Origin of the sequence: Alishewanella aestuarii B11, assembly GCF_000280055.1 — a bacterium.
In the GTDB taxonomy this organism is placed as follows: domain Bacteria; phylum Pseudomonadota; class Gammaproteobacteria; order Enterobacterales; family Alteromonadaceae; genus Alishewanella; species Alishewanella aestuarii.
This window is the reverse complement of sequence record NZ_ALAB01000011.1, coordinates 1-57,671: the sequence shown is the minus strand read 5'-3', so window position 1 is coordinate 57,671 and position 57,671 is coordinate 1. Positions and strand designations below refer to the sequence as shown.

Sequence of the window (57,671 nt, the reverse complement as noted above, 5' to 3'; positions counted from 1 at the left end):
GAACATGGCTACCGCAATATCTACATGGACTTCCGTGACAATAATGAATATTGCGGTCTCGACCGAGTGTTGCGCTTAATGCAAAAAGAAGGCATCTGTGCGCAACGGGACTCCCAGCCGTTACTTCAGATGCGTTTACAGGAAACTTAAATACGCCTCCTGCGCCTTAATCCGGTTAGCTTTTACCGCAACCCCATGACCTTCGTCCGGGAACAACACATACTCCACCGGCACATTACTAGCACGGTTCGCCCAACTCATCGTACAGCGACTGACGGAAACTCTCCCACCATAGCGGAATACTCTCCAGCGTCCGAACCCAGTTGGTAAAAAAACAACAAAAGAAAAATTAATCTGCTCAGCCGGTTATCTGCGCCGATGTCTGACAGCGCCGTAACGCCCAGGTACAAGCTACAGCACCGAGCAACAGTAACCCCGAGATCCACAAACACGCCACTAAACCATAGGCCTGAAACGCCCAGCCGGATAATAAAGTGCCGACTAAGCGCCCGGCCGCGTTTGCCATATAATAAAAGCCGACATCCAGCGAGACACCGTCACGATTGGCACTGGCCACAATTAAATAGCTGTGCAAACTGGAATTAATGGCAAATACCGCACCGTAGAGCAGCAAGCCTAGCAGCAGTGCCCATAGCGGCTCGCCACTAAATAGCATCGCCAGGCCGATCAGCCAGGGTAAGGCTGCCAGCACTAACGCCCAATGCAGAGCTGTACCCGCCGCCGGTGGTGCTTTTTTACTGCTGCGGGTAAGTGCAGGCGTGAGGGCTTGCACTATGCCATAACCAATTACCCAGCAGGCTAAAAAGGCCCCGACCGCACTTTGTGACCAACCGGCGCTGCTGGCAAGATAAATAGGCAGAGCTATGACAAACCAGACATCGCGCGAGGCAAACAAACAAAAACGCGCCGCCGATAGCCAGTTTAAACTGGCACTTTTTGACAGCAACTCGGTAAATTTGGGTTTGAAACTTTTTTTCCCCAGATCCTTTTTCAGCAGCAACAAACTAAGGATCCACACCAGCAGCAGCGTAGCCGCCATCGCGGCCATAGCACCCTGAAACCCCAGCAATGCCAGCAATAGACCACCGAGGAAAAATCCGACGCCCTTTAGCGCATTTTTGGAGCCGGTTAATACCGCCACCCACTTATACAGCGCCCCTTGCGCCTCATCCGGTAGCAATAGCTTGATGGCACTTTTCGCGCTCATTTTATTCAGATCTTTGGCAATACCCGAGATCGCTTGCGCCACCATGACCCACAGTACCGTTAACATATCCGCAGGAACTAACAACATACTGAGTGCAATAATTTGCAGAAACAAACCGATATTCATCGTCTTGTTTAAGCCGAGCCGGGCGCCGAGCCAACCGCCGGTGAGGTTAGTTACAATCCCGAAAAACTCGTAAAACAAGAATAACGAGGCAATGGCCAGTGGCGAGTAACCCAGCTGATAAAAATGCAGCACAATCAGCATGCGCAGCGCACCGTCGGTCAGCGTGAAGGCCCAGTAATTACCGGTAACGACCAGATATTGTTTGATATCGCTGCGCATAGTCATCATATCGTCATTTAGTCTGCCAAACCGACTAATTTCGCCAGTTCGACCGTGCGATTGGCATAGCCCCATTCGTTATCGTACCAGGCATAAATTTTGACCTGAGTGCCATTGACCACCATGGTTGATAAGGCATCAATAATGCTGGAGCGTGGGTCGGTTTTATAATCCACCGATACCAGCGGCCGGCTTTCATAACCCAAAATTCCTGCCAGCTCACCTTCAGCGGCAGCCTTAAGCATGGCATTCACTTCCTCGGCGGTAGTGGCGCGCTCGACTTCAAACACGCAATCCGTTAACGAGGCATTGGCCAGTGGCACCCGCACCGCATGGCCATTTAAGCGGCCTTTTAACTCCGGGAAGATCTCGGTAATAGCGGTAGCCGAACCGGTGGTGGTCGGAATTAAACTGGCACCACAGGCGCGGGCCCGGCGTAAGTCTTTATGGGGTGTATCTAAAATCGATTGCGTATTGGTCAGATCGTGAATCGTGGTAATAGAACCGTGCTTAATCCCCAGCTGTTCGTGGATCACCTTAACCACCGGCGCTAAACAGTTAGTGGTACAACTGGCTGCAGTAACAATGCGATGTTCGGCGGCATTAAATAACTGCTGATTCACCCCCATCACCACATTCAGCACTCCGGCTTCTTTTACCGGTGCGCTCACCACCACCCGCTTTACGCCCTGCTCCAGATAAGCTTGCAGCAGCGCTTTGGTTTTCATCTTACCCGAGGCTTCAATCACCAGATCACAACCTGACCAGTCAGTATCGGCAATGGCTTTATTGCCGCTGACCTGAATGGTTTTGCCATTAATAAGTATGGTATCGCCAGCCGCCTCAGCTTGATGCTGCCAGCGGCCATGGACGGAGTCAAAGTTCAGTAAATGGGCAAAGGTTGCAGCATCGGCCGCCGGATCATTGATCTGTACAAACTCAAACTCTGGCCAATCAAAGGCCGCTCGCAGGGCCAGGCGGCCAATCCGGCCAAAGCCGTTAATGCCAACTTTAATCGTCATTCCCAATTCCTCATCATTAATTGCAGCTTTGACACAGCTGTTTGCGTTCTGGTCGGGCGCCCATGGCAGCCAGATTAGTTAAATACTTATCCAGACTTGCGCTTTCGGTTTGCGCAAACTGTTGTAAGGCAGCACTGGCCCAAGGGGCTAATTGATCGTGCAAGCGGTAGTATACCCACTGCCCTTGCCGGCGGTCCTGCAACACCCCTGCCCGACGCAGCATCGCCAAATGGCGGGAGATTTTCGGCTGAGTTTCATGCAAGGCGGCAGTCAGCTCACAAACACAAAGCTCCTGTTCAGCCAGGATCAGTAACACGGCTTGCAGGCGCGTGGCATCGGCTAGCAATTTACAAAAGTTAAGCGGGGTTAAAGCGCTAGAAGTCGGCATTAGCAATGCTCCATCTGAAAATATATGCGAAATAGTACATATATGGATTAGCGCATATCAAGTCACAGAACCAAAGTTCATAGAAATGTCATAAACGAGATTTCGAAGGGATCTTGTCAGAAAGCGGAAACAGCCCGACCGAAGCCGGGCAAGACATTGAGCAGCGATTAGAAAGGTAAGGCATGCTGGCGCAGAAAGTCGGTTACGCCAGCCAGTAGCTCTTGGCTTAATGTCAGCTCAAAGGCGGCCAGATTTTCTGCTAACTGGCTGGTACTGGTGGCGCCGATAATGGTCGAACTGACACCATCAACCTGATTCACCCAGGCCAGCGCCAATTGCGCCGCGCTTAGCTGATGGGCGGCAGCCAGTTCACCAAAGGCACGGATCGCCGCATTTGACTCTGGTGTGTCGCGAAATAAACCATTGCGCTGCACCAGGGTCCAGCGGCTGGCAGCCGGTCGTTGCCCGTCCAGATACTTACCGGTTAGGGCACCACCTGCCAGCGGTGACCAGGGCAAATAGGCGATATTCTCGTGCTGGCATTGCTCAATTAGATAGGGCCAGTCTTTGGTATGCAGCGGGCCAAACTCGTTTTGAATCGAGACCATCCGCGGTAGGTTATGCTGTGCGCTGAGCTTTAGGTACTGGCTAATCCCCCAGGGCGTTTCATTCGACAGGCCGCAATAGCGGATCTTGCCAGCCTGCACCAGCTTGCCAAGCGTCTCCAGAATCGCCAGCATCTCTGCTTGCTGCGCTATGCTATCCGTTTCACTAAAGCGTACCTGATTCACGGCATGCCGGCCAAAGTGCGGCGAACGGCGATTTGGCCAGTGTAGCTGGTATACATCGATATAGTCTGTCTGTAAGCGCTTAAGCGAGCCGTCGACCGCAGCGACCAGACTTTGCGGGCTAATATCACTGCCGTCGCGAATATGTGCCAGGCCGTTGCCGGCGATCTTGGTAGCAAGCACTAACTGCTCTCGTTTGGCGCTATTACGGCTTAACCAGTTGCCAATAATCTGCTCGGTGGCGCCATAGGTTTCTGGCCGCGGTGGAATCGCATACATTTCTGCAGTGTCGATAAAATTCACGCCGGCATCCAGTGCCAGCGCCAGTTGCGCATCGGCATCTGCCTGGGTATTTTGCTGGCCCCAGGTCATGGTACCCAGGCAAACCCGTGACACCCGTAGACCGCTGCTGCCTAAAGTGGTGTATTGCATATGTTGCTCTGTATTCAGGGAAATAAGCGGACTATACCAGATCGCAGGGGGTTTAGATCAGTCACTAATTAAAGCCTAACCTTGCGATATTCTAAAGTTCCTGCTCATTCCGCCGAGATGTTTCCGGCGAGGTAGCTTCCAGATCACTGCATACGGCGGCTAAACGCGTCGTACAACTTTGCCGGGGCACGCCGTGAACCCATCCATGGGGGCTCCTCTTTCGCATCCATGCGAAAGACGTCCCCGGTCAAAGTGTACTATGCATTTACCGCCTCGTTCAGCATCTACAGCAACCTCAATCTTCAATCGAAGCTCGCTGGACGTCATGTATACTTTTTGAAAATACTGGTAGTGGCACGATCGTGAACGAGGTGGTAAGCATTCCGTGCACTTTGTAAGGGAATGTATTTTTCAGGGATGAAAAATGCAAGCGTACAGGGAGGTATTCACAGCGTGTCCCGTCAAAGTTGTACGGTGTGCTTGCCGCCGGATGCTCCGATCAAAACCCTAATGATTACCTTATGGGGCAGGCTTAGCAAACACCTCCTCCAGCCAACGCCATACCCGCTGCTGTTGCGCCGCCGAAAACTGATGCCCGTACTCCGGCCAAAGCTCAGTCACCAGCTTTTCGCCGGCGCCATGCGCCTGCCAGATTTGTTGCATCGTGGCAAAAGCCTGCTCAGTGCCTGCCGCTGGCATTAGACGATCTTTAGCACCACTGATAAACAATGCCGGTTTAGGTGCGGCTATGCCCGCCATATGCGGATAATCCAGTTTCGCTGCCAACCCGGGATGTAACATCCAGAACGCCGTTTGGCCGCGTAATTGATTATTGCCCGGCGTCATAGCAGTATCACTGGTGGTCATCCAGCTAATGGTCGCTGCGGCTTTGATATCATCCGTCAGCGCCGCCAGTTGCCAGGCCCGAAACCCGCCCATTGAAAAACCCAATGCAGCAATGCGAGTGTTATCGACCTGCGGCAACTGGGCAAGAAAGGCTGCCAAGCGCAAGTCTTCATAAGCCGCCAACCCGGCCAGCGAGCGCCCGAGCTGAAAAAAATTCGCGGCCAGCGCCTGCTGGGCATCGGCATTTAAAGGTCCCCGTTCACCAAAACCCAAGGAGTCCGCTGCCAGCACCAGATACCCCTGAGCCGCTAGCTCATCACCGATAAAACGGCCATCGTAATAACGTTTAGTCCAGGCCTCCGCCTTGGCAAGATCGGGATCCCTGGCAAAGGGTTTGATCAGCTTGGCTTTACCAATTAAAAAATAAGCGCCGTGATCATGCAGCAGCAGTACCGCCGGGAAAGGCCCCTCACCTGCCGGGCGCAGCACCGAAACGGTAACCCGGTTTTCTGGCGTCAGATTAAGCTGCCAGCGCTCGGCCTGATAGCCATCGCGCTGCTCAACCATCAGTTGTTCAGCCGCAAAATCCAGTGGCTGTTCAGGCCACAGCAGTGCGTCGCGCAGTAGTTGCCGCGCCTCAGTGCGCCACTGCTGAATTGGCGTAGCGCTATCCGGGCGCCAGGCGGCACTAAACTGTTGCTCTGCTTTCAGCTGCTGATAAAAACCCGGTAATTGCTGCGCCAGAATCTCTGCCGAAAGCGGCGCTGCAAAAGCTAATGCCAGCATGCTTAGCAATACTCTCAATTTGCACTCTCCGTAATAGACCGTGTTACAGACTAAGTGATTTTCCGCGACAGGGAAATTCCAGATACGAACAAAAGCACAAAAACCCCAGGCCTGACTTTGCCTGCGATGCCGGCGCTGGCGGTAATGGAAAGTGCCAGCCTGCTGGATTTTTTGCTCAGCTTGCCCAAGCCATCCGTTGAGTTACAGCAAGCTATTCATGCGGCAGCCGGCTGGTTAGCGCGCCATGCTATCGCTGATCAACACTGGCATCCGCAACTACGGGTGCTGCAAGCCAAAGCCGGCGCCGGGCCGCTGTGGCCGCGCTTTGCGGAGCTTAATACCAACAGACCGATCTTTGGCGATCGTGATGGCGAACTGTATTATGACGTGCATCAGGTCTCATTCGAACGCCGGCAAGGTTATGCCTGGTACACCGAGCGCCCGGCACCAACTCTTGAGCGTTATCAACGCTGGCGTGCGGCCTTTAATGACGCTGCAAAGTAAAAACCGACTCAGCGACCTGGCGCGTTAATTCCACATCCAACAGCAGTGTTTGATGCGGTGCAAAAATCTGCGCCAGTTCCTCAACTGCCAAGCGCAGCCCTGCAGCTGCACTGGCTGGCACCACGCTAAAGCCTGCGGGTTGCCGCGGTGGCTTAAACAGCGGCTGGGCATGAAAACTTAAAAACAACTGCTGAAAGTTCGGGCTTTGTTTAAGCTCGTTTAATGCCGCCACATCAAAATAAAACGCCCGGTTTTGTGGCTGCTGGCTATGCGGATGCACGTGCCGTAAAAACTGCTGATACAGCCTTTGTTCAAAGCGACTATCGGCATTGGCCGTGCGATACATTTCTAAAAAGTAATCGGTGACCGGATCGCCATGCTGATCCTGGAGCTTACAAAGCACCTGGCTGCGCAAATCCGCGTGCCAGTTGGCGGGCGGGTTTTGGCTATCCAACTGCTGCTGATAGGCAAAATGACCTGTGCTGCCAACCTGAAAATCGGCATCTTCGACTTGCAGTGCCTGCCGAATCAGCTGTAACGTCAGCGGGTTATGCGGGGCTTTTTTACCATTACCGATAATACTGCCATGATGTTCATCTGGCAGTACCGAAAAGGCGATTTCACCCTGACTTTTTCGTAGCTGCAAACTGCCAGGCTTAACGTTTTGCTGCTCATCCAGTGCCACTTTCAGATAACGGCAATTCAGGTTTGCCCCGGCAATGCGCACCGTACCATCTGAACCGGCTTCGTTGGCGATAGCGCTGATCCCGCTGTAACCGCGGTTACCAATTAAAATGGTGCTGAGCATTCTGCCCGCACCATACCAGGACTCAGCGGCAAAGAGATCGGCTTTAGCCAGTTCCCGGCTATAGTCGGCCGCCAACTCCAGCCCATATAACAAATTGGCGCCGGTTTGAAAGCCCGGTTGCTTCCAGCCTTTAACGGCCCGGCCATAGAAGCTGCGGCCTTTATGCGCCAGCGGCGAACCAAAGTTGGCCGGCGCCAGTTGCAAAAAACGTTTAACCGGATTGGTGGCCGCAGCATAATAACGGGTAAACCAGTGCCGGCTAACCAGGGCACCGGTGCTGTGGACGATCAGATCAACACTTTGCGGCGAAGTAGGCAGCTGCATACCCAGCCAGGCTTGTTGCATCGCCGCGGCCAGATCGCCATAACTGATCTCATCCTGTAATGACAACCAGTCAGCCAGATACAGATGTTGTACCGCAGCACCAAACTCGGTTTGCAGAAAGTGGGCTAAGTCACGAAACGAGCGGCTGTTATCACTCCAGCCGTGCAGGATAACAATGGGATTACGCATGGCGGTTCCTCTGCCAGTTGCTGCTTTAAGCAGCAATCAGTATAGCTACCGCTGTCGCAATAGGGCAAAGTTGTGGTCACCGCTAAGTGTAGAAAGCGGAATAACTTAAATATCGATAGGTTTTGTCGCTAACCTAAACAGCCGGAATAATGGCATTAGGTCCCCCTGATAACCTGCAATGTTTGCTAGCAACCAGTCTTCCTGCGAAATATGGTGCCAACTTAATTCATAACCCGCCTGCAATGCTAAAACCTCACAAAACAATCTTAGGCTTCTGCCATTACCCTCTCGAAACGGATGAAGCACATTAACTTCACAGAAAAAGTCCGCAAGATTATTAATAAATACTGGGAGCGGCATCTCTCGGAAGTAATTATTTCTCGGCAGTACTTCAAAACACTTTTCCGCTGACTTTGAAATAAATCGAACATTACAAAAATGCGTCGATTGTTTTGCAATATCGACAGTTCTGATTTGTCCGGCCCAACTGTATAAGTCTTGAAATAGATGATAATGGATATGGCAAAGATAATCGAAGCTCAGATTATCAAAGTCTGGGATAAAGGTGCTCAACCGGTATGAGGTGAACTCAACTTCCGCTGCTATAAGTTCCTCTTCAGACTTTAAATCCAGCAGATTGATCAATAAAGAAGAGTTTGGGTAACAGTAGGGATCTTGTCCAACACCATACTTATCAGTCATGTAACTCTTGTAATTGCTTGAGTCTAGCTAAAATTTTGGGGTTCAAGCTAGCTTTGTCTTTGGTAGGTTTTAACCCCTCAAGACGCAGGCTCTCAGCAAAATTGCTAACCTTTATTGCTTCAAAGCGCTTTTGTAACTGCTGCTTGCTGACCATATTTAGCCCCTTGATTAAACTATTGGTAATTCTAGCGCTTAATCGGTTTTGCAACAAGTTACTGTCAAGCACCATCTTTGAACATATACCGCGCCTGTTCCCCGGTATAACTCTGCAGTGCCGCCCCGGCATCGGGGCAGAGTGTGTCTTGTACGAGAAACCCCTGCCGCTGCCAGTAGCTTACCGAGCCCTGTACGGCTACCAGCGCTAACCGGGTTAATCCCTGTTCTCTGGCAAAGTATTCGGCCTGCTGCAGCAAGCGGCTGGCCAGGCCTAAGCCTCTGGCCTTAGCGCTTACCGCCATATCATGTAAATACAAAAGCTCCGGCTTGCTGGCAGCCTGAAACGGACTGCCCAGTGGCGCCACCTTGCCAGCTACAGAGGGGTAGCAAAACAAATAAGCGAGCAGCTCACCGGCTGAGTTTTCTGCCAGCCAACAACTCTGCGGTGCCGCAGCCAGACGCCTTGCCAATAATTCCGGTGGCTCATACAGATTATCGCTGTAACAGCTATCCTGCAGCGCCACCACCGCCGCCAGATCGGCAGCGCTGATTAAGCGGATCTGAATACTCATGTTGCTTACTATGCCGGTTATGCCGACTTTGCTGACAGCTGTGCCCGAACATAGTTTAAGCCACCCACTACCGCGGCTACCTGCGCCAGAATACACTGCTCGGGCGTGGCACTGGGACTGTCCGGATAGACTTCGGTGGTGGTAACAAAGCGCGCAGCGGTCATGCCGCCACAAAGCCCCAGGGATTTTTTCGGGTAATTGACGACGCCAAACTGCGCCAGTTTTTCACCAATCAAACAGCCTTGCTCATCAGCAGGGGCGATATGCGTCACTTTAACCACTTCATCAATCATGGCTTTTTGAAAATCCGGCTGTGGGTTTTCGCTGTCGCCAACCAGATAAAAGCCATCCGGAATATTCCAGTTGGTGTTGACCGTACCATCGCGGGCGGCTTTGGCCGGACGAAACTCACTGTTATCCGAATCCGTGGTTTCATGCAGATCAATATGCAGCAAAGGCGTGGTCCCCAACGCCAGCAGATAATCGCGCAACAAACCGGCTTCGGCGGCCGGGCTATTGGCAATAAAGGAACGGTTTGGATCGACCGCCAACGGGTTCCAGCGATTGATCGTTTCATAACCCCAGGGGCTGATACAGGGCGCAATTAACAGGTTAAAGTCGGCAACATAAGCTGCCGCATGGTCTTTAGCAAAGCGCAGCGCACCATGCACACCGCTGGTTTCATAACCGTGCACACCGCCGGTGACCAGCGCCAGCGGTTTATCGGCCTGCCAGTTGCGGCTTTTTAATAAAAACAGCGGATAGCGGCTAAAGCCCTGCGCCTGATAATCCAGCTCACCGTATTGGATCACCTCGAACTGCGACTCCAGCGTACTAAGCTGACTTAACACATCGCTCTGATAGCTGCGCTTGATGTGTTGCTCGGCAAGCCATTGTTGTTTTTCTGCCTCGCCCCAGGGTTGTCCCTGAGTGCCGATATGATAGATAAAGGGTTGCATAGTGCCTCGCTGTATTGCTTGTTCGAGCCGGATAATAGTGGCAGCCTAACGGCTTTGGCTATTTTGTAATAGCCTTGTGCCGTCAGTTGCTGAAAAAAAGCGCTGTGACGGCGATTTGGCGGCTTTCTGGCGGTAACTTGACCGCCCAAACAGACCATTTTCGCTTGCAGCCTGGTCATGGTAACCCCTAAGCTACCCAGAAAGAACAAGGAGATGACAGATGGATATTAGTGCAGAAAAGCTGAAGCAGTTAAGATTGGAACGTGGCTTAAGCCAGGATCTTTTAGCCAAACAAAGTGGTCTCAGTTTAAGAACGATTCAACGTTTAGAACAGGCAGGTGGTGGTTCGCCCGAATCTTTACTGGCGCTCTCTGCGTCCTTGAACGTCTCACCTCAGGCGCTGCGCCACAGCTCTGTCCCGACGATCAGCCACTGGTCCTTTGCCCAACGCAGCGTCCAACTTAGTGCCTTGCTCCTTTTGCTGGCATTACATTTGGCCCTAGTCAGCCTAGCCTCACATGGCCAATTCAGTATTTATCTTGATCTGGTTTCCCTGCTATTCCTGCTGTTATTTGTCCCCGGGGTAACCTTAATCGCTGCCGGCCCAATGGGTCTGATAATGAGCGTCATTAACTTATCATTACTATGGCAGCGCGCTACTGGCTCCTTGGCTGAGCGGCGTTTTTTACAGCAGCTATACCAACTGCAATACCTATTATGTTACAGCGGTGCTTTAGTACTCAGTCTGCTCGGTTTAGTCAGCGTGTTTTACCATAGCCCGCACTTATCCACCGCAAGCCTGCAGGGAGCACTCGGCGTACTCTGCCTTGGTTGGCTCTATGCCGCCTGCGCTGCAGAGTTACTGTTGCGTCCAGTGCTGTTCAAACTCAAGGTAAGCATTCAAGCAGAACAGCACACGCTAGCCAACTGACTGCCAATGAGTGCTCTGTCCAGCCAAGAATTAAAATGGCACAAATACCTGAATATTGCCGCCACCAAATTGCAGATTATGTAATTTAACCGTAGGGTTGATCAGCAGATAAGCACCGCTGCTTTGGCTAAGCTGCCAAAGCAGATTGGGGCTAATTTTGGCCAGCCAGCCATTATCTTTTAACGGTTCATCGCTATTTGTTCTTAGCTCGCTACGGACTGCACCATAGCCAACATAAAGCGTAGGCCGCCAGCGCCAGTTATCGTTAAGGCTGCGATCTTGTCGCAGATAAGCAAAGGCTTCACGTCGGGATTCAGCACTTTGTGTCGCATTGGCAAAGCGGCTATCGTACTCAGTTAAGCGGTTAAGTTGTAAGCCTAATGCTGTTGGTCGTTGCTGCAAGGGTTGCTGCCACTCCAGATTCAGCTGTGCAAAGCGCCGGGTGAGTTGCCAGTCGGCATCGCTATCAGCAAGCGGGCTGTCGGCGCGGCGTTTGCCATACAGTCCCTGGCCTTGCACGCTAAGCTGGCGCTCGCCTTGGAAACTGCGCTGCCAACTGATGCCGGCGGAGTATTGTTCATCCTGTAGCAATTGACCGAGGGTGGCATCGTTAAACTCGGTCGGTAAGTTGATATTGATAAAGGCCGACAGCTGCTGATCGACGAATTGCTTAGCTCCCGCCAAATAGAGCGTGAGCGGATTGCGCTCGTAACGATTGTCGCTGTAGGTTTTACTGTTATAAAACACATCGGTCAGCACCACCGCCGCCGTCAGATAGCTGCCATCATCAAAATAGCGGTTCGCCTCAAATTGCAGATCCATTTCTTCTTTCGCGCCACTGACATCGCCCCAAACGCCCAGGTCCCAGTTGGTGCGGGCCTGATAGCCTACTCCGAATAAAGCCCGGTCATACCAACCGTCAAGATCCTCCGAGCGCTTATGTCGGAAGCCGGCAAAGAGCGGCGCATCAAAGCGCACTTTTTGCTGCAATAAGGAATGCACATAAAACTCTTTACCCCGGCTGCTGCCGCCAGTGCCATACCAACCATTTTGCTGCCATAGCGGCACACCACTGCTAATCGGTTGTTCGGTAAAGCTCAAACGCTGTAAAAAACTCTCCAGATTGTAATCAAACTGACGCCCGTCAAAGCGCTCCAGCCGGAATGGCTCCGGGCCATGCCAGCCATTCGCCGCCTCGACCAACGCTGCACTGCAAAGAAGTGGCAAGGCCAACCAGGAGTATTGTGCGTTTTTCATCATCACCGCCTGCTATCCGAAAAAATCGTAGTATGCTGAACCTCGACTGAACCCTATCTGAATCTTCGCTTGAGCGCCCAGATACCAACTGCTAAGCTGTTGATCATTCATCTATTCAGCCTTTAAGCCTTATGCGGCAACTCCTAGTGCAGCAAATTGATCCCCAGGCGTGTCCTACGCAGGGCCTGTCAACTTTTAACAAAGTGATTTGTCTGGCGATCCTGCTTTCTACCCTGCTTGCCATTATCGAGACCGAGCCTGTATTAACCACCAACTGGCCACAACTGTTTTGGTGGGCTAATCTGGCTTTCTTGCTGCTATTCAGTGCCGAGCTGGCATTACGGATCTATATTGCCCCCTATACTCAGGCGCATTTGGCACAAAGCCGCTGGCGTTTTTTACGTAGCGGTTGGACGCTACTGGATTTGCTGGTGCTGTTAACCTTTATGCCGTTATCAGAAAAACTGCCGCTGCTGGTGATCCGGCTGCTCAGAGTGTTCCGAATAGTTCGCCTTTCTCGGTTGACCCGCTTTAATGCCTCATTAAATTTGCTAATTCAGGCGGTAAGAAAACGCAAAATGGAACTGGGTATCAGTTTTATTATTGCCATGTCGCTGTTATTAACCACCTCTATCCTGCTTTATCTGGTTGAAGGTAGTAGTAATCCGGAAGATTTTGGCAGTATTCCACGGGCCATGTGGTGGTCAATTGCCACTCTGACCACGGTTGGCTATGGTGATGTCACACCGCTATCGCCGCTGGGAAAAATTTGCGCAGGTATCACGGCCCTGATTGGTATTGGTATTGTCGCTATGCCAACGGGGATCCTGGCGGCAGCCTTTAGCGAAGCCTATCAAAAAGCCAAGGTCCAATCTGGACCTACAGAACAATAAGGAGCACCTTATGCCAATTTCGATGTCCGAAGCGGCAATTGAGAAAGGGAGTAGCCAGAGCTGGGCGCATTGGCTGGCTTTGCTTACTGCCCGACAGGCCGAGCAACTTAGCCATAAAGATATTGCACTCCTGTTAGCCGAACAGGGCGTTAGCCCCTGGTGGTGTCAGATGCTGGCAGTACAGTTTGAGCAACATCTTGGCCGGCGGGTAGTAGGTCAGGACTGCAGTGGCAGTTTTAGTGTTTCGGTTAATAAAACACTCAGTGGCAGCATGGACGACGCCCTTGCCTTCTGGCAACAACTTGTTGCCGGGGAACAGGCCTTTGCCGATATTCCACTTAGCCGCGGTCCCGATATCAGCCAAACCGAAAAATGGCGCTACTGGCGCTGTGGCCTGGCCGACGGTTCACGGCTAAATATCAATATCTATCAGAAAGCAGCGGATAAAGCCGCGCTGTCGATACAGCATGAAAAGCTGGAAAGTGAAGCCCAGGTCGAATTCTGGCGCAGCTACTGGAAAGGCCGGCTGGCCGCAGGCTAATACTGTTTCTGGAATTTACCAGCTTCGGATTTGAGCAGGCCGCTCCAATCCCAGCGCGGCGACATGCGCCTGCAATTCGGGATAAAAGCTTAAAAAAACCTGTTCCAGCCTGGGGTAATGGCGTTCAATATCCTGCCCGGCACCGCTAAAACGGTTAGCAAAACGAATGCGCTGCGCGATGCGATCCAGCGCCATTGCTACACCATCTAACTGCTGATAGGCCGCCAACCAGTCTTGCTGGCGTACCTTACGCATTACCACCGCCATCGCTTCCGGCATCAGAGGCTCCGCTGTCGCCAATTGCAGGTAGAGCTCTGACTTGGCTTGCAGATAAGGCGTGGCGTAAAACTGCTGCCAATGCTGGATCAAGAAATGATCGAACAGCACATCTAATGCCACCGGCGCAAAACGACGGCGCTCAGTACTAAAACAGGCACGCGCCTCGCGCACCAGCGGATGACTATCGGTAAAACGATCCACCGCCCGATGATTGGCCAAACCGGCCTGAATTGGCCGCGGCAGCGTATCGATGGCAACACCTTTGCAGAAGTCGCCTAATAAATTGCCCACTAAAGATTGCGGCTGTGGCTGCGCCAGCGCCGCATGCGCCAGATAATTCACTTGTTACTCCAATACCAGGGCTTGTTGTAGTTTACCCTGACATTCCTAACTGGTGATAAAAAAATTATTGTGTAGTTATTAAACAGTCTTGACGCCCACAAAAATTAGGGGTAAAACGTTTAAGACAATTTTAACTGATAAAGTTTTACCCAAATAATAACAGTTGTACCTGAACCAGCCAGCAGCTTTGGCGTGTCATCGAGCTGTTATCACGCTGCACTGGTCGGTTGCCCTACTGAAAATGCCTACCGGCATTTTTTTAACGGCAGTGAACTTAAACGTTTCAGCTTATAAAAAATACTATTCCAGATCGACAAGGGAGACACCCAAGATGCAACAGCAACCTGCGTTATCCAGCCTGGCGCTGGCCATTACTCTCGCTTTAACTTCTCAACAACTTATTGCGCAGGAAACTGCGCCTGAACCAACGGCAGCAGAGCAAACTGACGCGGCCGCAGACGCTGCCCCCAGTGGCCTCGGCTTTGAGCGTATTCTGGTAACGGGTGCGGTATCGCGCAATCAAACCGTAATGCAATCCAGCGTCTCGGTCAGTACCCTGACCTTTGAAGATATCGATGCGTCCGCGCCCCGCTCTACTGCTGAAGTGTTCCGTATGCTGCCGGGTGTGCGCAGTGAAGCCAGTGGTGGTGAGGGTAATGCCAATATCGCAGTGCGTGGCTTGCCGGTGGCTGCTGGTGGCGCCAAATTTCTAACCCTGCAGGAAGATGGTCTGCCGGTGATCCAGTTTGGTGATATTGCCTTTGGTAACGCCGATATTTTTGTCCGCGCTGACGCTACCCTAGCACGGCTCGAGGTGATTCGCGGTGGCTCTGCCAGCACCCTCGCCAGCAACTCACCGGGTGGCGTCATTAACTTTATCAGTAAAACCGGGCTTGATAATGGCGGCAGCGTCGCGCTGACCACCGGCCTGAATTATGATCAATTCCGTACCGACTTTGAGTATGGCGGCGATATTAACAACGATATGCGCTTTCATATTGGCGGCTTTGTGCGCCAGGGCGAAGGCGTAAGGGATCCGGGTTATCAGGGTGAGCGTGGCTATCAGCTAAAAGCTAACCTGACCAAAGACTTTGACAGCGGTTATGTGCGGCTTTACGCCAAACATCTGAATGACCGGGTAACCAGCTATATGCCGATGCCAATGTATGCTGATGGCAGTTCAGTTCCCGGCTACGATGCCAAAAAAGACACACTGCAATCGGCTTATTTAACCCAGACCGTGCGGCTAAACGGCGACAACCAGATCTCACGCGGCGATGTTCGCGATGGCATGAACCCACAGGTTAATAGCTTTGGTATCGAGGCGCAGTTTGACCTCGATGATAACTGGACCCTGGATAACCGCTTTCGGATCAGTGAAGTCAGTGGCAACTTTATTACGCTGTTTCCGGCCGAAGTCGACAGCGCCCAGTCGATTGCCAATAGCATTGCCGGCAGTGGCGCTACCGTGCGCTATGCGGTAGGCCCACAAGCTGGCGACTTGTACGGCAACGGCAATGCGATGCGTATTCATACCTTTGATGTGGAACTGCATGACTTTGGCTCCATTGTTAACGATCTGAAATTATCACGCCGGTTTGGCGAGGTCGATGTCAGCTTAGGTTATTACCTGGCTGACCAGAGCATCAGTATGTCCTGGCTGTGGAACTCTTACCTGATTGCGTTAAAAGGTGATAATGCTGAACTGTTAAATGTGTTTGCCGCCAATGGCACCGCCTTCTCCGAGCAGGGCCAGCTGGCCTATGGCGTGCCGTTCTGGGACAACTGCTGTCAGCGCAATTATGATACTGACTACAGCATTAAGGCACCTTACGCTTCAGCCAGTTGGGCCTTTGGCGACTGGTCGCTGGAAGCCAGCGTACGCCGCGATATTGGCAGTGCCAGCGGTAGCTATGCCGGCGCGGTACAAAGTAGCCGTGATATGAACGGCGATGGGGTGATCAGTATTATCGAGCAGAGTGTGTCCGGTATTGATCTGGCCAATCCACAACTGGTGAACTACGGTTGGGCTTATAACTCGTACTCAGCCGGTGCCAACTATCAGTTTAATAACGATTGGGCCATGTTTGGCCGCGTCAGTAAAGGTGGCCGTGCTAATGCCGATCGTCTGTTATTCGGTAAGGTCAATGCCGATGGCTCAGTAGCCCGCGAAGATGCGATTGACCAGGTGAAGCAATATGAACTGGGTAGCAAAAGCCGCCATGGCAACCTGAATTTGTTTGCGACGCTGTTTTTCGCCGAAACGGATGAACAGAACTTTGAAGCCACTACCCAGCGCTTCTTTGACCGCGTTTACCAGGCCAAAGGTATTGAGCTGGAAAGTAGCTACCGCATCGGCAATCTGGATCTACGCGGCTCTATTACCTGGACCGATGCCGAGATCAGCAAAGATGCGCTGAATCCTGAGTTAGTCGGCAATACGCCACGGCGTCAGGCTGATATGATTTATAATCTGCTAGCCCGTTATACGCTGGATCAGGTGCAATTTGGTGTCAGTTTAATTGGCACCAGTGCCGCCTATGCTCAGGATAATAACGACTTGAAATTCGGCGCCTATACCCAGGTCAATGCCTTTGCCAGTTACGAGCTTGCCAGGGATCTGACAGTATCACTGAATATCAATAATCTGTTCGATAAAGTCGGTTTAACGGAAGCTGAACAAGGCAGTGTGCCGGCCAATGGTATTATTACCGCCCGCACCATTAACGGCCGCACTGCCTCTGTTGGCTTACGCTATCAGTTCTAAGCAACCGCGGCATTACACTTTAAGGCGACTGCGGTCGCCTTTTTTATACCAGCGAGATTTCAGCCCGGTACCGGAACCTGTGATCCACCTCCACTCCGGCAAGCTAGATCCTAAAACCAAAGCACAATTTATCTTAACGTTTAAGATAAACTGAGTTAGAGTGGTTTTATCTGTCAGCTCTGTCTGCTAATACGCACAAAACCCGGAAAACCTGATGCCAAAAGTTACCCTTAAAGCGCTGGCCAAACACCTTGGGGTGTCGGTGGCGACTGTATCTAACGCCTTTAACCGCCCGGATCAGCTCTCGGCAGAGCTGCGCAAACATATTCTGCAGGAAAGTGAAAAGCTCGGCTTTAGCGGCCCTAATGCCACAGCCCGCAGCCTGCGTACCGGCCGCTCCGATATGATTGCCATTCTGCTGTCGGATACGCTGGAGTATTCGGTCAGCGATCCGGTTGCGAATCAGTTGATTAAAGGCATCGCCGAGGTGCTGCAGGACGCCGGCAAGGATATGTTGCTGTTATCCGGTGCCAAAGCGGTACACAGCACCGCCGAAGCCCTGCCTGATGGCTTTATTATTTATGGCAGCCCAAAAAATCCGGAGCAACTGGAGCGGGTAAAGCAAAGCGGCAAACCGCTACTCTGTGTCGACTGTAATCTCAGTGGTATCGGCTCGGTTAATATCGACAACTATCAATATGCCTATGATATTGCTGAGTATGCGCTGAAAAAACAGCCTGGCAAGGTCGCAGTATTAGGGCTTAGGTTGATAGATTCCGATCGGGTCTGCCGGCTACAACAACACGAGCTATACGATGCGAATGAGGCGATTTCCCGCCGCCGGCTCGAGGGCTATCTGGCCGCCGCTAAGCAGCAGCAACGCGAATTAAACGCTGAGCAAATCTGGCATATTCCAATCAATAACCATCATTACGCGCAAATCGCCGCCCGTGAGGCTCTGACGCAACATCCCCGCCCAACGCTGCTGCTTTGTATGAGCGATCGGATTGCGCTCGGAGCTATTAGTGTCGCCCGACAATTAGGTCTTAATATCCCGCAAGATCTGCGGATTGTCGGCTTTGATGGCATTGAAGAGGCCGAGCGTAGCTATCCGGCGCTGACTACCGTCGCCCAGCACAGCGATGAAAAAGGCCGTATTGCCGCCAGAATGCTGCTGGCCGGTGATACCGCTGAAAATGTGCTCTTACCTTGCGAGCTACGCCTGCGCGACAGCTGTTAAAAAACGTTGTATTTTTCGCCAAAAGCATTGATTGCGGCTTGCAACTTAAACGTTTAAGGTGTAGTTTTAAGCTGTACAACGATTACAGCAGGATTAGCGTGAATGGTCAGTGTCTGCCGATAAGCAGTATCCTGAGCCACTGACGCTTACCTGCGCACAAGGCCAGCTGCGCATAGCGCAAACTGCCACACTAATAAAACGCTGCACTGATGACAGCGATAAGACAGGGTTAGACTATGCAACAGCTCAGCAGCGCAGCGGTAACCGCCGTGCCGACGCACACCTATACCCAGGTTAAATGGATGACCTGCCTGATGTTCTTCGTCTTCGCCATGACCACGGATGCCGTGGGGGTGATTATTCCCGAAGTGGTCAAGCAGTTTGACCTTAGCCTGACGCAAGCGGCCGCCTTTCATTATGTGCCGATGATTTTTATCGGCTTATCCGGTCTATTCCTGGGCCAACTGGCCGATCAGCTTGGCCGGAAGAAAATTATTCTGTTTGGTTTACTGATCTACTCCCTGGCCTGTTTTGCCTTTGCGCTGGGGCAAAGTTTTTACTTTTATAACTTATTGTTGGGGCTATGTGGTCTGAGTATCGGCTTATTTAAAACCGGCGCCCTGGCGCTGATTGGCGATATCAGCCCTAATTCTGCCAGCCATACCCGGCTGATGAACCGGGTCGAGGGGTTCTTTGGCCTGGGCGCCATCGTTGGCCCAGCCCTGGTTGCGATCCTGCTGATGTTTGAGATGGCCTGGGAGCAGCTGTATTTTGTGGCCGGCTTTATTTGCGCGGTATTACTGCTAATTGCCTACCGCATGGACTATCCGCTTTATGCGCCACAGCCCAAAGCCTCGATCTGGCAAACTCTGGCTCTGGTGAAAAATCCTTATGCGCTGGGCTTCTCGCTGGCCATTGCCTGCTATGTCGCAACAGAAGTGGCGGTCTTTGTCTGGTTACCTACTCTGTTACAGCAATATGAGGGTCAGTGGACCTTACTGGCCGCACATGCCATTACCGTATTCTTTATTTTGCGGACTATCGGCCGCTTTCTGGCGGAATGGTTACTGACCCGCTTTAGCTGGACCATTCTGCTGGCCTGGTTTAGCAGTGTTATCGCGCTGTGTTTTGTCCTTAGTATGTGGCATGGCGTAGCCTGGGCGCTGTGGTTGATGCCCTTATCCGGCCTGTTTATGTCGATGATGTACCCCACGCTAAACTCTAAAGGCATCAGCTGTTTCCCACGCAAACAACATGGCGCAGCGGCAGGCCTGATCCTGGCCTTTACCGCTCTGGCGGCCGCGCTGGGGCCACTACTGATGGGTATAGTCGGTGACTGGTTTGGCGATGTGCGCTACGGCTTTTATCTGGCAACCGGCTTTGCGCTGCTGCTGGCAGCGGCCATGTGGTGGAATCATCTGTTTAATCCGGCTGAGGCTCAATTACAGGCGATGTCCGACTAGGGCGTAATAACCGCTATTGTTGATTTTCTCTCGTGCTGTTGCCCCGCTTGATCGGGGCTTTTTTATTGCTAAAGTCAGCACCAAAGTTGCAAGGCTCCCGGCCTTGCAGTAAGGTAGCGCCGCGCTATTACTCTGATCAGGTAGATATGATGTCCAGACCCTTTACTACTATTCTGCTACTTGCCTGCCTGTTTGTTGCGGGTTGCGATCAATTTAAAACCCTGACCGAAGCCGAGCAGATCGCGCGCAGCATTCAGCAGGAAGTTAAACGTAACGAACGGGGTCTGGATGCGTTGATCGCAGCCGCAGATAACACTACCTATGATGGTTTCGCCTGGCGGCGCGGCGAACGGATCCAGATCCGCCAGCGCCTGACTGAGGGGGAACAACAGGGCGAGCTGCAGTTACTGGCCGAGGCAGAAGCGCCTGAGATCATTGCCACTGCGGTGGCCAATAACCTGCCCAGCTTTAGTATAGTGCGCTATCAGCAAGGCTGGCTGGTGGTGTTTAATACCTATCTGACCGAACATTGTCAGGCGGTTTACGCCTATGCCTACCGCGGCCAGCTGCCAGAAGTAGCGCCTTGCAGCGAAGAGCGCTTTGCCGAAACGGCCAATGGCCAGTGCCAAAGTCCGATCACGGCCAATTGGCAGCTATTTAAAGAATGGTTTTTTGCCGAGTCGCTGGTAGCAGAAGGTAACCCCAAATGCATCAGCAAAGCCGAACAAGGCTGGCGGGTTAGCGCCAATTAATTGCCAAGCCTACTTACGCAAACTCAAGCAAACTTAATATTAAATCGATTCCTTGCTCTGAACGTTCTGTGAGACTATTATTTGTACGTTAATTTGTACTAAGTGGAGTTCAGTATGAGCCGTATTCACCTTGATCAAGATATTCGACCCTTGTCTGAGTTCCGTGCGGGCGTCGCATCTTTTATCAAGCAAATCAATGAAACTCGTCGCCCACTGGTTATTACACAGCGTGGTAAAGGTGTCGCCGTTGTTCTCGATGTTGCTGAGTACGAAGCCATGCAAGAAAAAATCGAATTACTTGAAGAAATGCGTGCTGCAGAAGTGCAGCTCGCTGCAGGTTTGGGTATATCGAGTGAAGATGCGCGCTTCCAAATACTGCGCCGTCTGGAAAAATGAAAGTAGTTTGGTCACCTCTAGCGTTACAAAAACTTGGTGACGCGGCAGAATTTATCGCCGCGGATAATCCTGTCGCAGCAAAAAAATGGGTTAATCACCTGTTCGATAAAACAGATTTGCTGGGTTCAATGCCAGAGATGGGACGAATGGTTCCGGAGTTACTGGATGCCAACTACCGTGAAATCATTATTGGCCATTATCGTATTATTTATAGCGTGAGCCATGAAATCAAGGTGCTAACAATACGACACTGTCGTCAACAGCTGTCAGAGCAGGAGCTGTAAAACTGCGTTTGAGCAGAGATACCAGAGGTTTCAGCAAACAAATAGGTTTGTCGTTGATTTGAATATCTTTTGGCAAGCACCGCGCCCTTAAGCGCGGTGCAAGAAAAGAATAAGCCTTGTGCCCAACTTACAGTGCCGTTAACCACAAGACCTGATAAGGCTGCAGCTCAAGCCGGGCGCCCTGATACAGGTTACCGCTTAACTCATCCCGCCACTGGCTGCAGGCCGGCATCGCCAGCGTCTGACTATGCTCGCTAAAATTGACCACACACAGCAAACTTTGCTGATCCTGATAGCGGCGGTAGCTAAACAGATGCGGATTGGCACTGGCCAGAATTTCGGTTTTGCCCTGCCCCAGCAGCGGCAAGCGCCGCCTTACGCCCAGCAGCTGCTGCAGTTGCTGGTAAATTTTACCGGACAGCTTAGTACTGTCGGTCGCGCTTTCAAGCTGCTGCTCATTAACCGCCACCCGATTTACCCAACGGCTGTCGTCTTTTTTCGCTGCATCCTGCTGATAGCTGTAATCATTTAACAGGCCCAGCTCATCGCCCATATACAGCAGCGGCAAACCGCCGATACTCAGGATCACGCTATTAAGCAGGTAAATACGGGCCAACGCATGCTGTAAATGCGCAGTATTACCGGTTTTCAGAGCCTGCTCAACGCCGGTTAATGACGCCAGCATACCGGCGACGCGGCAATCGCCGGTTTGCGGATTTTGCTGAAACGGCACCCCGCTGGCAAAGCTGCCGGCAAATTGCCCGGTATAGAACTGATTTAAAAACTGCCGGTGATGCTCCGGGTTAATCCCCAGCTGCCAGGCGACATTATCGTCAAAGGTCCAGCCGATATCATCATGGCAGCGGATATAGTTAACCCAGCTACAATGTGGGTCAATGGCAAAGCGCCGCTGTAATGACTCGGTCAGCAAGCGGGTTTTACGGGTCGCCAGACTATTCCACAGCAGGGCCATCAGCAGTGGGTTGTATGATAGCTGACACTCCTCGGGGGCGATATATTTTACCACCTCATCCGGATGCACTATGGCTTCTGATTTAAACTGTAGCGCCGGCGCCGCTAGCCGTGCCACCTGATTAAAGGCGCGGATCAAGGTGTGTGCCAACGGCAGGTTTTCGCAGTTAGTGCCAGCCTCTTTCCAGACAAAGGCTAACGCATCCAGGCGCAGTACGGCAGCCCCCTGATTGGCCAGAAATAGCATTTCTTCCGCCATCGCATTAAATACCGCCGGGTTAGCGTAATTCAGATCCCACTGGAAACTGTTAAAGGTGGTCCAGACCCACCGCCCGGAATTGGCTTCCCGCGTAAAACAACCACGGCGGATTTCCGGAAAAATTTCCCGTAAATAAGGCGCGTAGCGATCACGTTCGGCTTCATCAAAAAAGAAGTAATAATCCTGATACTCAGTGTCGCCCGCTTTGGCTTTTTGCGCCCAGCGGTGCTCATCTGAGGTATGGTTAAAGACAAAATCCAGCACCGGTCTGATGCCATGCTGATGCAGTGACTGCATCAGATCTGCCAGCTCAGTCATAGTGCCCAGCTTAGGCATGGTGGCGCGGTAATCTGATACCGCATAGCCGCCATCGCTGTTTGGCTCGGGCGCTTTAAACAGCGGCATCAGATGCAGATAATTAATCCCGGTTTGCTGTAAATACGGAATACGCTGCTTTAACCTCTGAAAATCGCCGGCAAACAGATCGACATAACAGGCCGAGCCAAGCGCCTGCTGCGATTGATGCCAATCTTGCGGCGCAGCATCTTCGGCCAGCAGATAATCCGGCCGCTGCGCTATGGCTTTGGCCAGAATTTTTAGCAGCTGCTCCAAATGATAATAGGCATCAAAGCGTGCGCCATAAAGCGGCAGATATAGTGCCAGCAAAGCCGGTAACTGCTGCCGTAAACGCTCTGCCAGCAGCGGCCAGCGCCCCTTCGCCAGCGTTTTTAGCGACGAACTATAACGTTTAAGTAAAATATCAGAAAAATGCGCTAATTGTGCAGGATCAGCTGTCATGGAGCGGGTCAGATACTGTGGCATAAGCAAGGGTCCAAACCAAAGTTTTATCCGCTATCTTTGCTTTATTTTTGCTGCATTGCAAGCCTTTGCTAAAAATTTAAGCAATTTTAGCCAGCGTCTAATTTACAACAGCTGGCGAATAGGCTAGCTTAAGCTTAAACATTTAAGTTAATCTTCGCAGGTACCCTAATGTCGCTACCAGTCTATTGTTTTGGCGAAGTCTTAATTGACTTCTTACAGGATCCGCAACAAGCCGGTGTCTTTCGCCGCTTCGCTGGCGGCGCACCGGCGAATGTCGCTGTAGCCGTAGCGAAACTGGGTGGCGATGGCCGCTTTGTCGGCATGCTGGGGGCCGATATGTTCGGGGATTTTCTGCAAGCCGAGCTGGAACATTATGGCGTTAATGTCAGCGCCTGCGCGCGCACGGCAGAGGCAAAAACCGCGCTGGCCTTTGTCGCGCTCAATGCCGACGGCGATCGCAGCTTTTCATTTTACCGGCCACCGGCAGCAGATTTGTTGTATCGACTCAGCCATTTGCCGGCGGATTTCTGGCAGCAGCAGGCTATTTTGCATTTATGCTCAAATAGCCTGACCGATAGCGCCATTGCCGATACCAGTTTTGCACTGATAGCCGAGGCCAAACGCCACGGCTGGTTAATTTCTATCGACGCCAATTTGCGGCATAACCTCTGGCCAACCGGGCAAGCCAACCGCGAGCTGGTGCAACAGCTGCTACAACAGGCCGATATTATTAAACTCAGTGACGATGAACTGCGTTATCTGGCCGTGGATGGCGATGAGCAAAGCTGGTTAAGCGCGTTAAATGCGCACAAGCAGCGCTGGATCGTGGTTACCGCCGGTAGCGCAGCCGTGCAGAGTTATAGCAAGCTTAATCTGAGCATCCCGGTGCAACCGGTAAAAGTGGTCGATACTACTGCCGCCGGCGACGCCTTTGTCGGTGCCTGGTTATATCAGCTTAGCCAAACTCTTATCTATCAAGACTGGCAAAGTCTATTGGCCGATCAGGTGTTACAGCAACTGATATTACAAAAAGCCATTAAGGCCGGCTCCCTTACCTGTCAGCATTTTGGGGCCTTTTCTGCCCTGCCCACCCGCTTTGAATGGGACGCTGGTTAGTCGTAGCAAATCGGCCGTACTGGTCAGAGCGCACCATGTAAAAAAGGGCTGTCATAAACAGCCCTTACGTTTTTAATACAGGTTAGCCCATAAAGCGCTGATAACCGTACCAGGCGGCTACAGCAACGATGATCAGCAACAGCAGATACAACGCCCAGGGCCGTTTTTTCTCAGCAAAAGGATCATGCAAGGAGCGTTTGGCGCCCTTAGGCAGGTGCGCCAGTCCGGTCAGCGAGGCACCAAAAGGCACATTAATTTTCGCCCGGGCATTCACTGCCCAGCCATTAGCATCCAATAAGGGGCCAATATTGCGCCGGCGTAGTGTCAGATACGCCAGTAACATCGATGGTGCCGAAATCAGCAGCATTACCCCGAGTAATACCAGCGGAATTTGCCACCAGCTCAGCGAAAACAAGCCCGCCACTATCGCCGCCAGGGCCGTGCCTAAGGCGCCTAAGGCCAGGCCAAAGGCGGCAAAAATACCGGCAAATTTAGCAATATCAAAGTTGCTGGGGGCCGCGGCAGGTGCAGCGGCAGCATCTGCTACACCGCTGGTGGTTTTCGCTTCAATATCTTTATCGCGGGAGGCGGCAAATTTCTGGATCTGACCTTCAATAAAGGCAGCAACCCGCTTATAGGGCGACCAGAACGCCTGACGGATACTGACTGGCTGTGCCACAACTTTAGTCACTGTTGCTCGCCAGTCACGGCCCTTGCGGTCATAAAAGATACCGTTACGACCAGCCACCATCAGCTCATCGACATCGCCGCCGGTCAGCGCTGCTACGATATCCATCGGGGCTTCGCCCTGCCGCACACAGCTGCAATACACCAGATAACAGCCACTAAAAGGTGCCATAGTCGCATGCCGGCCCTGATCACTGACCCGCATCACTAATTCGCAACTACGTTGATCCAGAAATAAGGTACCAGCCTGGAAGATGGCTTTATGCTCGGTTTGATAGAAATCACTCAGACTGACAAAGTTACGCAATAAGGTCACCAGATCGCGCTGATAACGCAGTAACTTTTCCAAGGCTAACAGATGATCGGCAAAAGTACTGGCGGCAAGATCGTCATTAATCAATGCTTCCAGCCGGTTTTTTACGTCACCGGCAACCAGTTGTTGCAGATATTCCAGTTCCAGACTATGGAGGGCGGTATCCGGTTTCGCCGCCTGCCAGCTACGCCAGGCTGCCAACCTGGCAGAAACCTGTTGCCAGTCAGCCGCAGTCAGCACTTCATAATCAGCCCCCAGTAACGGAGTCAGCACTTTGTCTTTTAACGTGGCGATAGCGCAAGCCCAAGCTGGGTTAATACCAAGACTTAAGTCCAGAGGGCGCTCCGCCGCAATGGCAGACAATGGTAAAGCCGCTATCTCGGCATCAGCATCAGCTACCACGCGGTTAGCCAGCACTTCATAAACCGAAGCAGACGGATTTAAGGTATCGGCAGCGCGCTGATCAAAGGCGGCCAATTGACAACGTACAAAATAATCATCAACTTTCGCTTTAACCGCTTCAAAAGCGGCAACGGCATCGGCAGTGGAATCGGCCAGCGGACAAAGCTGATTCTGCTCTGCCGTAAAAGCCGCGTGCCAGTTAACTACCGCTTCGGCCTGCTCAAAAAATGCCGATAAGGTATCCTGAGTCACACCAAGACCGCCACTGCGGTCGGCAACCCCACCCTGAGTTTCGACGATCTGCAGCAGCACCGATTGTAAGCTTTCATCTGTAGTCAGCTCCGGCATAATCACGCCATCGCCATTAAAGTGATCAGCCGAGAATAACCGTGTTGTATCCAGCACATCCTCCACCTGCAGGCTCTGCTCAGCTGTTTTATCGCTATAGCGCAGTACCAGTTCGGCGGCATGTTTAATGCCGGCACCTTCGGCGTCCTGATCAGCAATCGCAGCAAGCGGCAAGCCAGGTGGTGCAAACATAATGCTAGCATCCGTCAGGCGCTGGCAACTCCAACGCACTGCCGACAGGATCTCCGGTACCCGGATTTGGCCGTCGCCGTCACCATCCATTAGCGCCAGGGTACGGTCGTCAAATTCCAGGCCGGTAGTTGGGCAATTAAGTACAGTCCATAGCTTAGGATCGAGTTCGTGCAGATGCAGTAAATCATCTGCAGTTTCAATCGCGACCTGGTCAAAACCGCCGGAGCGGAAGAAACGCCATTGATGGGGTTTGGTTGCAGCAGTCAAGGTTTGTCTCCGTGAATTGTTATTCTCGCTCTCAGCATATGCCAGCCGATGCAAAGTTGCCAATAACTAAAGAAAAAACAGCCAAAGCATTAGGGCGTGTTGACGTTTTTCACAACGGTTTTATGGTAGGCTAAGTCAAATTTGTTAACAGGAGTATCAGGGTGCAGATCGTTATTCAACCAGATGCACAAGCCGTGGCCCGTTATGGTGCTGCTGCAATTATCCGGCAAATCAGGCAACATCCTGCCTCTGTGCTGGGGCTGGCGACAGGTGCGACACCCATTCTGCTGTATCAACAATTAATTACTGCCTATCAGCATGGCGAGGTGTCATTTCAGGCCGTTAAAACCTTTAATCTGGATGAATATATTGGTTTAGCGGCAACGCATCCACAAAGCTACCGCTATTTTATGCAACACCACTTGTTTAATCACATTGATATTCAGCCAGAAAATACCGCAGTGCCAGAGGGTGACGCCGCAGATCCATTACTTGCTTGCGAGCAGTATGAGCAAAAAATCATGGCTTCAGATGGTATCGATTTGCAGCTTTTGGGCATTGGTCGTAATGGCCATATTGGTTTTAACGAGCCCTCGTCCGGATTGCGTTCACGCACTAGGGTTAAAACCCTGACGCAGCAAACCATCGCCGATAATGCCCGCTTCTTTGCGCCCGGCGAATATCAACCACATCTATCAATCACTATGGGCATCGGCACTATTCTGGATGCCCGCAAAGTGCTGTTACTGGCAACCGGTAAAGCTAAAGCTGAGGCCGTAAAAGCGATGATCGAGGGACCACTGAGTGCCAGCTGTCCGGCGTCAGCTTTACAGCTGCACCAGCAGGCTACAGTAGTACTGGATGAAGAAGCTGCCAGTGACTTAGAGCAACTGGCATTTTACCGCCATATTGAACAGGAAAACGCGGCGCTATTGCGCCGCCTGAATCGTGATTAGCCGCCGTTGTTATGACCAGCGTCGTAGCTTATGGCCTTTCATCGCATAAAATAAGATATAAAGATAGGCCGGAATGAGAATCCAGTACGCACCCTGGCTATTACCGGACTGTTCGGCCAGATAACCATAACTTAGTGGTAACACCGCGCCACCGGCAATACCCATTATCAGCAAGGCTGAGCCGGTAGCAGTTAACTTCCCGAGGCCTTCCAGCGCCAAGGGCCAAACCGCCGGCCATACCAACGCATTGGCCAACCCCAGTAACGCAACGAACACCACGGAATCCGGTACTAGAGGAATACCCAACCAGCCAAATAGCCAAGCCGACAACTGCTGGCTATCGCTTGCGCCAAATAAAACGCCGATACTGAGTAACGCTCCAGCCAAAGCGGATAGCTGCAGAGCGCGGCCTTGTGACAGGTAGCGCGGGATTAGCAGCACCCCCAAAATATACCCTAACACCATAAAGCTCATAGTGTATGAGGTCAGGATGCCAAAGTGTGGCACGCCAAGTTGTTTGCCATATAGACCGATGGTATCAGCAGCAATCACCTCCACACCGACATAGCAAAATAACGCCAACACCCCCAGTACTAACTGCGGATAAGCGAGTACCGCTTTTACCGCCTTAAATTCGACGCCTTTTTCGTGCTTGTGCTCTGCTAACTCAGGTAAAGGAGCAAACCAGATAAATATAGACAACACTAACAACATCAGCGTCATATACACATATGGCAGTACCAGCCTATTCGACAGCTCAGCCAGTTGTACTTGCTGCTCTGCCGCTGGCAGCATTGCCAGCGCTGCAGCGCTATATTGTTCAATATTGGTCAGCACCAGAGTGGCAAACAGCATCGGCACCACTATTCCGGCCGCTTTGTTAACCAGCCCCATAATGCTGATCCGCATCGCAGCACTATCGAGCGGACCGATACAAACCAGATAGGGGTTAGTTGCGGTTTGCAAAATCGTCAGGCCGCTACCCAACAAAAACAACGCCAACAGAAATAGCGGATAAGCCGCTACTTTCGCTGCCGGAATAAACAGCAAGGCGCCAAAGGCCATAATGAGTAAGCCAGCCAGCATACCCTTTTTGTACCCCAGATAGTTAAGTAAAAACGACATCGGGATCGCCATGACGGTGTAAGCAATATAAAACACAAAGGTCACCAACAGTGCCTGAAACTCGTTTAACTGACAGACAATCTGCAAAAATGGAATAAGTGCACCATTAAGCCAGGTCACAAAACCGAACAGAAAAAACAGCACCGCCAGGATCAACATCGGCACCAACACACTGGGTGCTGGCGTGGTTTGGGTATTGGGCATCTTCGGATCCTTATTGTTATTCTTATTGTCGTTACCGGCTTAGATTACCAGCTTAACCCAGTTGAGCTTCGCCGTTAATCCAGCATTGTTGTACCTGTAGCTGCGCGTTCAATTGCACCAGATCAGCCCTATGGCCGGGTTGTGCCTGGCCGCGGTCAGTCAGCCCCAGCGCCTGCGCCGGATATAAGGCTGCCATGCGCAAGCTCTCTGCAAGGTCAAGATCTAAGGTATTTACCGCATAACGCACGGCCGCCGCCATATCCAGCACTGAGCCGGCCAGTGCGCCGCTACTGTCAGTCAACTTATTACCTTGGCGGGTCACCTTACCGGCGAAGAAATCAAATTCGGTCTCGTCGGTGCCAACCGGAGACATCGCATCTGTGACTAACAGCACCTTGCCGCGGGGTTTTGCTAAGACTGCCAGCTTTGCCGCTAACGGATGCAAATGTAAACCGTCCAGAATCACGCCACACCAGCTTTGACTATCGGTTAACGCAACACCCACCATGCCGGGCTCACGCGAAGTCAGTGGTGACATTGCATTATATAAATGAGTAAAGCCCTGCGCGCCGGCAGCGAGGGCTTGCTGTACCTGCGCGGCACAGGCATTAGAGTGGCCAAGCCAAACTTTAACACCGGCGGCGGTTAAACGTTGAACTTGCTCTGGCGTCACATTTTCCGGCGCCAGCGTAACCAAGACACACCCAAGATCACGGCGCAGATACAGCTGCATCTCTGCCTCTGCCAACGGCCGGATATGTTGCAGCGGATGCACACCTTTTTTCGGTGCCGATAAATGCGGTCCTTCGAAGTGAATACCCAAAATGCCTGGCTCGCCAGCAGCAACCGCTGCGGCAATCACATCGGCACTTTGCTGCATCACCGCCAGTTGGTCGGTGATCAGGGTTGGCAGCAGTGCCGTGGTACCAAAACGGCTATGGGCTTGTCGCATCCGGCGAAGCGTGTCAATCGTCGGTGCGTTATTAAACAGCACGCCGCCACCGCCATTCACCTGTAAATCGATAAACCCCGGCACCAAATAGGTTGCCTGTGGCGTATCACGACAGGGTCGGATGTCTACAATACGACCGTTTTCAATCAACAACTCGACATTTGACTGCCAGACAAAACCATCAAAAAATTGGGCAGCGCTTAATACTTGCTGCATAAGGAACCTGTAAGGAAAGACGTTATGCCATCTAAACTAACGCCTATGCGCGAAAAGCTCAAGTATTCGCGATGGGGACCCGTCCCGCTTTCACAAACCCAGACCACAGGCGCGGTTGTGGTGCCAACACAAACAGATCACCGTTTTGCCCCTGCAGTTGTTGCGGTACCCCAACCTCGCGGGCAATGGCAGCATTGGCTTGCATATGCGCAGCTTCGCCATGCACCGGTATCGCCACGGCCGGTTTTACCGCCTGATACATTTCAGCCAATTCACCCTGATTCGGATGACCGGAAACATGGATTGGCAATAAGGTATCCGCCGCTTGCAATACCTGCAGCTGTTTGGCTTTTAGTTTATCCACCAGCCGGCTGACCAGCATCTCATTGCCCGGAATGAGGTTAGCGCTAAAAATCACCAAATCGTCTTTTGCCAGCAGCAGCTGCGGATGGCGATCTTCAGCCAGTTTACTCAGGGCGGCTCTGGGTTCGCCCTGACTACCGGTTGCCGCCACCAGCACTTCTTCCGCTGGCAAAAAACCGATATGGGCGTTATCAATCAGCGGCAGATCCTCCGGCCAATAGCCGCAGGCCCGCGCCGCGCCAACCATATTCTCCATCGCCCGACCGAACAGTGCCAGGTACCGGCCTGTCTGCTGGGCAATGCGCCCCAGGCTAATTAAGCGGCCGATATTACTGCTAAAACCGGTTACCAATACGCGCTTCGGTGCCTGACTGACCACCTCACGCAGCGCATGAAAGCAGGCCGTTTCCGATAACGAAAAGCCACTTTTCAGTGCATTGGTTGAATCACAAACCATGGCAATAACACCTTGCGCAGCCAGCCGTTTAAATACCTGCGGTTTAAATGGCCGGCCCAGCATAGGTGCCGGGTCCATTTTCCAGTCGGCGGTATGAAATACCTTACCGGCCGGCGTGCTGATTAACAGCGCCTGACACTCCGGGATCGAGTGGGTGATATTTAGCCAATTGACGAGAAAAGGCCCGATCTGACAGGTGCCGCCAGGTGGAATTTCGATAATTGACATCTGCTCAATAAGGTCGGTACGCGCCAGTTTGCGGCGCAGCACCTCGGCGGCAAAAGGTGTGCAATACACCGGCGCCTGTAAGCGTGGCCATAAATAGGGCAAGGCACCGATATGATCTTCGTGGGCATGGGTAATAACAATGCCGCCCAGGTTTTCGCGTTGTGCGGCAATAAAGCTGGGATCGGCGGCCTGCACTTCAGCCGTAAGCTGCGGTGGCTGTGTCTGCGGCTGCAGCGGATTATAAAAGGTGACGCCGCAGTCCACCATTAACCAGCGCCCGGCATGACCGTATAAATTCAGGTTCATCCCAATTTCGCCGCAACCGCCAAGCGGCAAAAACCAGAGATCCTGCTCGCCGGCTAAGGTCATTTCAGCGCTCGCACGGCTGGCCATGTCACCTCGTATTACACTACTATCAACTGCTAAGTGCTACGTATAATACGCCATTCACGTTCACAGACCCAGCAGACATTTCCGCTGTCAGCGACGGGGTGGCAACATTTTTAATAGCGTGCGATCTTTTAGATGATAGTGATGGTAAAGGGCGGCCGCGGCATGCCCCAGGATCAATAGCCACACCAGATAAGCACCGCCCTGCTTATGAATAAAATCCATCGGCGCTTCAAATTGCTCAAAACTCAGGCCCATACCATCCGCAACCAGCGTCTGAAACAACCAGGTATCGGCAAATTTCGGGATCTCAAATAAAAAGAAAAACTCCGTTGCCACACCGGTACCTAAATAACCAGTCAATGGCATTACAATCAGCACGCCATACAATACCAGATGCCCAAGGTGCGCAGCCTTATGCATCAGCGCCGAACCGGGCTCAGCCGCAGGCTGAACATTAGTCAGCCGCCAGTAGAGCCGCAGCGCCACCAGTACCGCGATAGTCACACCAAAGGATAAATGCAGCTGCAGTGCAGTCCAGTTCTCCGGCGTCCGGGTCTCGGTAAACCATTGCCGGTAATACACTGCGACATACGCCAGTAAAAACAGCAGTGCTGTCAGCCAATGCAAAGCGCGGGCAACCCGGCCATAGTGAGTTGGGGAGTTTTTTAGCATAACGAAATCCAGTAGCCTTTGTTAACCAAACTATTAGCCTAGTTTGACGCCCTAGTGCACTGGCAACAACAGTATTAGTTGCTCACTTTGTTGCAGAAATTCGAATAACGTCAGGCAAAAGCGAGCAGTAAGGTGTAATCAACGCTATCAGGCGCCATGAACTTTGATTACACTAGCCACTGCTATTTTTACCGTAGTTTGAAGGATAACGGACAGATGTCTGAGTTGTTTCCTATAGCCAATCCGGTTGTTGTGTTTGCGATTGTTGCCAGCCTGATCCTAATCTGCCCTATTCTGCTCGCGCGCTACCGCTTACCCGGTATGTTGGGACTATTGTTTGCTGGTGCCCTGCTTGGCCCCAATGCGCTCAATGTGCTGGCCCGTGATCAGTCTTTTGTGCTCTTTGGCACCGTCGGCTTGCTGTATATTATGTTTATTGCTGCACTTGAAATTGATATGCAGCAATTAAAACGCTCCAAATCGCACACGCTGCTGTTTGGTCTATTCACCTTTGCCATCCCGCAGGCAACCGGCACTGCTATTGGCTTATTGCTTGGCTTTGACTGGCTGGCGGCGATACTGCTGGCCAGTATGTTCGCCTCTCATACGTTGCTGGCGTATCCTATAGCCAGCCGCTTAGGTATTAGCCGCAACCCGGCCGTAACGACTGCCGTTGGCGGTACTATTATTACCGACACGCTCGCCTTGTTGGTGCTGGCGGTGATTGCGACCATGGCCAAAGGCGAGCTTAGCGAGCATTACTGGCTGCAACTGGGCATCAGTTTAAGCCTGTATATCCTGCTTATTTTAGTGTTATTGCCCAAGCTGGCGCGCTGGTTCTTTCGCAGTGTCGGCGGCGATGGCGTGGCGGAGTTTGTGTTTGTGCTTGCCACGGTCTTTATCTGCGCCAGCTTCTCACATCTGGCTGGCGCTGAGCCGATTATCGGCGCCTTTTTGGCGGGGTTAGCCCTTAACCGTATTATTCCGCATAACAGTACCCTGATGAACCGGCTGCAATTTACCGGTGAAGCGATATTTATCCCATTCTTTTTGTTATCGGTTGGTATGCTGCTGGATGTCGGGATTTTCTTTGCCAGTGCCCGCGCCTGGGTCATTGCCTTTGCTATGGTCGCCACTGTCATTTTAACCAAGTGGGCCGCCGCTGAGCTATGCCGACTGTTTTTAGGCTATAGCAAACCGCAAGCGCGGGTGGTGTTTGGCTTAAGCGTCGCTCAGGCCGCCGCCACACTGGCCGCAACGATGGTCGGCTATGAAATTGGCTTGTTTGATGAAGCGGTGGTAAACGGCGCCATTCTTATGATTTTGGTTACCTGCTTTTTGGCACCCTGGCTGGTTGACCGCTACGGCCGGAAAATTGCGCTTAGCAGCCAACAGCAGCCCGAGGAAAGCCTGGCGGAGCAACGGATTATGGTAGCACTGGCACCGCAGCAACAGATGGAACCCTTTTTACAGTTGGCGAAATGGCTGCGCGCGCCGGGCGCCCGTCAACCTGTGTACGCGATGACAGTGGTAGAAGAGCAGCGTGACCACAGCCTGCCGTTACAACAAGCCGCCAGTCGACTGGAGCAGGCGGTCAGTTATCTGGCTGCCGCCAATATTCCGGCTCAGGCCAAAACCCGGCTGGATCTGAATATCAGTGATGGTATTTTGCGTAGCCGCCGGGAACTGAATGCGACTGAAGTTATTGTGGGCTGGAGTGAACACAGCAGTACCGCAGAGCTGCTATTTGGCTCAATGTTAAGCCGCTTGCTGGCCGATCCGGGTTATACACTGCTGGTGAAGCGTCAGCTGTCACCACTACAACACGGTCAACGCTTATTCTGGCTTATTCCACCGAATGCAGAAAAAGAGGCCGGCTTTGCTGAAGCACGCGAGTTGGTGCAACGTCTGGCACAACAGTTAAGTCTGACGGTACAGCTCTGTTGTCAGGATAACCAGGTCGCGGCTATCAAAGCCGCGCTGAATAAAGCCAATATCAGTGGTTACATAACCGCGCCGCAGTATCAGTTGTTACCCGATCAGCTGCATAAGCTGGCACCAACAGGTGATTTACTGGTGCTCTACGGCGTGCGTCAGGGTGGTCTGGCCTGGGATGCTGATCTGCCCCGTTTACAGCAAAAGCTGAGTCAGGCACTGCCGCACACCAATTTGCTGGTGATTTATCCGGCCGAACGGCAAGATCCCATCGTGATTGCCACCGTCGCTATCGCCTAGCCCGCCAGCAAAATATAGCGGGCTTTGCCAGCCCGCTTAGATCCCTTCCCCTAAAAACACCTTGCTATAACGTGGCAGGATCCAGGCTTGTTCGCCCTGCTTCAGGTTTAGTTGCTTAAACTGCTCTTTCGGCAGTTCAACGTGGATCAGCTGCTGATCGGATTCAGCCAGCACTTCCAAACGCACTGAGGGGCCAACAATGGTCACCAGATCCAGTTTTACTTTAATGGCATCGGGCTGCGGCAGGTTGAATACATCTATTTCATGCGGCCGCACATAGGCCAGGCCGTCTTGCTCTTCGCTGTTGGTATATTCCGGTGACGGAACCCTTAACTGTCCGATACTGCTCTGGCCTTGTTTTACCCGGGCATGAAACAGGTTTACATTACCTAAAAACTCATACACAAAGGGATTGGCCGGGTTGTCATACACCTGCTCCGGCGTACCTTCCTGCTCGATGCGGCCTTTGTTCATCACCACGATACGATCGGCCACTTCCAGCGCTTCTTCCTGATCGTGGGTAACAAAGACACTGGTGACATGAATTTCATCATGCAGGCGTCGCAACCAACGGCGCAGCTCAGCGCGCACCTTGGCATCCAGCGCACCGAACGGCTCATCCAACAATAACATTTTCGGCTCAACTGCCAGAGCCCGGGCCAGCGCAATTCGCTGCCGTTGTCCGCCCGAGAGCTGTGACGGATAACGATCGGCTGTCCAGCCCAGCTGCACTAACTCCAGCAGATTGTTCACTTTTTTGGCGATCTCCGCCTTAGATGGGCGGAATTTTTTCGGTTTAACCGTTAAGCCATAGGCCACGTTTTCAAACACCGTCATATGCTTAAACAACGCATAGTGCTGAAACACAAAACCGACACCGCGCTCGGAGACATGCTGACCGGTAATATCTTCGCTATTAAAGCGGATAATGCCACTGTCGGCCTGCTCCAGCCCGGCAATAATCCGCAGCAAGGTGGTTTTACCCGAGCCGGATGGCCCCAGCAAAGCAGTAAGCTCACCAGTTTTGATATTTAAATTAACATTATCCAGCGCCACAAAATTGCCAAAGCTTTTCCGAACCTGCTCAATACAAATGCTCATGACTGTCCTCTTTGCTTAAGCAAAGCTGTGTTATTTTTCACCAAAAATCTAATCTGGATCATATCAATGCTTATGGATAACTTTAAAATCACATTTTCAATGCTGATATAGCCAAAAGGAATATATGGTTCCATACTAACGTTATAAGTTATTCCTAAATTACTAACCAGCTTGCTTTGCACTACTGCAAAAGAGTATTACAGTATTATGACTAAGGCGGAGTTCCTTAATCACAACCTCAATCCGGGAAATTCAGATGAAACTATTTAACTATTCTTTACTAGCCGCATCCTTACTGGCTGTGGGCTCTGTACAAGCCAATAATGTCGAAATCTATGGTTTAGCACATCTCTCGCTGGACCGTTTGGATAATGGCATCGACAGCGGTACCAACGTTTCTAGTAACGCCAGCCGGTTGGGGTTTCGTGCCAGTACCAAACTGGAAGGCGGTTTAGAGGCCTTTGTGCAGCTTGAGCAAACCATTCGTATCGATGAGGGTGCCGGTAGCTTTGCCGATCGCGATTCTTTTGTCGGCCTGCGTGGCGATTTTGGTACAGTAAAAATTGGTCAGTTCGATACACCGCTAAAAGTATTGCGCGGCAAGGTCGATCAGTTTGGTGATCGGGTGGGTGATATCCGTAACGTCAGCCGGGTTAGTGGCGGAACCATTGGTAATGTGTTTGACGAGCGCTTTAAAAATGGTGTGGCCTATCAAAGCCCGACCGTCAACAACCTGACCTTTGCTTTTCACTATACGCCGCATAACAATACCGGCGCTACCGTAGATAACCTGCGCGAGTCTTACAGCAGCTCCATTACCTATGAGCAAAAAGGCATTTATTTAGCAGCCGCCTTTGAGCGTTTTGAAGGCACCGATGGTTTAGATCCGCAGGCGATCCGCCTGGGTGCTTACTATGATATTACGGATGCCATCCGCCTGACGACCTTGTGGCAAAGCGCTAAGGATATTCCGGGTGGCGACCGCAATGTTTACGGTGTTGGTGCCAGCTACAAGCAAGGTAACTATGTCTGGCGCGGCCAGGTGTATCAAACCGGCGACAACGATACGGCAGACAGCGGTGCGACCTTATTTGCTGTGGGTGTAGACCGTAATTTTGGCCGCGAGCTGGTGCTGTATGCCGTTTACGGTATCACCAGTAATGATGACAATGCCGCCTTTCGCATCTCTGGCGGCGGCCGTGGCACTCAATTGCCGGCAATCGCCGGTGAAGATAGCACCGGCTTATCGCTGGGGATTATCTACCGCTTCTAAGCTTAGAGCGGGTAGCCTGCTACCCGCTTGCTTTTCCGAAACGATATTTACCTCGTCACACTTTTCCTCTACTCGTCATCAACACTGAAATAATTTTTCAGCATTTTTGCTGCTTAATGTTTTCTTAAGCTTCGCCACCTAACCTGCCAGCATCGAGGTTAAACCGGAGCGTCTTATGTCTGAACCCTTATTACTGGCACCACCCGCTGCCGCTATGCCGCTGCTGTGTAGCCTGGGAAATATGACCAGTAAACTGACTTTGCTGGCAAGACAAGCCGATGGCCGTGTTGAAGTAGAAGACCTTATCGCCCGCGAGTTTCAGCGCAAGCATCAGGCCGAAATCCGCTACTTTCTGCCACAATTGCTAAGTTTACGCTGCACCGGAACCCTGACCGCAGCGGTCGGGTTGCAGGCTGCCACACAGGGCCCGCTGTTTCTGGAGCAATATCTGCCACAGCCGATTGAGCAGCTACTGTCAGAACAATCCGGGCAAGAGGTAAAGCGCGGGCAGATTCTGGAAATCGGTAATCTGGTATCGGCACGCGCCGGCAGCAGCTTGCTGCTGATGGTTGCCTTGAGTGAACTGATTGCCGCTAGCCGCTTTCGCTGGGTGACCTTTACCGCAACCGATGAAGTGCAATCCTTGCTAAGCAAGCTGCATTATCAACCCATGCTGTTAGCCGCAGCCAATGCCGATAAGCTGCAGCACCCCCAAGTCTGGGGCGCGTACTACCAAAAACACCCGCAAGTGATGGCAGGTATGGCCTTACCGGCCATTACCAGTGCCCGGCGCTTGCCGCGCTATCAGTTGTTACAGCAGTTACTGGCTCCACAGCTGACTGAGCTGCAACCGCTATTGGCGCGGCTAACGGAGGCTGGTCATGGCTAAGTCGGTACCTTTGGATTTTCCTAGCCTGCGCCAGTTTGCCGAGCGCCCGGCGTTAACTGACGGTCAACACAGCCTGAGTTATCAGCAACTCGCTGCACAGGTATCTCAACTGGCCAACTGGCTACAACAACTGCCGGCACAGCGCTTTGCCATTAGCGGCCCCAACAGCATCAGCTGGATTATTGCTGATTTGGCACTGGCCGTGAGCGACAAAATTTGTGTCCCACTACCACGTTTTTTCTCAGCCGCGCAGCAAGCCTATATCCTTGATACCGCCGCGATTGAGATTGTACTGGAAACCGAGCCACTTGCCGGCAGCATAGCCAGCACAGTGCCAGGTTTATGGTATCGGCAGATGCCGCCAGCAGGCACTCACTCAATACCAAGCTTTCCGTTCTTGAGCGGTAAAGTCACCTTTACCTCTGGCACTACCGGCAGCCCGAAAGGCGTATGTTTAAGCTGGGCACAGCAAGCGGCGACCTTAGCCGGCTTAGTTAAAGCACTAGGCGCAGAATTTAGTGCAGAGGCACAACAGCAACAACTGCGACATTACTGTCTGCTGCCCTTATCTACCCTGTTGGAAAATCAGGCCGGTGTGTATTTACCACTGGCTCTGGGGCAGCAAATTATTGTGCTGAACGAATTGCAAAGCGGTTTGAGCGGAAGTTCAAAGCTAGATTTAGCGCAATTGGGACACAGCCTGGCGCAGTACCAGCCGCACAGCCTGATCCTTACGCCACAGTTACTGCAGGCGCTGCTGTTGATTTGCCAGCAGCAACCGGCACTGGCAGCAAGTTTTCGTTTTATTGCCGTTGGTGGTGCGCACTGTGCACCGGCATTACTGGCACAGGCCGCACAGCTGGGGCTACCTGTCTATCAGGGCTATGGTTTATCCGAAGCTGGCTCAGTGGTGGCCTTAAACTTACCCGCTGCTAATCGGCCTGGTAGCGTCGGCAAAGCGTTACCTCATGTACAACTGCGGATTAACGCAGGCCAGATTGAAGTAAAAGGTCAGCTTTATGCCGGCTATTTAGGTGAAGCACCGCGCGACGCCAACAGTTGGTTAGCGACCGGCGATTTGGGGCAACTGGACAGCGAAGGTTATCTGAACATTGACGGGCGCAGCAAACAACTGTTGATCAGCAGCTTTGGCCGCAATATCTCGCCCGAATGGCTGGAGGCTGAGCTACAACTTTGCCCGGCGATCGCCCAGGCCATGGTATGCGGCGATGCCAAACCCTGGCTAAGTGCACTGATAGTGCCGCGCTCGGCGAAGCAATTGACGGAGCTTAGCACCCAGTTACAGGCGCTTAACGCCCGGCTCCCGGATTATGCACAAATTCGTACCGTACTGCTGCTAAATGAACCCTTTAGCAGCCAAAACCAGCAACTTACCGACAACGGCCGGCTGCGCCGGCAACATATTCTGACGCGGTACCAGCAACCTATTGAGCAACTTTACTACCTTACCCCAACAACGGCAGAGCCAGTGCTTGTGCCGCTAAACCAGGAGCATCGCGATGAGCTTTTATCAGCAATTAATTGAACAAACCCAGGCCGAACGCGAGTATCTGTTAAGTGCACCGCTGATCCAGCGCTGCCTTAAGCAACTAAGCTTTACGCTCGCCGAGTATCAGGCGTTTTTAACGGAAGCTTACCATCATGTTAAGCACACAGTGCCATTGCTGATGGCCGTTGGCAGCAGGCTAAGCAGTGCGCAGGAGTATTACCGCGAAGCCATTGCGGAGTATATCGAAGAAGAGTTAGGTCATCAGGAATGGGTGCTGAATGATATTGCGGCGACCGGTGCCGACAAGGAGCTGGTGCGCCATGGTCAGCCACGGCTGGCAACCGAATTAATGGTCGCCTATGCCTATGACACTGTACTGCGAGGCAACCCTCTCTCATTTTTTGGCATGGTGTTGGTACTGGAAGGCACCAGCGTTAATCTCGCCACAGGCGCCGCTGAGATTATTCAGCAGCAGCTACAGTTACCCAATAAAGCCTTTAGTTATTTACGCTCGCACGGCAGTTTGGATATTGAACATCTGAGCTTTTTCGAAAAGTTGATGAATACAATTAGCGATGCAGCTGATCAGCAAGCGATTGTGCATGCTGCTAAAGTGTTCTATCAGCTGTATGGCAACATCTTCCGCACTATTGAAGCTGCGCCTGCGGCTAAGGCGGCGGCATGAGCGCCGCAGCCCTGCGGGGCCAAACACTATTGCTGCTAGGTGCCAGCGGCGGTATTGGTGCTGAGCTGGCGAAACGACTCACGGCACAGGGAGCGAGCCTGATTATTACCGGGCGCAATCTGTTACCGCTACAGCGGTTGGCAACGCAACTGGCCACAAAAACCCAGTGTGTAGCCGCCGATCTCAGCGACCAGACAGGCCTTGAGCAACTGATGCTGGCGCTACCGGATAAGCTGGACGGGGTGATCTTCGCCGCAGGTTATAACGATTTTGCGTTATTTGAACAGCAGGACCCAACAGCGATACAGCGGCTATTTGAACTAAACACGCTGCTGCCGATACTACTCACCCGCGCCCTGCTACCCCGGCTGACACCTCAGGCACGCTTAGTTTATGTTGGCTCGACACTGGGTGCTATCGGCTATCCGGGCTATGCCGCCTATGGTGCCAGCAAAGCCGCGCTAAAGCATTTTGTGCAGGCGCTGCGCCGGGAAATGGCCGATACCGCCCTGCAATTTTGCTATATCGCACCGCGGGCAACCCAGACCAGTATGAACACCCTGGCAGCACAGCAGTTGAATCAGGCGCTGGGTAGCAAAACCGATCAACCAGATTGGGTAGCATCCCAAATTCTAAACCAGTTAATCGCAAAACAGATGCAGGATCAGAACCTTGGTATGCCGGAGCGACTGTTTATCCGGCTCAATGCGCTGCTGCCAGCCTTACTGGATAAAGCACTACGCAAACAACTGACGACCATCAAACAATTTGCCCGACGGCAAGCCGCAGGGTTAACCCACAATACGCTGGCTGAAGTGAAAAACGTCCCTGCCAGCGATAAAGGAGCATGCAAATGAAAAAAACCTCTTCACTTATTGCCCTAAGTTTACTGAGCGCCAGCTTACTGCTGGGGTCAGTACAGGCCGAAAGCTCGCTTTCCGCAGTACCAAGCGAACTAAGTCAGATTCAACAGCAATGGGCCAGCGTTAAGTATCAGCAAAGTGGTAAACCCCAGCAGCAAGCCTTTGCCGAACTGGTTAGCGCCGCCCAGGCCGCAGTAAAGGCCCACCCGGATGATGCCCGCTACCTGATTTGGGAAGGTATTATCCGCGCCACCTATGCCGGCAGTGTCGGCGGTTTGGATGCGCTTAGCGAAGTTAAAACCGCGAAAAAGCTATTTGAACAGGCGCTAAAGCAAGATGAGAAAGCGCTGGATGGCTCGGCCTATACCAGCCTGGGTTCGCTGTATTATCAGGTACCAGGTTGGCCTGTCGGCTTTGGTAGCGATAAAAAGGCCCGCGAATATTTGCTAAAAGGCCTGGAGGTTAACCCTGACGGTATCGACAGTAATTATTTTTACGGTGATTTTTTACTGCAACAAAAAGAATATAAGGCCGCCGTGGCGGTACTGGAAAAAGCCTTACTGGCGCCGCCGCGCCCCGGCCGTGAAGACGCCGATGCCGGACGCCGGCAAGAGATTGAGCTGGCGCTGACCAAAGCGCGTAGCAAAATTAAAAGTTAAGGCTCGATATCCTCTAAATATACCGGCAAGGCCGGTATATTTGCTATTCAATGCGATAACTTTGGATAAACGTCTGACCGCATTTTTCCCCGCTAGTCATTTAGCTGCTGTACGAGATGAAAACTTAAGAATTTCTTAAGTAAGTGAGGTTAATCTGGTTATAGTTAACAGACTGACCGTAAACGGATAAATGGCATGCGGATCTTACTGGTAGAAGACGACAACTTGCTGGCACAGGGCATAGTTACAGCCTTGGCGCGGGCCAGTTATCAAACCGAACATTGCCGCACCGGTAAGCAAGCCCTACAGGCGCTGGATAATGCGGAGTTTGATTTAATGATCCTGGATTTAGGCCTACCCGATGGCTTTGCCGGTAAAATCTTACAACAGCTGCGCGCGCAGCAACATCAACTGCCGGTACTGGTACTCACGGCGCTGGATCAAATTGAAACCAAGCTGCAACTGTTAAACGATGGTGCTGATGACTATATGGTAAAGCCCTTTGATGTGCGGGAGTTGGAAGCGCGGATCCGGGTACTGTTACGCCGCAAAGCCGAGCGGCGGCATGATGTGCTGCAGCATGGCGAACTGCTACTCGATTTAGTGAAACATAGCTGCGAATATGCCGGGAAAACCGTGAATTTAACCCGGCGCGAATTTTTACTGTTAAAAGACTTTCTGCAGCATAAAGATAAGATTTTAAGCCGCCAGCATCTGGAAGAGCTGAGTGTGGGCTGGGATGGCGATACCGAAAGTAATGCCATTGAAGTGCATATTCATAACCTGCGCAAAAAGCTGCACCCGGAGCTTATTAAAACCGTGCGCGGTATCGGCTATCTGCTGCCGGGGCAAGTATGAAGCCACTGAGTATTCAAACCCGGTTAGTTTTACTGCTAAATTTGTTGGTGATCGCGGTATTAAGCCTGACCGGCTATATCAGTTATCAGCAAAGCTTGCATGAAATAGACGAAGTATTTGATGCGCAGTTGGCGCAAAGCGCCCGCTTAACTGCTGGCGTAGTTATGGCCAACCCCACCTTATTACAGCAGGATAAGCCAGTGCTGATACCGGTGGCGCATCTGGACGAGCTGGTTAAAGGCCAGGCTGAGCTTAGTGAGCGCTTTCTTACCGGCTACAAATATGAGAGTAATATCGCCATTCAAATTTGGCGCAATGATCAGCAGCTGATTTTACATACCGCCAACCTGCAACAGCCGATGCGGCCGGTGCGTAAAACCGGTTTTAGCGAATATCACACTGAAAATGGTGATCTGTGGATCAACTTTACCCTACGTCTGGATGAGCTGGGGGTGCAAATCGTTAGCAGCCAACGCGAAGCGGTACGCGAGGAACTGAGCTATAGCATCGCCCTAACCCAGATCCGCCCTGTTCTGTTTTTGATCTTACCACTGAGTCTGCTAACCCTTTATCTGGTGCGGCGCGGTTTAAAGCCGTTAAAACAACTGCAACAGCAGCTCAGCCATACCAAACCGGAGCAGCTGCAACCGATCAATAGCCCGATGCCGGCTGAACTGACTCAGGTTGTCACCGCGATTAACCAGTTGTTAGAGGCGATTGAGCAACATATGCAGCGCGAGAAACGTTTTATTGCTGATGCCTCGCATGAACTGCGCACGCCACTGAGTATTATCAGTTTGCATGCCCAAAATCTGGCACAAACACCACTTACTGCGGAACAGGATGCCGCGGTGACTGCCATTAAACAAGGCAGTGAACGGATGAGCCATCTGACCAATCAACTGCTGGCGCTGGCGCGATTAGAACACCCGAAACTGGCGTTACGTTCACAACCGCTGGCGGATTTACTGGAAGCCAGCCTGCACCAGGTTGCACCTGCCCTGCTGCAAAAAGTGATCTGGCAATTAGCCGACCTTGATGCTTGCCGGGCTGCGGGTTATCAGGTGCAGGCTGACACGACACTGTTACAGGTAGCGCTGCGTAACCTGTTTGAAAATGCGGCCAAGTATGCGCCAGCAGATACAGAGGTAGTCCTGCGCCTTGAGCCGGGTTTAAATAATAAGATTGTACTGACAATACAGAATCAATGCTTAGTCGCAGTGGATAATGATGTCCTGGGACAACGCTTTTACCGCGCTCCCGTGCATCAGGATCTGACAGGCTCAGGTTTGGGTCTGTCAATCGTAAAACGCATTACGGAGCTACATCATCTGGGGTTTAACTGCGCCTTTTCAGGGCATACGTTTAGGGCACAGATCATTATCACGCTTGCCAACAACCAGAGTTAAATATCATTTAGCGATATCGTTTTCCCGCGACATCTGGCTGCGCACCTTCCTGCTTTAAAAATTAAATTTTTATGCATCATTGTTATTTTAAAGAAACAATGCTTTATTCTTCTGGTATCTAAAACGTATCATCAGGGAGTTGAAAATGGGTTTTAGTCAGAAGATAAAGATCATCAGTCTAAGTATCGTCCTGTTACCCCTACTCGTTGCCACTACCGTGATTACCCTGCTGGGTCGCACTGAACTGTTTCGCGAAGCGGAATCGCGTTTAGTCGCAGTGCGGGAAATTAAAGAGCAAAATATCGCTGCCATGCTGCATGATTTTCGTGCCGGATTAGAAGTTGCGGCCAGTGCAGTGGCCGAGTTACCGCAGTTGGAGCAAACTGAGAGTCTAACGCCATTTTTTAGCGCTATTAATCAGCAGCTTGGATTTTATGATCTGTTTGTCATAAACAATGCTGGTGACATTATTTACACTGTGGCGCGAGAGTCCGATCTGCACACCAATCTGCAACATGGGCCCTACCGCGACTCTGGTCTTGGCCGGTTGTTTCAGCAACTGCGGGCTCGGGATAATCAGGTGCTGATGGAAGATTTCTCGCCCTATGCCCCCTCGAATAATGAAGCCGCTGCCTTTCTCGGCAAAGCCATTACGCTTAATCAGGAGCGGGTTTATGTTGCCGCTCAGCTGTCGATCGATAAGATTAATAGCGTGATGCAAATCCGCGCCGGTATGGGTGATAGTGGCGAAACCTATCTGGTTGGCAGCGATTTCAGAATGCGCTCAGATTCCTATCTCGATCCGCAACAACGCAATATTCAGGCCTCATTTCGTGGTACCGTCGCCGCAAACGGCGTGGATACCAAGGCGGTACGAGAGGCGCTAGCCGGGCAGAATGGCGTTATGCAAGTTATCGATTACAACAACAATGCCGTGTTATCGGCCTTTGCCCCGCTGAATGTGTTCGGTGTACGCTGGGCGCTGCTGGCGGAAATTGACGTGGCCGAAATCGCAGCACCAGCCCGCCGCATGCTATTTACCGGCATTGGTATTAGCCTGGCCGCTTTACTGCTGGAGATTCTGGCCGCCGAGCTGGTGTGTCGTTTAGTGATCAGGCCGCTTGGCGGTGAGCCGGAGCAAATGTGCCAGCTTACCAGTGTCATCGCGTCCGGTGACTTTACCACTGAGTTAATGGTACCCGAACAACCCGGCCATGTGATGGGTTGGCTGGCAAAAATGCAACATACGCTTAAAGGTTTGATTTCGCAGCTGCTAGGTATCAGCCGGGAGCTGGAAAATACTGCGACCCAAAATTCAGCAGCCATTACCCAGGCGGATGGCAGTATCCAACTGCAGGCCCGCGAGACTGATATGCTGGCCACAGCAGTTGAAGAAATGAGCTATGCCGCCGCCGAAATCGGTAAAAATACGGCCTATGCCGCCGATGAAGTAAAAGGCTGCAACAATTCCAGCCTACAGCTTACCGCCGCGCTCAACGCTACCAGTGAAAGTTTACAACAAACCTTAGCCCGCTTTGCCCACATTCATCACGAAGTCGGTGAGCTGGATCAGGATAGTCGTAAAATTGGTCAGGTGTTTAGCGTCATCAACAGCATTGCCGAACAAACCAATTTGCTGGCATTAAATGCGGCTATTGAAGCGGCGCGTGCCGGCGAACATGGCCGTGGCTTTGCCGTCGTGGCTGATGAAGTCAGGCAGCTGGCCTTTCGGGTGCAGGAAGCGATTAAAGAGATATCTTCAGTACTCAACGGCATAACTGGTAAAGCGGCGTCTCTGGCGACGCATAGTGGCTTTTGCAGCGAAGCCGCTCAACAAACACTGCAACAATCTAACGCGATGGCAAAGGCCGTAAATGACATTTATCAGCGTCTGGCCGTGCTAAAAGATTTAATGACCCAAACCGCAACAGCGGCGGAAGAACAAACTACGGTATCCGCTACTCTGGCAAATAGCATCTCCAGACTTAGCGCCGCCGCCGAGGAAAACAGTACCGCCATTTCCCAGGTCGCCAGTAGTACCCGCCAGTTACTTGGTATGGCACAGAGTTTGGGGCAGTCGGCCGGACAATTCAGAGTCTAGTGAGGGTGTGGCAAAGCATTACTGATTAAAGCCTGCGGCAACGCAGGCTTTAACATCTTGCCCCGGATTAACCATCTTACCGTGGCTACTGCCCCTGTCCCAGTGCGAAACCGCGCTCACCATTAAAACTATACAGGTTCTCGGTTTTCATCACATCCAGCCCGGCCTGGGTTAATGTTTGCAGCAGTTGCAGAATATCCTGCTGTTTAACCTCCTGTGGCAGTTGCGTGAATTGTGTCGATTGGGCCGGCATAAAACGGCAGCGCCAGTGGTCGGTACAGAAGGTTTCCGGAAAGCCTTCCGGCCATACTTTAACGCCACGGTTAGTAACCATCTGTAGATGCAAGATACCTTTAGTCAGTGCCAGTAAACGGCTGGCCAGCTGCTCCGGTGTAAAGTTACGTTCATGCAAAAAGATGTCGACACCCAATAGTACTTTATGCGCTGGTGTCGCCCGCTTATACAGGCTCTTTACTGCCGGCTGACGCGGTTGACTCTGATACTGCACCGGCGTAAAGCGCTGCGGCAAGCGCCCCAGCCGGGCAATGACGGCCTCTGCAAAGCCTGCTGTGCTAACAACTTGCTGGCTTTGCTCACCCTGCAGATCGGCGGTATGGATCCCTTCCTCAAGGGTTGCCAGCCAGGCATTATGCACGCGCGCTGCCACCTCGGCCTGACCAATATGCACCAGCATCATTACCGCTGCCAGTAATAAGCCACTGGGGTTTGCCACGCCCTGCCCGGCGATATCCGGCGCACTGCCATGAATAGCTTCAAACATGGCAATTTGTTCACCAATATTGGCGCTGGGGGCCAGGCCGACACTGCCGGTCATCTCGGCTGCGATATCACTTAAAATATCGCCATATAAATTGGGCGTCACGATCACATCAAAACGTTGCGGCTGGGTCGCCAACCGGGCTGCGCCGATATCAATAATATAGCGTTCGGTCGCAATATCAGGATACTCTGCGGCTATCTCCTGAAACACCTTATAAAACAGGCCATCTGTCATCTTCATAATATTATCTTTGACCATGCAGGTGACTTTTTTCCGGCCATGGCTGCGGGCATAGTCAAAGGCATAGCGTACAATCTTTTCACAGCCCGGGCGGCTAATCAGCTTCAGGCACTGAAAAACCTCATCAGATTGACGATGTTCGATACCCGCGTACAGATCTTCTTCATTCTCCCGCACTATGACGATATCTAATTTAGGATGCAGGGTTGCGACAAAGGGGGCATAACTGACACAGGGCCTTACATTCGCGTACAAACCCAGAGTTTTACGGATGGTCACATTCAGGCTTTTGTAGCCATCGCCGGCTGGCGTTGTCACTGGCCCTTTTAGAAAGACTTTGTTGCGGCGCAACGATTCCCAGGCATCTGGCGCGATTCCTGAACTGTGACCAGAGAGATAAAGCTTCTCACCAATATTAATATATTCAGGGGCAATTCTGGCGCCGGCAGCGGCCAGAATATCCAGCGTGGCCCGGGTGATTTCTGGCCCTATCCCATCGCCCAGTGCGACGGTTACCGCTACCTTTTCGTACTGCTCTGTTGCCTCTGAGTTTAGCTGTTGCTTAGCTTGCATGTTAACGACTCCGACTGTGGTTGCTATGCCGGCACTGTAGAGCAGTTAAATCATTAAGAAAAATATTTAGTTTTAATCTTATCCATAGCTTAAAATCTATATATCAGCCAACCAGAGCCAACTTAGCGATGCCAGCCAGTACCCTCGCCCGTTTTCAACGTATTACCCCGCAACAACTGCGCGCCTTTGAAGCCAGTGCCCGCTTGTTATCGGTAACCCAGGCTGCGCGTGAGCTCTTTGTCAGTCAGCCTACGGTGTCGGTACAACTGAAAGAGCTGGCAGAAACCTTGGGCGAGTCCTTATTTGAGCAAAGTGGCCGCCAAATTCGTTTAACGCAGGCCGGCGAACTACTGTATCAAACGGTACGCGAGCTTGCTAGCTGCTGGCAGCGGCTGGAATCCGAGCTGGCGGCAATTCATGGTTTGGTGCGCGGCAAGCTAAAAATTGCCGCGGTTACCACCGCCGAATACTTTGTCCCGGATCTGCTGGGCCCTTTCGCGCGTGCCTATCCAGGTATTGAAATTGAGCTCAGTGTCGAAAACCGCGATCGTATTGTGCAGCGACTAAGCCAGGGGCTGGACGATCTGACGGTAATGATGCTACCGCCAGCCGAGCTGGATTTGGACAGCCAGGCCTTTCAAACCAACAACTTGATTGTCATAGCCCCGGCGAACCATCCGCTAAGCAATAAAAAGTTGCGCCTAAACGAACTTAGCGGCGAACGCTGGTTAATGCGGGAAGCCGGTAGCGGTACCCGTAAAGTTACGGAGCAATTTTTTGCCAAGCAACAATTTCAGCCAAATATTATGATGAGCCTGGGCAGTAACGAGGCGATTAAACATGCGGTAGCGGCCGGGCTTGGTATTGCGGTGCTGTCCGATTTGGCGGTCAATCAACCGGCCTGGTCAAGCACCACAAATGGACTAAGGATACTGGATGTCGCCGACTTTCCAATAGTCCGACAATGGTACCTAGTCTGGCGCCGGGATACCCCGCAAAGCGCGACGGCGCGGGGATTTATTGCTTATTTACAACAGCAGGCATCGGGCTGAATGTACTAGCGCTGGCGAAAAGTTCAGCGCCGTGCTAGAGTGCGCGCGATCCGGTTCCGGCTCAATTCAACCCCAATCCCAACACCATTCAGGTACCCAAAAACTATGTTCACTTATGTCGTAAACAAGTGCGCAGCCGTGCGCCTAAGCTTGTTGTTATTAGCGGCGTTATTATTAAGCGCCTGCGTCGCGCCAGCCTTGTTGTTGTCACCACAGGGTCAGCTGATGTGGGCCATTATGAAGCCAATGGTTGGCCTCGATCCCAAGGAAGTGAATTTATTTGAGCAACCGCTGATTAAAAAGCGGCTGGAACCCTTACTGGGCGAGCATTACCAAACGGCAGTATCTTTGCTGAACACGGCAGATGAGATCAAACAGCAAGGGCCGCTGTTTTATGTTGCGTCCAACTATACGCCGCTACCGCAGCTTGCTGAAAAAGCGGGCTTTGTCTGGAATGCCGAAACCAACCAGATGGCGGTATTAATCAGTAAAGGCGGTGTTACAGAGATTTTCGCCGAAGCGGTAGAGAAAAAGGCGAAGGCCGTGCTACCAGTGTGGCCGGCTGAGCTGGTAGATTACGCCAAAATGGCCAGCAATCCGGAAAAGTTACTGCAACAGCAACTGGAACAGCAAAAACAACAATTACTTGAACAGCCGCAACAACAGCTGCAGCAAGCTGTTGAGGCACAAAAACAGCAGCTAATTGATGCGCCCAAACAACAACTTGAGCAGGCGATAGATGCGCAAAAGCAGCAATTAATTGAAGCGCCCAAGCAGCAACTTGAGCAAGCCATTGATGCGCAAAAACAGCAGCTAATTGAAGCGCCCAAGCAGCAACTTGAGCAAGCCATTGAAGCGCAAAAACAGCAGCTAATTGATGCACCCAAGCAACAGCTGCAGCAGGCTATCGAAGCACAGCAGCAACCGTTAAGCGAGCAGCCCGAGCCGCAGCTGAAAAAGCTGGCAGCACCAGTACCAAAACAGGATTAAAGGGCTTTTTGCATAAAAACGCTAAGCGGGTCCGGTTGATAATCGGCAAAGGGCCCGCACTGCAGATAGCCATGCTGCTGATACAGCTGCCGCGCCGGCGCAAAATAAGGTTCGGCGCCGGTTTCCAGATACAAGGCAGTTACGCCTTCGGCTTTGGCGAACTGCTCTAAGTGCGCCAGTAGCGCCTTCGCCACCCCTTTACCGCGGGCAACACGAGCAGTACGCATCGACTTAATTTCTGCTATAGCGGCAGCATGGCGCTTCAGTGCAATACACCCCAGCAACTGCCCGTCCTGCCAGGCACTCCAGAACACAATATCCGGCGCTTTTAACCGTTCCAGATCCAGAGCATGTACGCTTTCCGGCGGCGAGGTCGCATACATATCAGCCAGATGCTCATTAAGCAGATCCTGAATGGCCTGGCTGGTAAGGGGATCACGGATAATATTAATCATGACATACTCAGTACACTAAAAGCTGATCACAGCCGGCAGCATAACCTTGTGTCCGGCATAAAAAAAGAGGCCACAGCCTCTTTTCAGTAACTCAGGATAACCGCAACTTAGTTCTGACGTAACTGCTGTGCGGCTGCCACCATATTTTTCAGGGCTGGCAATACCTCACTCCACTGCCGGGTTTTCAAACCACAGTCCGGATTGACCCACAGCCGCTGCGCCGGGATCTGCTGCGCCGCCTTTTGCATCAGCTTAACCATCTGCGCTGTCGTAGGGGTATTGGGCGAGTGAATATCGTAAACACCGGGCCCGATTTGATTCGGATAGGCAAAGTGCTCAAAGGCGCGCAGTAACTCCATATCGGAACGTGACGTTTCTATTGTAATCACATCGGCATCCAGCGCCGCGATCTCAGCGATAATGTCGTTAAACTCGGAGTAACACATATGGGTATGGATTTGCGTACTGTCAGCCACACCGTTGGCACAGAGTTTAAAGGCAAACACCGCCCAGTCCAGATACTGTTGCCACTCGCTTTGCCGTAGTGGCAAACCTTCACGCAGTGCGGCTTCATCAATCTGGATGATCCCGACACCGGCGGCTTCCAGATCCTGAACTTCCTGCCGGATCGCCAGCGCCAACTGCAGACAGGTTTGCTGCCGCGGCTGATCATCGCGCACAAAAGACCAGTTCAACATGGTAACAGGCCCGGTTAACATGCCTTTCATCGGTTTAGTGGTCAGCGACTGGGCATATTGGGTCCAGGCCACTGTCATCGGCTGGGGCCGGCTGATATCGCCATAAATAATAGGGGGTTTGACACAACGCGAACCGTAGGATTGCACCCAGCCATGCTGGCTAAAGGCAAAGCCCGATAACTGCTCACCAAAGTACTCCACCATGTCGTTGCGCTCCGCCTCGCCATGCACCAGCACATCCAGCCCCAGTTGTTCCTGCTGCGCCACCGCATGAGCAATTTCCGTTTGCATCTGATCCCGATATTGCGCCGCCGAGATAGTGCCTTTTTTCAGCGCCAGCCGCGCCTGACGAATGGCCGTCGTTTGCGGGAAAGAACCAATAGTCGTCGTAGGGTATAGCGGCAGAGCAAAACGTGCTGCTTGCTGTTGCGCCCTTACCGGATAAGGACTTTGCCGCTGTGCCTGCTCTGGCCGGATCTGCTGTAGCGCCTGCTGCACTGCCGGATTATGCACCAGCGCAGACTGACGGCGACTGGCGATCGCCGCCGCATTGTCGATTAACGCTTCTGCCACCAGCAACCGTCCGCGGTTAAGTGCCAAGCCCAGGATCTGCAACTCCTGCAACTTCTGCTTGGCAAAGGCTAACCAGTTTTTCAGCTCTGGCAGCAGTTTCTGCTCGCTGTCCAGATCAACCGGGACATGCAACAAGGAACAGGAAGGCGCCAGCCATAGCCGATCACCCAGCAAAGCCGCAATCGGCTCCAGCCAGTCGAGTACTGCTGTCAGATCGGTTTTCCAGATATTACGGCCATCGATCACGCCCAGTGATAGCACCTGTTGCGGCGCCAAACCCTGTAACACCTGCTGCACCTCAGCGCGGCCCCGCACCGCATCCAGATGGATGCCGGCAACAGGTAACGCCTGTAATAAAGGTAAATTGGCTCCCAGCCGGCCAAAATAACTGGCCAGTAGCAGCTTAACCGGCACCTCTGCCAGCAGACTATAGGCGCCAACAAAAGCCAGTTGCCACGGCTCGCTCAGCTCTGTTGCCAGTATCGGCTCATCCAGCTGGATCCATTCGGCCCCGGCTTGCTGCAGTGTCTGCAATAACTGCTGATATACCGGCAGTAGCCGTGGCAGCAGCGCCAGGGGCTCAGACTGATCTTTGGCCTTACATAGCCACAGATAGGTTAAGGGGCCAATCAACACCGGTTTGGCCTGAACGCCCTGAGCCTTCGCTTCGCGAAATTGCTGTAACAGCCGGCTGCTTTGTAACGAAAACTCGGTCTGGGCGGTCACTTCCGGCACGATATAGTGATAGTTGGTATCAAACCACTTGGTCATTTCGCCGGCATGAATACAGCTGCACGCACTGTCCTGTGCCGAGCGCCCGCGCGCCAGCCGGAAATAATTGTCCAGCTCACTGCCGGCTAAGTGCTGCAGCCGGGCCGGGATATTACCAAGCGTAAAACTTAAATCCAGCACCTGATCATACAGCGAAAAATCGCCAACCGGCAGCCAGTCCAGCCCTTGTTGCAGTTGCCAGTTTTGCGCTCTTAGCTGTGCTGCGGTCTGCTCCAGTTCACTCTCGCTGCTCTGGCCCTGCCAGTAAGCTTCCAGCGCCTTTTTTAATTCCCGTTTGCGGCCAATCCGCGGAAAACCCAGGTTGTGTAATATTGCCATTGTGCCCTTCCTTTTATATCCATCTGGATGGCTAAACATTAACAACTTTATTTAATGAACAAAAATGGTATATTTTCATCAACCAATGAAATTAGATCATAAATATCATGATAGAACGGATCCATCTGGCAATTCTGCGCGAATTAGCCCGCCAGGGCTCGGTGACAGCCGCCGCCACGGCACTGCATCTGACGCAATCGGCACTGAGCCACAGCATTAAAAAACTGGAACAGCAGGCGGGCACGACGCTGTGGGATAAGGATGGTCGTTCGGTACGGCTGACTCAGGCCGGCAGCCATCTGCTAAGCCAGGCCGAACGTTTACTGCCACAGTTTGAGCGGCTGGAGCAAAAGCTGCAGCAGTTTGCCAGCAATGAGGCCGGTACCCTGCATATCGGCATGGAGTGCCATCCCTGCTATCAGTGGTTGCTGCAGGTTGTAAAACCCTTTCTGGCGGCAGCGCCGGGGATGGATATCGATGTGAGGCAACAGTTTCAGTTCGGCGGCATGGCGGCGTTGTTTAATCAGGAGATCGATCTGTTGATCACCCCGGATCCGATCCGCAAAGCGGCTATCGAGTTTGAAGCCGTATTCCCTTATGAGTTAGTGCTGGTGGTCAGCAAGCAGCATCCGCTTAGCCAGCAACAGCAGGTGAGCGCAGCGCAGCTTAGCAAGGAGCGGCTGTTAACCTATCCGGTAGAGCTAAGCCGGCTGGATATTTTTCAGCAGTTTTTACTGCCGGCACAATGTCTGCCCAGACAGCATAAAACTCTGGAAGATACTGATATTATTCTGCAAATGGTGGCAGCCGATCGCGGTGTCACCGCCCTGCCCGACTGGCTGGCCCGTCAGTACGCCAGCAAACTGCCACTGAGTTTACTCAGATTGGGCGAGCGCGGTATCCAAAAACATATCTATGTCGGCTGTCGCCAGCAAGAGCGGCAAAACACGCCCATTGCTACCTTTATTCAACTGGCGAAAGGCGCTGTTGCGCCCGTTGCAGCCCCAGCGCCAGACCCGCACTAAAGAGTCCGGCTTCGAGCATGGCGCTAAGATGGAGCCAGCCGTTGCCAAGGCTAATGCGGGCAAAACCCTCTGGCAGCAAGATTTTACCCAGCGTTGCCTGAGGAAATTCCGCCGCCAGTTGCGCCAGACTGCCAGCCAGTAAGACGCCGCCGCTTAGGCTAATCAACAGTCCGGCCAGCATACCGGGCAGTAGTGCAAAACCTAAACGGTAAAAGCGTGGTTGCCGTCGCAGCAACAGCACAGTTGTTGCCACAGCAAGGCCAATCAGCAAACCTTCGGTAGCTCCGGTCAACTGTGCCGGGCTGCGGCCAAAAAACAGGATCAGCATATCCTTAAGTAGCACACTGACAAAGGCACCAACCAGCAAACCTGCCACCGCCCCGGCCAACAGGGTCCAGAGCGGTTGCTGCGACCGCCATAGCTGTGCGGCGCTGATAGCGGCGGCAATCGCAGCGCCGGCCACTAACGCCAGCAAGGTCGTAACACTTAACAGCACCAGCAAAAATGACATGGCCTGACTGCCGCTGTTCAGGGCTTGCATCGCCGCCAGCAAACCATACAGCATGCCACCGGTTAAGCCGGCCACAGCTGCACCGGCCACGCCATAACCGATACTGAACCAGAGGTGTTGTCGCTGCCGCTCGCGCTGAGTTTCGTTAGCAACCAGCCCTGCCGTCGGGGTTAAGCTTGCGCCAACGCCTACTTGCGAATTGCCATCCTCCCGGCTGACCGCCGCAATAAAGCGGTAACCATGTTTGGGAACCGTTTCAATAAAGCGCGGCGCAGTGGCATTGTCGCCCAGTACCCGGCGCAAAGTCCGGATACACTGTGTCAGGGCCTCATCACTTACCACCAGTCCCGGCCAGACTTGCTCGAAGAACTGCTGTTTGCTAACCAGTTCGCCGGCATGGTGCAGCAACAGCAGCAAGGCATCCAGATAGCGACTGTTTAGCTCCTGTCGCTGCCCGTGATAATACAGCTGCCGCTGTGCCGGGTTCAGCTGAAAACCTGCAAAAGAATAACACTCTGCCGCCATAGGGCTGACTCACTCCATACTTTCAACCAAGGGTATTATGCCTCAGAACCCGGCCGCTCCGGGTCAGAATTTCGTAGTAATCCCGCCGCCAGTAACCAGAGTAAAGCAAAAGCCGTATTGATCACTGGTGCCGCCCCTAAATCCGCCACTTGAATCACCAGCTCAACACCCAGCTGCAGCGCAGCACTAAGGTATAACACCTTGCTCATACCCCGTGCTCGAAACCTGACCCACAGTGCGCCCAGCGCTGTCACGGCCAACACCACCAGATACAATAAGTTCGCCGGGTTATCTTCACTGCCAATAATGCCGACAGCCAGATTAATCCAGATCAGCAGTAAAGAGGTGAGCACGACTAAAGCCCAACCGGCACGCCCGGCCAGATTGTTGCCCACCCGACAGCCCAGCTCAATCAGCAAGGCGGTGCCTCCAAGCAGTACGCCGGCAACCACGAAGTCGGAGCCGGTCCAGTTCACTTCGCTGCTAAACTGCATGGCGAGCAGCGGCAGTAACAATAATCCCAGCACGCTACTCCATAGTGCCAGACGCCAGGGATTAAACCAGAATAACGAGGGTTTCTTTAACGTTTGCATCAGATGCTCCTTGATTAATTAGCGCGCCTATCATCAGGCTAAGGCGCGCTAAAAACATGAGCAAAGGATGAGGAAGGGCTGATTTTTTGCGGTATCAGTTAAATCAGTCCGCTGCGAGCGATGCAGCGGGCACTGGCACCTGGCCGGCCGAGACTAACTGCTGGCGGCTTTGTTCCAGACGTTCGAGTCTCGACAGGTATTGCGCACAGGGTACCTTGGAAGCGCGGTTCAACATCTTACCTACCGGGTTATACGCCCAGTGATACCAAGGAGCAATAGCTTGTTGCCCGCCGGCTTCACAGCTTAGCAGCAGTGCCCGCTCATTACTGCTGGCCTGCGCTTGATAAAGCGGTTTAAGTAGTGTTACGCCTAAGCGTTGCAACAGCTTTAATTCGCTGCTTTCATTTAACCCTTTTGCAATTAGCTGCTCAGACAGCTGCCACTCGCCGGCCAGGGCCAGCTCCAGGCTCAGTTCAGCCGGACTAAAGGGTTGCTGCCAGATCGCAGGTCGCGGACGCTCGCCATCAGTCAGAGATTGGTTGATCGCGCTGGCAAATAGAAAATGCTGCTCAATGGCGGCGACGCTGATCATCTTTGATACCAGATAACGATTTTGTGGTAACAACTTGCGCCAGAATTGCAGATCGGCCGCAAGTAACTGCTGTGCCAGCTCGCTATCCCCCTGGCGTGCTGCCAGATACGCCTGTAGCAACTGCAACCGCTGGCCATTTAATAACGGTTGATAGGCAGGTAAGTCATTACTAACCAGCAGCGGTTCCTGCCAATGCTCGGTGGCAAGCCACTGTTGATAGGCCGCTAACAGCTGTTGCTGTTGCGCCAACAGTTGCTGCAACGTTTCCGTTTCCGCCTGAAGTAGCGACTGACATCCGGCTTGATAGCAATCACTAAATAATTGCTGCAACTCGGGGATAGCGGCGGAGCCCAACTGCGCCAGCTGTGTAGTATAAAGCTGATAGCCATTGTTGCTAACCGGCTTTAGCGTCAACTGGCGTTTCAGATCCAGCGCGCGTTCTGACGCTGCCTCATCCTGCCAGTTGACCGTCAATAACAGCAGGTAGCAGGTCACAGCAACTGCCACCAAGCCGCCCAGACATTTGCCAAGGAATTTCGCTAACGTGGTAACTAATGACATCCGTATCTCCTTATTTATTCTTATTTTTCTACCTTAAAGTAAAGAGCTTTATATTACCAGTTTAGTGCGGATAAATTTTAAACAACAGTAACAACCACAGCGGCAGACTAATGCAGCCGAGCATAGTGGACTGGGCGATAAGGGTCGCCACCGGTTGGCGCTCAGCACCATACACCGAGGCCAGCACATGCGCCGCTGAGGCTGTTGGTAAGGCCGCAAATAATACCAGTACCAGTGCCGGGCCGGCTGGTACTGCTGCCAGATAACAGATCAGCAGCATCAGCGCCGGCATCAACAATAGCTTAATCGTATTTAAAGCCAGCTGAAAACGGTCAAGCCGCCATAATGCTTGCCATTGCATAGCGGCACCTATAGACAACAGCGCCAATGGCAGCGCGGCCTGCGCCAGTTTATGTAATGCCAGCAGCAGCTGTTCAGGCAGGGAAACCGCCAATACTGAACATAGCAAACCGGCCAGACTAGCCAATAAAAAAGGATTGCTGACCACCAGCTTCAAAGTTTTTACCAGCCCCATGCCCTGCCCGCGCGATAGCGCAGACACCGCCAGGATATTTGCAACCGGTACTGCCAGACCTATCGCAATCGACATCAGTGCCCGATACTCAACTGGCAGCGCCTGGACCATCACCATCGCCAGCGCCGTATTAAAGCGCCAGGCGGTTTGCCACAATGCAGCAAAATCCAGGAACCGGGCCGGCCCCCAGGCGCGCACCAGCCAGCCGAGCAGACAGGCAAACAACATAATACCCCAGATCCCGGGAGCCAGAATCATTAAATCCCGGCTAGCAGGAGGGGCACCAAGGGCACTGATGAAAATCAGCGCCGGAAACAACAAATAGAAATTCAGGGTATCCAACGCCTGCCAGCCGGCCGGCGGTAACACCTTACGCAATGCCGTGCCACCCAGTAGCAATAAAAAATCCGGCAACAAGGCCAACAACACCATCCCCACCACACTTATCCACAGCACTCCGGTACCGGTCTGAGCTCAGACCCTGAGGTATCCCCACGAAATAGGATGATAAAACAAAGGATTAAATAAATTGGTATAGGAAGGGAACATTCATGGCGCTCGATGATCAGATCTTTCGCCAAAAAAAACAATCAGGAATCGCCATGAATGTTCAGCACATCCTAACCAATTTCATTCACGCTGTCACACCTTCTATGCATAGTGCCCGGCGCAAGGCGCTACAAAATATAGTCTTAAGTGCCTCGACCCAGCAGCAACTCACAGTCACTTCGCTTGGGCGGAACCTTGACACGCAAGCCTATGAAAAGCATCGAATAAAAAGTGCTGATCGCCTGCTCTCCAATACGCAACTTTTTTATGAGTTACCGCACATTTATCAGCAACTGGCCCGATATTTTGCAGGTTATCAAGCACAGCCAGTGATTTTGGTCGACTGGTCAGACTTAGAGCCCGGTCAGCAGTTCTTCCTGCTGCGCGCCGCATTGGCATGTGAGGGGCGCTCGATAACCCTTTATGAGGAAGTGCATTCCCTGGCGACTAAAGATAAACCCCAAACTCATCAGCAATTTCTAAGGCGCCTTCACGCAATACTACCGGCAAGCTGCAAGCCCGGTTATCGTTACAGACGCCGGATTTCGTGGCCCTTGGTTTAGGCAAGTACTGGATATCGGATGGGA

At 52.4% G+C, this 57,671-nt stretch carries 53 protein-coding genes and 1 pseudogene (1 of these 54 running past the window's edge); 27 read left to right on the top strand and 27 right to left on the bottom strand.

Annotation, left to right across the window (positions count from 1 at the left end):
- On the top strand, positions 1 to 150 hold the 3' portion of the coding sequence (locus tag AEST_RS17570; RefSeq protein ID WP_169313972.1) for an IS3 family transposase. It extends 3 nt beyond the left edge of the window; only the last 150 of its 153 coding nucleotides appear in the window; its start codon lies off the left edge, out of view; it ends in the stop codon at positions 148 to 150.
- Here the strand turns inward: AEST_RS17570 and AEST_RS17000 are convergent.
- From AEST_RS17000 to AEST_RS06225, 6 genes and pseudogenes are all read right to left on the bottom strand, one after another.
- A pseudogene (locus tag AEST_RS17000) lies at positions 136 to 328 on the bottom strand (S9 family peptidase); the annotation flags it as partial. The gene AEST_RS17570 and the pseudogene AEST_RS17000 overlap by 15 nt on opposite strands.
- A gap of 30 nt (positions 329 to 358) precedes the next feature.
- The gene (arsJ, locus tag AEST_RS06245) at positions 359 to 1,582 is read right to left on the bottom strand and encodes an organoarsenical effux MFS transporter ArsJ (protein WP_008607829.1); all 1,224 of its coding nucleotides are present in this window, start codon (positions 1,580 to 1,582) and stop codon (positions 359 to 361) included.
- An 8-nt stretch (positions 1,583 to 1,590) separates the two neighbouring features.
- Complete coding sequence (locus AEST_RS06240; protein ID WP_008607826.1) at positions 1,591 to 2,595, bottom strand: ArsJ-associated glyceraldehyde-3-phosphate dehydrogenase; 1,005 nt, start codon at positions 2,593 to 2,595, stop codon at positions 1,591 to 1,593.
- Between the two features lie 16 nt (positions 2,596 to 2,611).
- The gene (locus tag AEST_RS06235; protein WP_008607824.1) at positions 2,612 to 2,983 is read right to left on the bottom strand and encodes a metalloregulator ArsR/SmtB family transcription factor; all 372 of its coding nucleotides are present in this window, start codon (positions 2,981 to 2,983) and stop codon (positions 2,612 to 2,614) included.
- Between the two features lie 167 nt (positions 2,984 to 3,150).
- Positions 3,151 to 4,203 (bottom strand): aldo/keto reductase, encoded by a 1,053-nt coding sequence (locus tag AEST_RS06230; protein WP_039925196.1) that lies wholly within the window; start codon positions 4,201 to 4,203, stop codon positions 3,151 to 3,153.
- A 519-nt stretch (positions 4,204 to 4,722) separates the two neighbouring features.
- The gene (locus AEST_RS06225) at positions 4,723 to 5,853 is read right to left on the bottom strand and encodes a dienelactone hydrolase family protein (protein ID WP_008607820.1); all 1,131 of its coding nucleotides are present in this window, start codon (positions 5,851 to 5,853) and stop codon (positions 4,723 to 4,725) included.
- 108 nt (positions 5,854 to 5,961) lie between these two features.
- Between AEST_RS06225 and AEST_RS06220 the strand changes: the two genes are divergently transcribed.
- Complete coding sequence (locus AEST_RS06220; RefSeq protein WP_008607819.1) at positions 5,962 to 6,339, top strand: pectate lyase; 378 nt, start codon at positions 5,962 to 5,964, stop codon at positions 6,337 to 6,339.
- Here AEST_RS06220 and AEST_RS06215 read toward each other — a convergent pair.
- From AEST_RS06215 to AEST_RS06195, 5 genes are all read right to left on the bottom strand, one after another.
- On the bottom strand, positions 6,320 to 7,660 hold the full coding sequence (locus AEST_RS06215) for an esterase/lipase family protein (protein ID WP_008607818.1): 1,341 nt from the start codon (positions 7,658 to 7,660) through the stop codon (positions 6,320 to 6,322). The two genes, AEST_RS06220 and AEST_RS06215, sit on opposite strands and share 20 nt — an antisense overlap.
- 105 nt (positions 7,661 to 7,765) lie before the next feature.
- Positions 7,766 to 8,362, bottom strand: coding sequence for a putative adenosine monophosphate-protein transferase Fic (locus AEST_RS06210; RefSeq protein ID WP_008607817.1), 597 nt, complete (start codon positions 8,360 to 8,362; stop codon positions 7,766 to 7,768).
- The gene (locus tag AEST_RS17265; RefSeq protein ID WP_008607816.1) at positions 8,355 to 8,516 is read right to left on the bottom strand and encodes a YhfG family protein; all 162 of its coding nucleotides are present in this window, start codon (positions 8,514 to 8,516) and stop codon (positions 8,355 to 8,357) included. The genes AEST_RS06210 and AEST_RS17265 overlap by 8 nt, the downstream gene beginning before the upstream one ends.
- A 64-nt stretch (positions 8,517 to 8,580) precedes the next feature.
- A complete protein-coding gene (locus AEST_RS06200) occupies positions 8,581 to 9,090 on the bottom strand; it encodes a GNAT family N-acetyltransferase (protein WP_008607815.1) in 510 nt (169 codons plus the stop codon).
- 17 nt (positions 9,091 to 9,107) lie between these two features.
- Positions 9,108 to 10,049, bottom strand: a complete 942-nt coding sequence (locus tag AEST_RS06195; RefSeq protein ID WP_008607814.1) for a M14 family metallopeptidase — start codon at positions 10,047 to 10,049, stop codon at positions 9,108 to 9,110.
- Positions 10,050 to 10,269: 220 nt separating this feature from the next.
- Here AEST_RS06195 and AEST_RS06190 point away from each other — a divergent pair, with 220 nt between their 5' ends.
- Entirely contained in the window at positions 10,270 to 10,980 is a 711-nt protein-coding gene (locus AEST_RS06190; RefSeq protein ID WP_008607813.1) for a helix-turn-helix domain-containing protein, read from the top strand.
- 30 nt (positions 10,981 to 11,010) lie between these two features.
- Here the strand turns inward: AEST_RS06190 and AEST_RS06185 are convergent, their stop codons facing one another.
- Positions 11,011 to 12,237, bottom strand: a complete 1,227-nt coding sequence (locus AEST_RS06185; RefSeq protein WP_156803875.1) for a hypothetical protein — start codon at positions 12,235 to 12,237, stop codon at positions 11,011 to 11,013.
- A gap of 131 nt (positions 12,238 to 12,368) precedes the next feature.
- Between AEST_RS06185 and AEST_RS06180 the strand changes: the two genes are divergently transcribed.
- Both AEST_RS06180 and AEST_RS06175 read left to right on the top strand, forming a co-directional pair.
- The gene (locus AEST_RS06180; protein ID WP_039925195.1) at positions 12,369 to 13,130 is read left to right on the top strand and encodes an ion transporter; all 762 of its coding nucleotides are present in this window, start codon (positions 12,369 to 12,371) and stop codon (positions 13,128 to 13,130) included.
- A 10-nt stretch (positions 13,131 to 13,140) separates the two neighbouring features.
- A complete protein-coding gene (locus tag AEST_RS06175) occupies positions 13,141 to 13,671 on the top strand; it encodes a hypothetical protein (RefSeq protein ID WP_008607808.1) in 531 nt (176 codons plus the stop codon).
- Positions 13,672 to 13,686: 15 nt separating this feature from the next.
- On the opposite strand, the gene AEST_RS06170 is transcribed toward AEST_RS06175, so the two are convergent.
- A complete protein-coding gene (locus AEST_RS06170) occupies positions 13,687 to 14,292 on the bottom strand; it encodes an acyl carrier protein phosphodiesterase (protein ID WP_008607807.1) in 606 nt (201 codons plus the stop codon).
- Positions 14,293 to 14,623: 331 nt separating this feature from the next.
- On the opposite strand from AEST_RS06170, the gene AEST_RS06165 reads away from it, so the two are divergent.
- The 6 genes from AEST_RS06165 (at position 14,624) to AEST_RS06140 (ending at position 21,194) form a co-directional block, all read left to right on the top strand.
- Positions 14,624 to 17,059, top strand: a complete 2,436-nt coding sequence (locus AEST_RS06165; protein ID WP_008607806.1) for a TonB-dependent receptor — start codon at positions 14,624 to 14,626, stop codon at positions 17,057 to 17,059.
- Between the two features lie 214 nt (positions 17,060 to 17,273).
- Complete coding sequence (locus AEST_RS06160) at positions 17,274 to 18,299, top strand: LacI family DNA-binding transcriptional regulator (RefSeq protein WP_008607805.1); 1,026 nt, start codon at positions 17,274 to 17,276, stop codon at positions 18,297 to 18,299.
- 236 nt (positions 18,300 to 18,535) lie between these two features.
- The gene (locus AEST_RS06155; RefSeq protein WP_008607804.1) at positions 18,536 to 19,762 is read left to right on the top strand and encodes an MFS transporter; all 1,227 of its coding nucleotides are present in this window, start codon (positions 18,536 to 18,538) and stop codon (positions 19,760 to 19,762) included.
- A 149-nt stretch (positions 19,763 to 19,911) separates the two neighbouring features.
- On the top strand, positions 19,912 to 20,514 hold the full coding sequence (locus AEST_RS06150; protein WP_008607802.1) for a hypothetical protein: 603 nt from the start codon (positions 19,912 to 19,914) through the stop codon (positions 20,512 to 20,514).
- A 114-nt stretch (positions 20,515 to 20,628) separates the two neighbouring features.
- Positions 20,629 to 20,910 (top strand): type II toxin-antitoxin system Phd/YefM family antitoxin, encoded by a 282-nt coding sequence (locus AEST_RS06145; protein WP_008607800.1) that lies wholly within the window; start codon positions 20,629 to 20,631, stop codon positions 20,908 to 20,910.
- Complete coding sequence (locus tag AEST_RS06140; RefSeq protein ID WP_008607799.1) at positions 20,907 to 21,194, top strand: type II toxin-antitoxin system RelE/ParE family toxin; 288 nt, start codon at positions 20,907 to 20,909, stop codon at positions 21,192 to 21,194. The genes AEST_RS06145 and AEST_RS06140 overlap by 4 nt, the downstream gene beginning before the upstream one ends.
- A gap of 127 nt (positions 21,195 to 21,321) precedes the next feature.
- On the opposite strand, the gene AEST_RS06135 is transcribed toward AEST_RS06140, so the two are convergent.
- On the bottom strand, positions 21,322 to 23,247 hold the full coding sequence (locus AEST_RS06135) for an alpha-amylase family glycosyl hydrolase (protein WP_008607797.1): 1,926 nt from the start codon (positions 23,245 to 23,247) through the stop codon (positions 21,322 to 21,324).
- A 168-nt stretch (positions 23,248 to 23,415) separates the two neighbouring features.
- Here AEST_RS06135 and AEST_RS06130 point away from each other — a divergent pair, with 168 nt between their 5' ends.
- On the top strand, positions 23,416 to 24,363 hold the full coding sequence (locus tag AEST_RS06130) for a carbohydrate kinase family protein (protein ID WP_008607796.1): 948 nt from the start codon (positions 23,416 to 23,418) through the stop codon (positions 24,361 to 24,363).
- 82 nt (positions 24,364 to 24,445) lie between these two features.
- Here AEST_RS06130 and AEST_RS06125 read toward each other — a convergent pair whose 3' ends face one another.
- On the bottom strand, positions 24,446 to 26,572 hold the full coding sequence (locus tag AEST_RS06125; protein ID WP_008607794.1) for a hypothetical protein: 2,127 nt from the start codon (positions 26,570 to 26,572) through the stop codon (positions 24,446 to 24,448).
- A gap of 161 nt (positions 26,573 to 26,733) precedes the next feature.
- Between AEST_RS06125 and nagB the strand changes: the two genes are divergently transcribed.
- Positions 26,734 to 27,528 carry a glucosamine-6-phosphate deaminase gene (gene nagB / locus AEST_RS06120; RefSeq protein ID WP_008607793.1) on the top strand — a complete coding sequence of 265 codons (795 nt, stop codon included), beginning with the start codon at positions 26,734 to 26,736 and terminating at the stop codon, positions 27,526 to 27,528.
- 9 nt (positions 27,529 to 27,537) lie between these two features.
- Here nagB and AEST_RS06115 read toward each other — a convergent pair whose 3' ends face one another.
- From AEST_RS06115 to AEST_RS06100, 4 genes are all read right to left on the bottom strand, one after another.
- On the bottom strand, positions 27,538 to 28,857 hold the full coding sequence (locus tag AEST_RS06115; RefSeq protein WP_008607791.1) for a sugar MFS transporter: 1,320 nt from the start codon (positions 28,855 to 28,857) through the stop codon (positions 27,538 to 27,540).
- A gap of 52 nt (positions 28,858 to 28,909) precedes the next feature.
- On the bottom strand, positions 28,910 to 30,025 hold the full coding sequence (nagA, locus tag AEST_RS06110) for an N-acetylglucosamine-6-phosphate deacetylase (RefSeq protein ID WP_008607789.1): 1,116 nt from the start codon (positions 30,023 to 30,025) through the stop codon (positions 28,910 to 28,912).
- Positions 30,026 to 30,083: 58 nt separating this feature from the next.
- A complete protein-coding gene (locus AEST_RS06105) occupies positions 30,084 to 31,466 on the bottom strand; it encodes a ribonuclease J (RefSeq protein ID WP_008607787.1) in 1,383 nt (460 codons plus the stop codon).
- Between the two features lie 87 nt (positions 31,467 to 31,553).
- Entirely contained in the window at positions 31,554 to 32,138 is a 585-nt protein-coding gene (locus AEST_RS06100; RefSeq protein ID WP_008607785.1) for a cytochrome b, read from the bottom strand.
- A 216-nt stretch (positions 32,139 to 32,354) separates the two neighbouring features.
- Between AEST_RS06100 and AEST_RS06095 the strand changes: the two genes are divergently transcribed.
- A complete protein-coding gene (locus AEST_RS06095; protein ID WP_008607784.1) occupies positions 32,355 to 34,373 on the top strand; it encodes a cation:proton antiporter in 2,019 nt (672 codons plus the stop codon).
- A gap of 36 nt (positions 34,374 to 34,409) precedes the next feature.
- Here the strand turns inward: AEST_RS06095 and AEST_RS06090 are convergent, their stop codons facing one another.
- Complete coding sequence (locus AEST_RS06090; RefSeq protein WP_008607783.1) at positions 34,410 to 35,474, bottom strand: sulfate/molybdate ABC transporter ATP-binding protein; 1,065 nt, start codon at positions 35,472 to 35,474, stop codon at positions 34,410 to 34,412.
- 256 nt (positions 35,475 to 35,730) lie between these two features.
- On the opposite strand from AEST_RS06090, the gene AEST_RS06085 reads away from it, so the two are divergent.
- From AEST_RS06085 to AEST_RS06045, 9 genes are all read left to right on the top strand, one after another.
- Entirely contained in the window at positions 35,731 to 36,747 is a 1,017-nt protein-coding gene (locus AEST_RS06085; protein ID WP_008607778.1) for a porin, read from the top strand.
- Between the two features lie 175 nt (positions 36,748 to 36,922).
- On the top strand, positions 36,923 to 37,636 hold the full coding sequence (locus AEST_RS06080) for a thermostable hemolysin (RefSeq protein WP_008607777.1): 714 nt from the start codon (positions 36,923 to 36,925) through the stop codon (positions 37,634 to 37,636).
- Positions 37,629 to 39,182, top strand: a complete 1,554-nt coding sequence (locus tag AEST_RS06075) for an AMP-binding protein (RefSeq protein ID WP_008607776.1) — start codon at positions 37,629 to 37,631, stop codon at positions 39,180 to 39,182. Before AEST_RS06080 ends, AEST_RS06075 begins: the two co-directional genes overlap by 8 nt.
- Positions 39,157 to 39,831 carry an iron-containing redox enzyme family protein gene (locus AEST_RS06070; protein WP_008607775.1) on the top strand — a complete coding sequence of 225 codons (675 nt, stop codon included), beginning with the start codon at positions 39,157 to 39,159 and terminating at the stop codon, positions 39,829 to 39,831. Before AEST_RS06075 ends, AEST_RS06070 begins: the two co-directional genes overlap by 26 nt.
- Complete coding sequence (locus AEST_RS06065) at positions 39,828 to 40,688, top strand: SDR family oxidoreductase (RefSeq protein ID WP_008607774.1); 861 nt, start codon at positions 39,828 to 39,830, stop codon at positions 40,686 to 40,688. The genes AEST_RS06070 and AEST_RS06065 overlap by 4 nt, the downstream gene beginning before the upstream one ends.
- Positions 40,685 to 41,353 carry a tetratricopeptide repeat protein gene (locus AEST_RS06060; protein WP_008607773.1) on the top strand — a complete coding sequence of 223 codons (669 nt, stop codon included), beginning with the start codon at positions 40,685 to 40,687 and terminating at the stop codon, positions 41,351 to 41,353. The genes AEST_RS06065 and AEST_RS06060 overlap by 4 nt, the downstream gene beginning before the upstream one ends.
- A 195-nt stretch (positions 41,354 to 41,548) precedes the next feature.
- The gene (locus AEST_RS06055) at positions 41,549 to 42,211 is read left to right on the top strand and encodes a response regulator transcription factor (RefSeq protein ID WP_008607772.1); all 663 of its coding nucleotides are present in this window, start codon (positions 41,549 to 41,551) and stop codon (positions 42,209 to 42,211) included.
- Entirely contained in the window at positions 42,208 to 43,620 is a 1,413-nt protein-coding gene (locus AEST_RS06050) for a sensor histidine kinase (RefSeq protein WP_008607771.1), read from the top strand. Before AEST_RS06055 ends, AEST_RS06050 begins: the two co-directional genes overlap by 4 nt.
- 145 nt (positions 43,621 to 43,765) lie before the next feature.
- Positions 43,766 to 45,721 (top strand): methyl-accepting chemotaxis protein, encoded by a 1,956-nt coding sequence (locus tag AEST_RS06045; RefSeq protein ID WP_008607770.1) that lies wholly within the window; start codon positions 43,766 to 43,768, stop codon positions 45,719 to 45,721.
- 85 nt (positions 45,722 to 45,806) lie between these two features.
- Here the strand turns inward: AEST_RS06045 and AEST_RS06040 are convergent, their stop codons facing one another.
- A complete protein-coding gene (locus AEST_RS06040; protein ID WP_008607766.1) occupies positions 45,807 to 47,315 on the bottom strand; it encodes an NADP-dependent isocitrate dehydrogenase in 1,509 nt (502 codons plus the stop codon).
- 128 nt (positions 47,316 to 47,443) lie between these two features.
- Between AEST_RS06040 and AEST_RS06035 the strand changes: the two genes are divergently transcribed.
- Both AEST_RS06035 and AEST_RS06030 read left to right on the top strand, forming a co-directional pair.
- On the top strand, positions 47,444 to 48,367 hold the full coding sequence (locus AEST_RS06035; RefSeq protein WP_008607764.1) for a LysR family transcriptional regulator: 924 nt from the start codon (positions 47,444 to 47,446) through the stop codon (positions 48,365 to 48,367).
- 105 nt (positions 48,368 to 48,472) lie between these two features.
- A complete protein-coding gene (locus AEST_RS06030; protein WP_008607762.1) occupies positions 48,473 to 49,357 on the top strand; it encodes a hypothetical protein in 885 nt (294 codons plus the stop codon).
- On the opposite strand, the gene AEST_RS06025 is transcribed toward AEST_RS06030, so the two are convergent.
- Complete coding sequence (locus AEST_RS06025) at positions 49,354 to 49,812, bottom strand: GNAT family N-acetyltransferase (RefSeq protein ID WP_008607761.1); 459 nt, start codon at positions 49,810 to 49,812, stop codon at positions 49,354 to 49,356. The two genes, AEST_RS06030 and AEST_RS06025, sit on opposite strands and share 4 nt — an antisense overlap.
- Before the next feature lie 107 nt (positions 49,813 to 49,919).
- The gene (metE, locus tag AEST_RS06020) at positions 49,920 to 52,193 is read right to left on the bottom strand and encodes a 5-methyltetrahydropteroyltriglutamate--homocysteine S-methyltransferase (protein WP_008607759.1); all 2,274 of its coding nucleotides are present in this window, start codon (positions 52,191 to 52,193) and stop codon (positions 49,920 to 49,922) included.
- A 107-nt stretch (positions 52,194 to 52,300) separates the two neighbouring features.
- On the opposite strand from metE, the gene AEST_RS06015 reads away from it, so the two are divergent.
- Complete coding sequence (locus AEST_RS06015; RefSeq protein WP_039925192.1) at positions 52,301 to 53,218, top strand: LysR family transcriptional regulator; 918 nt, start codon at positions 52,301 to 52,303, stop codon at positions 53,216 to 53,218.
- Here the strand turns inward: AEST_RS06015 and AEST_RS06010 are convergent.
- The 4 genes from AEST_RS06010 to AEST_RS05995 all read right to left on the bottom strand — a co-directional run bounded on the left by AEST_RS06010 (position 53,157) and on the right by AEST_RS05995 (position 56,991).
- Positions 53,157 to 54,254 carry a winged helix-turn-helix domain-containing protein gene (locus tag AEST_RS06010; protein WP_008607757.1) on the bottom strand — a complete coding sequence of 366 codons (1,098 nt, stop codon included), beginning with the start codon at positions 54,252 to 54,254 and terminating at the stop codon, positions 53,157 to 53,159. The genes AEST_RS06015 and AEST_RS06010 overlap by 62 nt on opposite strands.
- Positions 54,255 to 54,289: 35 nt before the next feature.
- Entirely contained in the window at positions 54,290 to 54,847 is a 558-nt protein-coding gene (locus AEST_RS06005; protein WP_008607756.1) for a hypothetical protein, read from the bottom strand.
- Between the two features lie 103 nt (positions 54,848 to 54,950).
- A complete protein-coding gene (locus tag AEST_RS06000) occupies positions 54,951 to 56,000 on the bottom strand; it encodes a hypothetical protein (protein ID WP_008607755.1) in 1,050 nt (349 codons plus the stop codon).
- Positions 56,001 to 56,061: 61 nt separating this feature from the next.
- The gene (locus tag AEST_RS05995) at positions 56,062 to 56,991 is read right to left on the bottom strand and encodes an AEC family transporter (RefSeq protein WP_008607754.1); all 930 of its coding nucleotides are present in this window, start codon (positions 56,989 to 56,991) and stop codon (positions 56,062 to 56,064) included.
- 146 nt (positions 56,992 to 57,137) lie between these two features.
- Between AEST_RS05995 and AEST_RS05990 the strand changes: the two genes are divergently transcribed.
- Positions 57,138 to 57,647, top strand: coding sequence for a hypothetical protein (locus AEST_RS05990; RefSeq protein WP_156803873.1), 510 nt, complete (start codon positions 57,138 to 57,140; stop codon positions 57,645 to 57,647).
- Positions 57,648 to 57,671 lie beyond the last annotated feature (24 nt).

Coding starts and splice junctions, on each gene's coding strand:
- arsJ (WP_008607829.1), bottom strand. CDS start 1,582: ATGATGACTATGCGCAGCGATATCAAACAATATCTGGTCGTTACCGGT.
- AEST_RS06240 (WP_008607826.1), bottom strand. CDS start 2,595: ATGACGATTAAAGTTGGCATTAACGGCTTTGGCCGGATTGGCCGCCTG.
- AEST_RS06235 (WP_008607824.1), bottom strand. CDS start 2,983: ATGCCGACTTCTAGCGCTTTAACCCCGCTTAACTTTTGTAAATTGCTA.
- AEST_RS06230 (WP_039925196.1), bottom strand. CDS start 4,203: ATGCAATACACCACTTTAGGCAGCAGCGGTCTACGGGTGTCACGGGTT.
- AEST_RS06220 (WP_008607819.1), top strand. CDS start 5,962: ATGCCGGCGCTGGCGGTAATGGAAAGTGCCAGCCTGCTGGATTTTTTG.
- AEST_RS06215 (WP_008607818.1), bottom strand. CDS start 7,660: ATGCGTAATCCCATTGTTATCCTGCACGGCTGGAGTGATAACAGCCGC.
- AEST_RS06210 (WP_008607817.1), bottom strand. CDS start 8,362: ATGACTGATAAGTATGGTGTTGGACAAGATCCCTACTGTTACCCAAAC.
- AEST_RS17265 (WP_008607816.1), bottom strand. CDS start 8,516: ATGGTCAGCAAGCAGCAGTTACAAAAGCGCTTTGAAGCAATAAAGGTT.
- AEST_RS06200 (WP_008607815.1), bottom strand. CDS start 9,090: ATGAGTATTCAGATCCGCTTAATCAGCGCTGCCGATCTGGCGGCGGTG.
- AEST_RS06195 (WP_008607814.1), bottom strand. CDS start 10,049: ATGCAACCCTTTATCTATCATATCGGCACTCAGGGACAACCCTGGGGC.
- AEST_RS06190 (WP_008607813.1), top strand. CDS start 10,270: ATGGATATTAGTGCAGAAAAGCTGAAGCAGTTAAGATTGGAACGTGGC.
- AEST_RS06185 (WP_156803875.1), bottom strand. CDS start 12,237: ATGAAAAACGCACAATACTCCTGGTTGGCCTTGCCACTTCTTTGCAGT.
- AEST_RS06180 (WP_039925195.1), top strand. CDS start 12,369: ATGCGGCAACTCCTAGTGCAGCAAATTGATCCCCAGGCGTGTCCTACG.
- AEST_RS06175 (WP_008607808.1), top strand. CDS start 13,141: ATGCCAATTTCGATGTCCGAAGCGGCAATTGAGAAAGGGAGTAGCCAG.
- AEST_RS06165 (WP_008607806.1), top strand. CDS start 14,624: ATGCAACAGCAACCTGCGTTATCCAGCCTGGCGCTGGCCATTACTCTC.
- AEST_RS06160 (WP_008607805.1), top strand. CDS start 17,274: ATGCCAAAAGTTACCCTTAAAGCGCTGGCCAAACACCTTGGGGTGTCG.
- AEST_RS06155 (WP_008607804.1), top strand. CDS start 18,536: ATGCAACAGCTCAGCAGCGCAGCGGTAACCGCCGTGCCGACGCACACC.
- AEST_RS06150 (WP_008607802.1), top strand. CDS start 19,912: ATGTCCAGACCCTTTACTACTATTCTGCTACTTGCCTGCCTGTTTGTT.
- AEST_RS06145 (WP_008607800.1), top strand. CDS start 20,629: ATGAGCCGTATTCACCTTGATCAAGATATTCGACCCTTGTCTGAGTTC.
- AEST_RS06140 (WP_008607799.1), top strand. CDS start 20,907: ATGAAAGTAGTTTGGTCACCTCTAGCGTTACAAAAACTTGGTGACGCG.
- AEST_RS06135 (WP_008607797.1), bottom strand. CDS start 23,247: ATGCCACAGTATCTGACCCGCTCCATGACAGCTGATCCTGCACAATTA.
- AEST_RS06130 (WP_008607796.1), top strand. CDS start 23,416: ATGTCGCTACCAGTCTATTGTTTTGGCGAAGTCTTAATTGACTTCTTA.
- AEST_RS06115 (WP_008607791.1), bottom strand. CDS start 28,857: ATGCCCAATACCCAAACCACGCCAGCACCCAGTGTGTTGGTGCCGATG.
- nagA (WP_008607789.1), bottom strand. CDS start 30,025: ATGCAGCAAGTATTAAGCGCTGCCCAATTTTTTGATGGTTTTGTCTGG.
- AEST_RS06105 (WP_008607787.1), bottom strand. CDS start 31,466: ATGGCCAGCCGTGCGAGCGCTGAAATGACCTTAGCCGGCGAGCAGGAT.
- AEST_RS06100 (WP_008607785.1), bottom strand. CDS start 32,138: ATGCTAAAAAACTCCCCAACTCACTATGGCCGGGTTGCCCGCGCTTTG.
- AEST_RS06095 (WP_008607784.1), top strand. CDS start 32,355: ATGTCTGAGTTGTTTCCTATAGCCAATCCGGTTGTTGTGTTTGCGATT.
- AEST_RS06090 (WP_008607783.1), bottom strand. CDS start 35,474: ATGAGCATTTGTATTGAGCAGGTTCGGAAAAGCTTTGGCAATTTTGTG.
- AEST_RS06085 (WP_008607778.1), top strand. CDS start 35,731: ATGAAACTATTTAACTATTCTTTACTAGCCGCATCCTTACTGGCTGTG.
- AEST_RS06080 (WP_008607777.1), top strand. CDS start 36,923: ATGTCTGAACCCTTATTACTGGCACCACCCGCTGCCGCTATGCCGCTG.
- AEST_RS06075 (WP_008607776.1), top strand. CDS start 37,629: ATGGCTAAGTCGGTACCTTTGGATTTTCCTAGCCTGCGCCAGTTTGCC.
- AEST_RS06070 (WP_008607775.1), top strand. CDS start 39,157: ATGAGCTTTTATCAGCAATTAATTGAACAAACCCAGGCCGAACGCGAG.
- AEST_RS06065 (WP_008607774.1), top strand. CDS start 39,828: ATGAGCGCCGCAGCCCTGCGGGGCCAAACACTATTGCTGCTAGGTGCC.
- AEST_RS06060 (WP_008607773.1), top strand. CDS start 40,685: ATGAAAAAAACCTCTTCACTTATTGCCCTAAGTTTACTGAGCGCCAGC.
- AEST_RS06055 (WP_008607772.1), top strand. CDS start 41,549: ATGCGGATCTTACTGGTAGAAGACGACAACTTGCTGGCACAGGGCATA.
- AEST_RS06050 (WP_008607771.1), top strand. CDS start 42,208: ATGAAGCCACTGAGTATTCAAACCCGGTTAGTTTTACTGCTAAATTTG.
- AEST_RS06045 (WP_008607770.1), top strand. CDS start 43,766: ATGGGTTTTAGTCAGAAGATAAAGATCATCAGTCTAAGTATCGTCCTG.
- AEST_RS06040 (WP_008607766.1), bottom strand. CDS start 47,315: ATGCAAGCTAAGCAACAGCTAAACTCAGAGGCAACAGAGCAGTACGAA.
- AEST_RS06035 (WP_008607764.1), top strand. CDS start 47,444: ATGCCAGCCAGTACCCTCGCCCGTTTTCAACGTATTACCCCGCAACAA.
- AEST_RS06030 (WP_008607762.1), top strand. CDS start 48,473: ATGTTCACTTATGTCGTAAACAAGTGCGCAGCCGTGCGCCTAAGCTTG.
- AEST_RS06025 (WP_008607761.1), bottom strand. CDS start 49,812: ATGATTAATATTATCCGTGATCCCCTTACCAGCCAGGCCATTCAGGAT.
- metE (WP_008607759.1), bottom strand. CDS start 52,193: ATGGCAATATTACACAACCTGGGTTTTCCGCGGATTGGCCGCAAACGG.
- AEST_RS06015 (WP_039925192.1), top strand. CDS start 52,301: ATGATAGAACGGATCCATCTGGCAATTCTGCGCGAATTAGCCCGCCAG.
- AEST_RS06010 (WP_008607757.1), bottom strand. CDS start 54,254: ATGGCGGCAGAGTGTTATTCTTTTGCAGGTTTTCAGCTGAACCCGGCA.
- AEST_RS06005 (WP_008607756.1), bottom strand. CDS start 54,847: ATGCAAACGTTAAAGAAACCCTCGTTATTCTGGTTTAATCCCTGGCGT.
- AEST_RS06000 (WP_008607755.1), bottom strand. CDS start 56,000: ATGTCATTAGTTACCACGTTAGCGAAATTCCTTGGCAAATGTCTGGGC.
- AEST_RS05990 (WP_156803873.1), top strand. CDS start 57,138: ATGAATGTTCAGCACATCCTAACCAATTTCATTCACGCTGTCACACCT.